General features: G+C 41.8%; 49 protein-coding genes. 35 read left to right on the forward strand and 14 right to left on the reverse strand.

Annotation, left to right across the window (positions count from 1 at the left end):
• Window positions 1–140: 140 nt before the first annotated feature.
• Together EO93_RS13990 and EO93_RS13995 are read right to left on the reverse strand one after the other, a co-directional pair.
• Window positions 141–452, reverse strand: coding sequence for a DUF1622 domain-containing protein (locus EO93_RS13990; protein ID WP_048163264.1), 312 nt, complete (start codon window positions 450–452; stop codon window positions 141–143).
• A gap of 257 nt (window positions 453–709) precedes the next feature.
• Window positions 710–3,577, reverse strand: coding sequence for a M1 family metallopeptidase (locus EO93_RS13995; RefSeq protein ID WP_048163167.1), 2,868 nt, complete (start codon window positions 3,575–3,577; stop codon window positions 710–712).
• 218 nt (window positions 3,578–3,795) lie between these two features.
• On the opposite strand from EO93_RS13995, the gene EO93_RS14000 reads away from it, so the two are divergent.
• From EO93_RS14000 to EO93_RS14025, 6 genes are all read left to right on the forward strand, one after another.
• On the forward strand, window positions 3,796–5,067 hold the full coding sequence (locus EO93_RS14000) for a DNA cytosine methyltransferase (RefSeq protein WP_048163169.1): 1,272 nt from the start codon (window positions 3,796–3,798) through the stop codon (window positions 5,065–5,067).
• Window positions 5,064–5,753 carry a DNA glycosylase gene (locus tag EO93_RS14005; protein ID WP_048163171.1) on the forward strand — a complete coding sequence of 230 codons (690 nt, stop codon included), beginning with the start codon at window positions 5,064–5,066 and terminating at the stop codon, window positions 5,751–5,753. Before EO93_RS14000 ends, EO93_RS14005 begins: the two co-directional genes overlap by 4 nt.
• 250 nt (window positions 5,754–6,003) lie before the next feature.
• Window positions 6,004–7,533, forward strand: a complete 1,530-nt coding sequence (locus tag EO93_RS14010; protein WP_048163173.1) for an ATP-binding protein — start codon at window positions 6,004–6,006, stop codon at window positions 7,531–7,533.
• Window positions 7,533–10,310: a Z1 domain-containing protein gene (locus EO93_RS14015; RefSeq protein WP_048163174.1), complete on the forward strand. Its 2,778-nt coding sequence runs from the start codon at window positions 7,533–7,535 to the stop codon at window positions 10,308–10,310. The genes EO93_RS14010 and EO93_RS14015 overlap by 1 nt, the downstream gene beginning before the upstream one ends.
• Entirely contained in the window at window positions 10,303–11,313 is a 1,011-nt protein-coding gene (locus EO93_RS14020) for a PD-(D/E)XK motif protein (protein WP_048163176.1), read from the forward strand. The genes EO93_RS14015 and EO93_RS14020 overlap by 8 nt, the downstream gene beginning before the upstream one ends.
• On the forward strand, window positions 11,310–13,523 hold the full coding sequence (locus tag EO93_RS14025) for an AIPR family protein (RefSeq protein WP_082107667.1): 2,214 nt from the start codon (window positions 11,310–11,312) through the stop codon (window positions 13,521–13,523). Before EO93_RS14020 ends, EO93_RS14025 begins: the two co-directional genes overlap by 4 nt.
• 556 nt (window positions 13,524–14,079) lie before the next feature.
• On the opposite strand, the gene EO93_RS14030 is transcribed toward EO93_RS14025, so the two are convergent.
• The gene (locus EO93_RS14030) at window positions 14,080–14,355 is read right to left on the reverse strand and encodes a helix-turn-helix domain-containing protein (protein ID WP_048163177.1); all 276 of its coding nucleotides are present in this window, start codon (window positions 14,353–14,355) and stop codon (window positions 14,080–14,082) included.
• Between the two features lie 832 nt (window positions 14,356–15,187).
• Between EO93_RS14030 and EO93_RS14035 the strand changes: the two genes are divergently transcribed.
• The 7 genes from EO93_RS14035 (at window position 15,188) to fae (ending at window position 21,142) form a co-directional block, all read left to right on the forward strand.
• Entirely contained in the window at window positions 15,188–16,513 is a 1,326-nt protein-coding gene (locus tag EO93_RS14035; RefSeq protein ID WP_048163179.1) for a hypothetical protein, read from the forward strand.
• Window positions 16,514–17,160: 647 nt separating this feature from the next.
• Window positions 17,161–17,400, forward strand: coding sequence for a hypothetical protein (locus EO93_RS14040; protein WP_048140433.1), 240 nt, complete (start codon window positions 17,161–17,163; stop codon window positions 17,398–17,400).
• Between the two features lie 390 nt (window positions 17,401–17,790).
• The gene (locus tag EO93_RS14045; RefSeq protein ID WP_048163180.1) at window positions 17,791–18,081 is read left to right on the forward strand and encodes a hypothetical protein; all 291 of its coding nucleotides are present in this window, start codon (window positions 17,791–17,793) and stop codon (window positions 18,079–18,081) included.
• A 369-nt stretch (window positions 18,082–18,450) separates the two neighbouring features.
• Window positions 18,451–19,152 carry a winged helix-turn-helix domain-containing protein gene (locus EO93_RS14050; protein ID WP_235284279.1) on the forward strand — a complete coding sequence of 234 codons (702 nt, stop codon included), beginning with the start codon at window positions 18,451–18,453 and terminating at the stop codon, window positions 19,150–19,152.
• 201 nt (window positions 19,153–19,353) lie between these two features.
• On the forward strand, window positions 19,354–19,527 hold the full coding sequence (locus EO93_RS17645) for a hypothetical protein (RefSeq protein ID WP_156161336.1): 174 nt from the start codon (window positions 19,354–19,356) through the stop codon (window positions 19,525–19,527).
• 130 nt (window positions 19,528–19,657) lie between these two features.
• Window positions 19,658–19,948, forward strand: a complete 291-nt coding sequence (locus tag EO93_RS14055) for a hypothetical protein (RefSeq protein WP_048163184.1) — start codon at window positions 19,658–19,660, stop codon at window positions 19,946–19,948.
• Between the two features lie 711 nt (window positions 19,949–20,659).
• On the forward strand, window positions 20,660–21,142 hold the full coding sequence (gene fae, locus EO93_RS14060; RefSeq protein WP_048163266.1) for a formaldehyde-activating enzyme: 483 nt from the start codon (window positions 20,660–20,662) through the stop codon (window positions 21,140–21,142).
• A 197-nt stretch (window positions 21,143–21,339) separates the two neighbouring features.
• Here the strand turns inward: fae and EO93_RS14065 are convergent, their stop codons facing one another.
• Both EO93_RS14065 and EO93_RS14070 read right to left on the reverse strand, forming a co-directional pair.
• The gene (locus tag EO93_RS14065) at window positions 21,340–22,275 is read right to left on the reverse strand and encodes a nitrilase-related carbon-nitrogen hydrolase (RefSeq protein WP_048163186.1); all 936 of its coding nucleotides are present in this window, start codon (window positions 22,273–22,275) and stop codon (window positions 21,340–21,342) included.
• Window positions 22,276–22,404: 129 nt separating this feature from the next.
• Window positions 22,405–23,235, reverse strand: a complete 831-nt coding sequence (locus tag EO93_RS14070) for a hypothetical protein (protein ID WP_235284281.1) — start codon at window positions 23,233–23,235, stop codon at window positions 22,405–22,407.
• Here EO93_RS14070 and EO93_RS17650 point away from each other — a divergent pair.
• The 6 genes from EO93_RS17650 to EO93_RS14095 all read left to right on the forward strand — a co-directional run bounded on the left by EO93_RS17650 (window position 23,230) and on the right by EO93_RS14095 (window position 27,831).
• Window positions 23,230–23,394, forward strand: coding sequence for a hypothetical protein (locus EO93_RS17650; RefSeq protein WP_156161337.1), 165 nt, complete (start codon window positions 23,230–23,232; stop codon window positions 23,392–23,394). The two genes, EO93_RS14070 and EO93_RS17650, sit on opposite strands and share 6 nt — an antisense overlap.
• Window positions 23,395–23,642: 248 nt before the next feature.
• The gene (locus EO93_RS14075; protein ID WP_048131645.1) at window positions 23,643–24,140 is read left to right on the forward strand and encodes a pyruvoyl-dependent arginine decarboxylase; all 498 of its coding nucleotides are present in this window, start codon (window positions 23,643–23,645) and stop codon (window positions 24,138–24,140) included.
• Between the two features lie 505 nt (window positions 24,141–24,645).
• On the forward strand, window positions 24,646–25,683 hold the full coding sequence (locus EO93_RS14080) for a deoxyhypusine synthase (protein ID WP_048163187.1): 1,038 nt from the start codon (window positions 24,646–24,648) through the stop codon (window positions 25,681–25,683).
• 63 nt (window positions 25,684–25,746) lie between these two features.
• Window positions 25,747–26,268: an ArsR family transcriptional regulator gene (locus EO93_RS14085; RefSeq protein WP_048131650.1), complete on the forward strand. Its 522-nt coding sequence runs from the start codon at window positions 25,747–25,749 to the stop codon at window positions 26,266–26,268.
• Entirely contained in the window at window positions 26,268–27,056 is a 789-nt protein-coding gene (locus tag EO93_RS14090; RefSeq protein WP_200898124.1) for a MarR family transcriptional regulator, read from the forward strand. Before EO93_RS14085 ends, EO93_RS14090 begins: the two co-directional genes overlap by 1 nt.
• Before the next feature lie 226 nt (window positions 27,057–27,282).
• On the forward strand, window positions 27,283–27,831 hold the full coding sequence (locus tag EO93_RS14095) for a metallophosphoesterase (RefSeq protein WP_048163190.1): 549 nt from the start codon (window positions 27,283–27,285) through the stop codon (window positions 27,829–27,831).
• Window positions 27,832–27,985: 154 nt separating this feature from the next.
• Here the strand turns inward: EO93_RS14095 and EO93_RS14100 are convergent, their stop codons facing one another.
• The 4 genes from EO93_RS14100 to EO93_RS14120 all read right to left on the reverse strand — a co-directional run bounded on the left by EO93_RS14100 (window position 27,986) and on the right by EO93_RS14120 (window position 32,542).
• Window positions 27,986–28,207: a hypothetical protein gene (locus tag EO93_RS14100; protein ID WP_011032245.1), complete on the reverse strand. Its 222-nt coding sequence runs from the start codon at window positions 28,205–28,207 to the stop codon at window positions 27,986–27,988.
• A gap of 361 nt (window positions 28,208–28,568) precedes the next feature.
• Window positions 28,569–29,138: an RPA family protein gene (locus tag EO93_RS14105; RefSeq protein ID WP_048131659.1), complete on the reverse strand. Its 570-nt coding sequence runs from the start codon at window positions 29,136–29,138 to the stop codon at window positions 28,569–28,571.
• Complete coding sequence (locus tag EO93_RS14110) at window positions 29,139–30,392, reverse strand: replication protein A (protein WP_048163191.1); 1,254 nt, start codon at window positions 30,390–30,392, stop codon at window positions 29,139–29,141.
• Window positions 30,393–30,703: 311 nt separating this feature from the next.
• Window positions 30,704–32,542, reverse strand: a complete 1,839-nt coding sequence (locus EO93_RS14120) for a cation:proton antiporter (protein WP_048131665.1) — start codon at window positions 32,540–32,542, stop codon at window positions 30,704–30,706.
• Window positions 32,543–32,958: 416 nt separating this feature from the next.
• Here EO93_RS14120 and EO93_RS14125 point away from each other — a divergent pair, with 416 nt between their 5' ends.
• From EO93_RS14125 to glmU (EO93_RS14145), 5 genes are all read left to right on the forward strand, one after another.
• Complete coding sequence (locus EO93_RS14125; RefSeq protein WP_342764213.1) at window positions 32,959–33,927, forward strand: calcium/sodium antiporter; 969 nt, start codon at window positions 32,959–32,961, stop codon at window positions 33,925–33,927.
• 251 nt (window positions 33,928–34,178) lie between these two features.
• Window positions 34,179–35,396 (forward strand): bifunctional sugar-1-phosphate nucleotidylyltransferase/acetyltransferase, encoded by a 1,218-nt coding sequence (glmU, locus tag EO93_RS14130; RefSeq protein ID WP_048131668.1) that lies wholly within the window; start codon window positions 34,179–34,181, stop codon window positions 35,394–35,396.
• Between the two features lie 23 nt (window positions 35,397–35,419).
• Complete coding sequence (gene glmS, locus EO93_RS14135) at window positions 35,420–37,276, forward strand: glutamine--fructose-6-phosphate transaminase (isomerizing) (protein WP_048131670.1); 1,857 nt, start codon at window positions 35,420–35,422, stop codon at window positions 37,274–37,276.
• Window positions 37,277–37,369: 93 nt separating this feature from the next.
• Window positions 37,370–38,674: a phosphoglucosamine mutase gene (glmM, locus tag EO93_RS14140; protein WP_048131672.1), complete on the forward strand. Its 1,305-nt coding sequence runs from the start codon at window positions 37,370–37,372 to the stop codon at window positions 38,672–38,674.
• On the forward strand, window positions 38,671–39,864 hold the full coding sequence (gene glmU / locus EO93_RS14145) for a bifunctional sugar-1-phosphate nucleotidylyltransferase/acetyltransferase (RefSeq protein ID WP_048131674.1): 1,194 nt from the start codon (window positions 38,671–38,673) through the stop codon (window positions 39,862–39,864). The genes glmM and glmU (EO93_RS14145) overlap by 4 nt, the downstream gene beginning before the upstream one ends.
• Window positions 39,865–40,089: 225 nt before the next feature.
• Here glmU (EO93_RS14145) and EO93_RS14150 read toward each other — a convergent pair whose 3' ends face one another.
• Both EO93_RS14150 and EO93_RS14155 read right to left on the reverse strand, forming a co-directional pair.
• Window positions 40,090–40,671: a hypothetical protein gene (locus tag EO93_RS14150; protein WP_235283278.1), complete on the reverse strand. Its 582-nt coding sequence runs from the start codon at window positions 40,669–40,671 to the stop codon at window positions 40,090–40,092.
• Window positions 40,672–41,025: 354 nt separating this feature from the next.
• Entirely contained in the window at window positions 41,026–41,223 is a 198-nt protein-coding gene (locus EO93_RS14155) for a hypothetical protein (RefSeq protein ID WP_048140475.1), read from the reverse strand.
• Window positions 41,224–41,885: 662 nt separating this feature from the next.
• Here EO93_RS14155 and EO93_RS14160 point away from each other — a divergent pair.
• Complete coding sequence (locus tag EO93_RS14160; protein WP_048131679.1) at window positions 41,886–43,004, forward strand: AAA family ATPase; 1,119 nt, start codon at window positions 41,886–41,888, stop codon at window positions 43,002–43,004.
• Between the two features lie 327 nt (window positions 43,005–43,331).
• Complete coding sequence (locus EO93_RS14165) at window positions 43,332–43,592, forward strand: hypothetical protein (protein ID WP_048163194.1); 261 nt, start codon at window positions 43,332–43,334, stop codon at window positions 43,590–43,592.
• 245 nt (window positions 43,593–43,837) lie between these two features.
• On the opposite strand, the gene rnz is transcribed toward EO93_RS14165, so the two are convergent.
• On the reverse strand, window positions 43,838–44,755 hold the full coding sequence (gene rnz / locus EO93_RS14170; RefSeq protein ID WP_048163195.1) for a ribonuclease Z: 918 nt from the start codon (window positions 44,753–44,755) through the stop codon (window positions 43,838–43,840).
• 575 nt (window positions 44,756–45,330) lie between these two features.
• On the opposite strand from rnz, the gene cobA reads away from it, so the two are divergent.
• The 9 genes from cobA to EO93_RS14215 all read left to right on the forward strand — a co-directional run bounded on the left by cobA (window position 45,331) and on the right by EO93_RS14215 (window position 56,726).
• Entirely contained in the window at window positions 45,331–46,098 is a 768-nt protein-coding gene (gene cobA / locus EO93_RS14180; protein ID WP_048163198.1) for a uroporphyrinogen-III C-methyltransferase, read from the forward strand.
• Between the two features lie 27 nt (window positions 46,099–46,125).
• Window positions 46,126–46,917: a uroporphyrinogen-III synthase gene (locus tag EO93_RS14185; RefSeq protein WP_048163200.1), complete on the forward strand. Its 792-nt coding sequence runs from the start codon at window positions 46,126–46,128 to the stop codon at window positions 46,915–46,917.
• A gap of 223 nt (window positions 46,918–47,140) precedes the next feature.
• On the forward strand, window positions 47,141–48,340 hold the full coding sequence (gene ahbC / locus EO93_RS14190; RefSeq protein ID WP_048131687.1) for a 12,18-didecarboxysiroheme deacetylase: 1,200 nt from the start codon (window positions 47,141–47,143) through the stop codon (window positions 48,338–48,340).
• Window positions 48,341–49,140: 800 nt separating this feature from the next.
• Complete coding sequence (locus EO93_RS17655) at window positions 49,141–49,308, forward strand: hypothetical protein (RefSeq protein ID WP_156161338.1); 168 nt, start codon at window positions 49,141–49,143, stop codon at window positions 49,306–49,308.
• A gap of 473 nt (window positions 49,309–49,781) precedes the next feature.
• On the forward strand, window positions 49,782–50,447 hold the full coding sequence (locus EO93_RS14195; protein ID WP_048163202.1) for a molybdopterin-dependent oxidoreductase: 666 nt from the start codon (window positions 49,782–49,784) through the stop codon (window positions 50,445–50,447).
• 305 nt (window positions 50,448–50,752) lie between these two features.
• On the forward strand, window positions 50,753–51,706 hold the full coding sequence (locus EO93_RS14200; protein ID WP_048163204.1) for a phosphotransferase: 954 nt from the start codon (window positions 50,753–50,755) through the stop codon (window positions 51,704–51,706).
• 56 nt (window positions 51,707–51,762) lie between these two features.
• Window positions 51,763–52,527 (forward strand): HAD family hydrolase, encoded by a 765-nt coding sequence (locus tag EO93_RS14205; protein WP_048163205.1) that lies wholly within the window; start codon window positions 51,763–51,765, stop codon window positions 52,525–52,527.
• A 612-nt stretch (window positions 52,528–53,139) separates the two neighbouring features.
• Complete coding sequence (locus EO93_RS14210) at window positions 53,140–53,793, forward strand: HAD family hydrolase (RefSeq protein ID WP_048163207.1); 654 nt, start codon at window positions 53,140–53,142, stop codon at window positions 53,791–53,793.
• Between the two features lie 323 nt (window positions 53,794–54,116).
• Window positions 54,117–56,726: a valine--tRNA ligase gene (locus tag EO93_RS14215; protein ID WP_048163208.1), complete on the forward strand. Its 2,610-nt coding sequence runs from the start codon at window positions 54,117–54,119 to the stop codon at window positions 56,724–56,726.
• A 30-nt stretch (window positions 56,727–56,756) separates the two neighbouring features.
• Here EO93_RS14215 and EO93_RS14220 read toward each other — a convergent pair whose 3' ends face one another.
• Complete coding sequence (locus EO93_RS14220; RefSeq protein WP_156161339.1) at window positions 56,757–57,251, reverse strand: transposase; 495 nt, start codon at window positions 57,249–57,251, stop codon at window positions 56,757–56,759.
• Window positions 57,217–57,558: a transposase gene (locus EO93_RS18535; protein ID WP_048163210.1), complete on the reverse strand. Its 342-nt coding sequence runs from the start codon at window positions 57,556–57,558 to the stop codon at window positions 57,217–57,219. The genes EO93_RS14220 and EO93_RS18535 overlap by 35 nt, the downstream gene beginning before the upstream one ends.
• Between the last annotated feature and the right edge of the window lie 113 nt (window positions 57,559–57,671).

Genomic DNA, 57,671 nt, shown 5'->3' on the forward strand with positions numbered 1-57,671 from the left:
TATTTATATTTATATTTATATTTATATTTATATTTGATTTTTTAGGAAGAATTCGGGACCGAAAAGACAGAGAAAGTTAGGGGTGTTAAAAGATGAAGGAAGTTCAGGCATCTTGCAGGATCGGGTTTTTCAACTCTGTTTCAATCCAGCCGGTATTCCGAAACTTCCTTGCTGAGGAAATAGCCAAGGACCGTCCTTATCAACACAACCGTACCCAGCAGAAGCAGTTCTTCCTGCGAGGGGTTCCTTACGGTTTCCAGGATGTCTGCGGCAATGAAAAACTCAAGCCCGAAGACAATTTTGTTTGTCAGCTCTTTTCTTACCTGCTGGTAGCTATAAGGTTTCTTCAAAACTTCAAGCAGGATAATCTCTGAAATTGCCCTGAGCCCGCCGTAGATAATGAGAAGAGAGCCCACAATATTGAACAGAGCAGAGAATGCGTCCAGAAACAAACCTTCAAAATATTCAAATGTCCTTTTACCACCCCTTAAAAGCCGGATATTGAAATCCGACAAAAAGCTCCCAAATAACGTTTATAACATTTCCTTTCCCCCGGATAAATATTCTTCCTGCATCTGTCCTTCAAATACGATTTCAGAAAAGTTATAAGAAAAATAGGCTGAAACTCAATGAATAGGTGCAAAAAAGCAGTATCCGGAAGGAAAAAAATATTTTTGGCTCCTTCCGGGCCGGATAATCTTATCAGGACTTAAGCGAGGGGTTTTTCCGAATGCAGAGCCTTAATTTCTCCATGCTCTATGCCGTATGTTTTGACAGCTTTCGGGGCTCCAAGAAGGAGTTTTCGGATCCTGTTATAGACGCTTGGGAATTTCTGGGAGTCGAGGTCTCCAAGGAGGTCTGCCAGGATCTTTACCAGTGGGATATGATACTTTGATTCCATCTGGTCTATGTTTGCAAAGGCGTTGAGCATATTGACTGTGCTGAATTCGTTTACAGAAGCCAGCTTTTTCAGGATTTCTGCAAAGAGAGCCCTGCCTTCTTCGGTCTGGAGGGACTTTTTGCGGTTGCGGGCAAAGCTTCCGTAAAGGGCACGCTGGTCGTTTGTCTGTTCGATCCTGAAGGCAGGTGACCTTTCCATTTCCCGGACCAGTTCGACTGCATCAACACTGCTGTTATTTCCTATTACTGCAAGGAAGGCTTCCCAGGCAACAAGGTTCTGCTTTGATTCCGCTTCAAAGGCCCTCAGGACTTCAATCTTGTCCGGAGCCGAACTGTTAAGGTACGCGGCAAATGCGCTCAATCGGTCTGTTGCACAGGCTGCGGTCTCAAACTGCTGTTTTATCAGGGCATGGATGTCAGGGGTATCGAGGGTTGCAAGGACTCCGAGACAGACATTTTTAGCCTGCCTGCCCTTGATCACCCTTGCTGTTTCTTCAAGAGAAGCATCCCGTGCAACCGAAGTATTCTCAAAGAAGTGGTAGGAAGAAATAAGGGAGTTCCTGTATTTCCAGGCAACCGCTTGCAGAAGTGTTTTCTTTACGTCAAAAAGTGCCTGATAGTGGTGGGCAAACTCCTCGTCTTCTACGGACTCAAAAATGGCCAGGAACTGTCCTCCTGCCCTTTCGAGAAGCTGCCGGTCATTAAAGAGCCTGTAGTAGAGTTCTATAAAGTCTTCAGAGGGGGCTGCACCCGGAACTTTAAGGAGCCTCAGCTTTTCCCGGTCCACAAGGGTATAGAAGGCGGTAAACCTGCCTGTGATGTCGCTGTCCTTCCGGACCTGCAGCAGGAGCTCTTCCTGGCTTGCCCTGTAAACAAGTTTTCCATAGAAGGAAGACTCCCTGTTCAGGGAAAGGAAAGAAGGCATGTCCACGTTTTCAACCGTAATTTCTGCAGTTTCCCCACTTATTCTTTCCAGGACTTCGGCAAGGTCATTTCCGTTTTCGTCCACCAGGGCTGCCTTGAAGGGGAACTCCCAGGGCTTTCCTCCGGCAGGGACCTGCTGTTTTAGGAAGAAAGTGAACTTCCGGGAAGGCATGTCATATTCGGCTGAGACCTCGACTACAGGGAACCTTGTCTGCTTCAGCCAGGTTTCGGCCATTTCCTTTAAAGGCTGCCCGCTTTCTTCTTCCATGGCTTCGATCCAGTCCTGCGTGGCCGCGTTTGAGTGACTGAACTTTTTGAAGTAGCGGTCCAGGCCCCGGACAAAAGTGTCCTTGCCTATGAGGGTCTCGACCATGCGCACGTATTCGGGGGATTTTACATACGTAACGGCAGTGATCAGGTCATTTGGGTCATTGAAGCCGTCAGGGATTATGGGCATGGACGCAGCTCCCGAGTCCAGGGCAAAAGTCCCCGATGCCGGGGCAAACAGGTCAAGCAGCCTGCCGATCCTCTGGTAATCCTCTCCGAAGAGGAAGGCGTGGTACTGCTCTTCCACATGCACGGTCACAGCTTCGTTCAGCCAGATCTCAAAGGGGCTTTTTCCAGTAACCTCGGACCCGTTCTGGTTGTGGTAATATTCGTGCACCTTGACCCTGATCATGTACTCGAAAGCCGGGTCAGTGATCTGCAGGGTAGGCATTATACGGTTTGTGGTAATCGTGGTGTTCCCGACGTTTTCCATGCCCCCGAAGTCCGAGTTCTGCATCCCGATTTCCCTGTAGACGGTTCCCGTGTATTTGTACCCCGGAGTGATGGCCCCGTTGAGTTTTGCAAGCTCGTCCCTGACCACCTGGAGTTCTTCTTCCAGGGGGGATTCGGACTTTGCATCAAGTTTTATTTTCTCTCGCTTGCGGACAAGCTCCCAGAGTTCCTTCCTGACAGGCAGCTTATCTTCATCGAACTGCTCGGCCCCTGTAAAAAGATAGACCCACATAGCCGAATCATGCAGGATGTCAAGCGCTTTTTCGGCAGCTTCTGCGTTTGAGCCGGGCGGCACAAGCAGTTCCAGCATGAAAGTCTCCCCATCAGGGTACTCAAATTCCCTGGTAAAAGTCGCATAAGTCCCCACGCCCAGGAAAAAGAGATATGTTGCCATCGGAGTGACGGAGTTGTCATAGACGATTTTGTCCCTGCCCGGCTTTACGGTATGCCTTTCGACAACGACGTCCCCGTTTGTGATAAGGTTCGTGTACCTCGAATCTGCAATGATGGTTGTCCTGTACGTGCATTTTGCGCACATGTCATCTATGCAGGGCACGATCCTCTGGAACCCCCACTGCTGGCACTGCGTGATCTGCTGCGGAGGAGCCCCTGCCGGCGTTTCATCGTAATACAGCCCTTCAAGGACATTTTTGGTAGGCCTGCAAACCGTATCCGTAACAACCGCAATCTCAGTATGCGGCGGAATCACGTCCCTGAAATTAATTTCAAGAATCGCATCGTCCTGCCTGTACCTGTATGAAACCTCAGACTGTATGCAGCTCACAGCCCGGATCTCAAGGTCCCTGCAGTTTAATTCCAGCGTCTCAATAGGAGCGTCCTTTGTCCTGACCCTGAGCAGGGATTTCACATTGGTTTTGTCATCATAGACATCAAACACCAGGTTCATATGTAAAACGTCAACAGTAAGCTCCCCGAAATCGTCAGGATAATATTTGTACAGCCTATTTTTCATAAAAATGTCACCGAGTAAAAGTTATGAAAGTTATATTGTGGATAGAAAAGGGATGTATGGGATTTAAAGATGTAGTTTGAGTAGGTAGGAGAAATCCAAAGTTTTAAAATCAGATGATTCACATCAACATGTTAATATATTCCAATTTCATCTGATGTTAATCGTTTTTTAGAGAATGAACAAAGTAAAAAAGAAAAACAGTTTCGGTGAATTTCTGGATGAACCCAAAATACACAGTTCTTGATACGTTTTCTGGTGCAGGAGGACTCTCAGAGGGTTTCTTTCAGCAGGGATTTAAATTTGTATCTCATATAGAGAAAGATGACCGGGCTCGAGCTTCCCTCGAAACCAGAGCAATTTACCACGCTTTGAAAAACTCCAATCATGAAGATATTTATAGGGATTACATTTCAGGAAATCTCAACAGAGATGAATTTCTCCAAAAATTCAAAGATCTGGAACTACCACCAGCTGGATTATTGCTGGGAGAAGTAACCGAAATAAACGAAAATCCTATGATGGAAAAAATTCAAGAACATTTGAAAGTCATGGATAGTGATTCAGTTGATGTAATTATTGGAGGGCCACCCTGCCAGGCATATTCACTTGCAGGGAGAAGTAGAGATCCCAATGGAATGAAATCCGACCCGAGAAATTATTTATATAAGCATTACTTAGCATTTATAAATAAATTTGAGCCAAAACTATTCGTCTTTGAAAATGTTCCCGGTTTAATAAGTGCAAAAAAGGGTTCAATTTATACAAATTTACATCATGAAGTAGAAAAGTTAGGATATAAAACAGAAGCAAGAATACTTAATGCCAAAAATTTCTCTGTTCTCCAGGAAAGAAAAAGAATCATATTTATTGGCTGGAAAAAGGAATATGATTTTTCTTATCCATTATTTCCGGAAAAACCTCCAGAAGAATTTCATGTTTCAGATATCCTGAAAGATCTTCCATCTTTACAGCCAGGTGAAGGTACTGATGATCCCGTTGACTACAAAATACCTTTTTCAGATGCATCCCGTTACCTGAAAAAATTTAATATTAGGAAGCAAGAAGATAAACTTATCCAGCATAAAGCAAGAATACACAATCCTCAGGATCGTAATATATACAAACTTGTTATTTCTAAGTGGAATCAGGATAAAAAAAGATTAAAGTACACCGATTTACCGTCTGAACTTCAGTCTCATAATAGAAAAGATGTATTTCTTGATCGCTTCAAGGTAGTTGACATGAATGGTTGCTCTCATTCGGTAGTAGCTCATATTGCCAAGGATGGTCACCACTTTATTCATCCAGATATTGAGCAAATCAGGTCTCTTACAGTAAGAGAAGTGGCGAGAATACAGTCATTCCCTGACAATTATAAATTTGAAGGGCCAAGAACTTCTCAGTATTCTCAGATTGGTAATGCTGTACCTCCTTTGATGGCGAAAGGGATTGCAATTGAAATAGAAAAGATGCTCAAAGAGATTTTATGAGGACGATTACTAAGGATAAAAACTATTTCAAAAAAATAAAGGTAATTCGCACTGAACTTCTGATGTGGGGAGGGCAAAATATCAGGGAATTCCCATGGAGGGAGACCTCAGATCCATATAAAATTGCCATTGCTGAAGTGATGCTTCATAGAACTAAAGCTGATCAGGTAAAGGATATTTATGAAGAATTTATCCTTAAATATCCTGATTTTGAGTCCATTGTCAGAGCTGGCCGTGAAGCGATTAAAGCTGATTTGAAATCCCTTGGACTTTTCTGGCGTGCAGATTTACTTTACGACATGGCCGTCGAAGTTGTAGAAAAATATGGTGGGAAATTGCCTCTGGACAGGAAGAAATTGATGGCAATGCCAGGAGTGGGAAATTATATCTCAGCGGCCATTCTATGTTTTGGTTATAACCTTCCTGAACCAGTACTGGACACTAATACGGTGCGTGTTCTGGGAAGAATTTTTGGGCTGAATATTACAGATTCCTCCAGAAGAAGCAAACTATTTTATGATATCATGTACGACCTTGTTAATTTCTGGGATCCCAAAAACGTTTCTTTCTCTTTGATTGATTTTGCAAATGTTATTTGTATTCCGGGAGAAAAACCCAGATGTAAAATTTGTAATCTTAGAGATATATGCACTTTTTTTCAAATCGAATCTCAATATTTGAAGTAAATTATTTTAGGTTTTCTTCCACAGGTCATCGATTTGTCCTTTCTCATTATTACTTAAATGTTGTGGCCGTTATGATTCCCAAAACGGAATATAAATAAATTTGCTTATAGAATTTCAGTTTATTTTACTATCTTTGCTACTATTCGTCAAAGTGTACGGAAATATATATAAAAGGAGCTCTACATCGAATAATAATGTATTATTTTCTTTAAGAAGAGTAGTTACTAGTTGGCCAATTCAAGGGATCTTTATGGAAAAATATCTGGAAGAATTTAGAGAGATATCGGATGATTTTGATATTGCTGAGCCCGATGCTGGAGCATTAATAGAATCTCTTCGAGCCTTTGGTTATGACCTCCAGACTGCTATTGCAGATCTTATCGACAACAGTATTTCAGCAGGAGCTGCTAACATCTGGTTGAATTTCTGCTGGAATGGAGAGAATTCGATCATCTCTATAAAAGATGATGGTTGTGGGATGACTGAAGAAGAATTGATTAATGCAATGCGCCCTGGAAGTAAAAATCCACTTGAAGAAAGAAATCCAAAAGATCTTGGACGATTTGGCCTTGGCCTTAAAACTGCTTCATTTTCTCAGTGCAGGAAACTAACTGTAGCAACAAAATCTAAAGATTGTGACATTACTATAAGATGCTGGGATCTAGATTATGTCGTTAAAACCGGGGAATGGCGACTATTAAAAGTAAATGGTTCATTTGATTCGGGACTTCTGGATGAACTCCAAAATATGGAACAGGGTACGGTTATTTTCTGGGAAAATATTGATCGGATAGTTGCTGGCACAAAAGTTGATGATGTCAAAGACCAGAAATTATTCTTTGAACGTGTGGACAATGTGAAAGTTCACCTTACCATGGTATTCCATCGATTTATCGAAAAAAGAAACGGGCTCAAAATATGGATAAATGATAGGGAAATTGAACCATGGGATCCTTTTTTAATAAAAGAAAAATCCACTCAACTTTTGAATGAAGAAAAATTCGTTTCGGCTAAAATAGTTGTGAACCCCTATATTCTCCCACATCATTCCAAAATAAATGAAGAAACCCATTCGTATGCCGCTGGTCCAAAAGGGTGGAACGCAGCTCAGGGTTTTTATGTTTATAGAAATGAGAGATTGATAGTTGCAGGAGATTGGCTCGGACTCGGCTTCAAAAAAGAAGAACACTACAAATTGGCACGCATACAGGTAGACATTCCGAACTCTATGGACGATGAATGGAAGATTGATGTAAAAAAGTCTATCGCTCGTCCTCCTCCCTTCCTCAGAGACGATTTAAAACGCATTGCAAAATTAACGCGAAATAGAGCCGCTGAAATATACCGCCACAGAGGAAAAGTAATCGCCAGAACAAATTCATCGGAATTTGTTTATGTCTGGGAACAAAAAGTAAGGCATGGCAAAATTTCCTATAATATAAATCGTAATCATCCTCTTTTAAAGGAACTTTTTGAAAGTTCAGGAGAAAAAGCCTCCAAATTATCTGCAATGATACGAATGATTGAAGAAACTGTGCCCATTCCCTTAATAGCACTAAACAACTGTGAAAGTCCGGATAACCATTTAAAGCCTTTTGAGAAAACTCCTTCTTCTGAAATCATAGAGGTTATGCAGGAAGTATATAATTCGTTAATAAATTCTGGAATTCCCAAGTCTGAATCCAGAGAGAGACTTCTTTCAATGGATCCCTTCAGTGATTATCCCGAATTTGTTCTCAATTACATAAAAGATACTGATTATTCAATAGAGGGTAATTAATGACCGATTATAATGGAGCAATAACGATAGTGATGACTTTATTAAAGTCAAATAAGGAAATAACTGAAAATATCATTTCAAATAAGGTCGAAATGGTAAAATTAATGCTATCTAATGAAAACCCTCAAAGTGAAATAGACTGGGAATTCTTGAAAAGAGATGTTGAAAGTAGATGTAATGTAAAAATGGGAAAAGGCACAATTCTTGAAGATCGGGAAATAGGCCATAAGGTATGGTTACCTTCTCATAAGAGCTCAATTGAATGGAAATTCTGGAATAGATACAAAAGGTATCTAGAAGAGGAGAAGGGGTGGAGCTATAAGATTATAATGGGAATAGACTCACTTACAGATCAAATACTTGAAAGACTTGAAGACCCTCAAAGAGAAGGCCCGTGGGATAGAAGGGGGATGGCTGTTGGTCAGGTACAATCCGGAAAGACAGCGAACTATACGGGACTCGTATGTAAAGCAGTAGATGCGGGATACAAGCTTATAATTGTTCTTGCAGGGCAGCATAAGAGTTTAAGAAGCCAGACACAGGCAAGACTGGATATGGAATTTCTGGGTTTCGATACTCGAATGAACAGGGCATTTAACCAGGAAAATCTAAAAATTGGAGTTGGAAGACTTATAGGTCAAAAACTTCTTCCAGTAAATTCGCTGACCAGCAGCGATGACAATGGCGATTTCACTCGAAAAATTGCATCACAGGGAGCTGTCATGATTGGATCAGATCCCGTTCTTCTGGTTGTAAAAAAGAACAAGTCTGTCCTGAAAAATCTGCTCAACTGGGCTACGAGTATTCATGGGGAACTAAATAAAAAAGGAGTGAAAATAGTCAGTGAAATCCCTTTACTCCTTATAGACGATGAAGCTGATAACGCATCTCTAAACACCAATGAAACACCAGTTGATGAAAATGGAAAAGTGCTTGATGATTGTGATGCTACTGCTATAAATGGTTTGATAAGGCAATTATTGAATAGTTTTGAGAAAACTGCTTACGTTGGATATACAGCGACACCCTTTGGAAATATTTTTATTATGCCTGTCATAGAGAGTGACAGGTATGGAGATGACCTTTTTCCGAAAAACTTTATAATAAATCTCCCTTCCCCTTCCAACCATATTGGACCTGCAAAAGTATTTGGTCTGGATACTTATGAACAGGCGGGTATCAAAGAAGAAGAAGGCATTCCTATTATAAGGGTGATTGACGATTTTGAAGAATTTATACCAACAAACCATAAAAAATACCATGAACCTGTAGAGATTCCAGAGTCACTTAAAAAGGCGATTAGATGTTTTGTTATTTCCTGTGCTGCTAGAGCTGCGAGAAAGCAGGAAAAAGAACATAATTCAATGCTAATCCACGTTACAAGATACACTAACTTACAGATGAAAATTTATTATCTTGTGAAAGAAGAACTTGAATTTATAAGAAGAAGAATTGAATATGGCGATGGTGGCTCGAAAGAGAATCTGATTGAAGAACTTGAATGTATATGGAAAGACGATTATGTAAAAACAACTGAAGCAGTAAAAAAACAGATTAATGACCCAAAAATAATAAATGTGGAATGGGAAGATGTAAAAACTAATCTTTTCACTGCGGTAGCAAAAATTAATGTTAAACTTATAAATGGAACAGCTAATGATCTTCTAGATTATGATTCTTATTCTGATGGTGGAAGTTTCATAGCTATTGGTGGAGATAAGCTTTCCAGAGGGTTAACACTTGAAGGATTAACTATAAGTTACTATCTGCGTGCTTCTCGCATGTATGACACTCTCATGCAAATGGGAAGATGGTTCGGCTATCGACCTGGATATGCAGACCTTTGCAGACTCTACACATCCGAAGAACTTGTAACGTGGTACAAATACATCACGATGGCGAGCGAAGAGCTCAGAAGTGATCTCAACTATATGGCGGCACTCAATAAGAGCCCAGAAGATTATGGATTGAGGGTAAGAACCCATCCCGGAGAACTTCTGATCACTGCCGTAAACAAAATGAGAAATGGTACTCCGATGAAGTTATCCTATGCAGGTCACATTATAGAAACTGTTGTTTTTAATACAGATAATCCTACAGTAGAGCATAATTTCAAGGTGCTTTCTCAATTTGTACAACAACTGGGAACTCCTGAAGATGAAACTCCGTATCGCCCATTGCATGGTAATTATCTCTGGGATAGTGTTCCAACAAAATTCATTATTGATTTGTTAAATGAAATTATAATTCATCCGGATTCAAGAAAAGCAAATCCCAAAATACTGATTGATTATATTGAAGCTCAGATGGAAATTAATGAATTAAAAAAATGGTCAGTTTGTCTGGTATCTTCCAGTAAAAAAGGAGCAAATGTTTGTAATATTGGCGGGTATGATGTGCGTCTAACTCAACGTCAGAATGCAAATGAAAATATCGAAAAGGATAAATACTCAATGTCAAATGGTCGCCTTATAAGTCCTGCCGATGAAGTAATTGATCTCACGGAAGATCAGATAGGAAGAGCACGTCAGGAAATGTATGAAAAAACTGGTAAACGTCCAGATATCCCCGGTGGAAGATATATTAGAAATTTCCGATCTCCTGATACCGGTCTTTTGATAATTTATCCTCTTGACCACAGTCGCGAATTTGCGGATACCGTAAAGCCTGTTGTAGGGTTAGCCTTCAGTTTCCCAGGAAGTGAAAATGCCAGAACTGTTGATTATAAAGTGAATAACATCTACTGGGAACAGGAATTCGGTGTTTTCAATGATTGAAGAAATCTGGAAATCAATGGAAGAGGATTCAGTTTCTGAAGGTGAAAGTTTTATTTTAAAGAGAAGGGTCTATTCAGACTATCCCTTCGATCTTTTTCTGGCTATGGAAAAACCTGAAAACAGCCGTCTTTTCCTGCTAAAAGTTTCACGTTCAAATATTCCTGATATTAATTCATTACCTCGATCAAGAGGGTTTGAGCTGAAAGTATTTATGATATCTGAAGACCCTGACAGTTATGCCATTCTTGAGCTTAAATTGATAGATTTCAGATTTTCGGATATTTTTTCCAGCCTTGTTAACGATATCCTCAAAAATATAAATGAAATAACTGAAGAAAGAGAATTAATAAAATCATTTATTGAAAGAATTATAAAGTGGCAACAATTTCTTGAAAAGTATGGAAATAAGGGGCTCAGTGAAAAAGCACAGAGAGGACTTTACGGAGAACTGTGGTTTTTGAGAAAATATATGTTGCCTTACCTAGGTATTCAAGAAGGAATTGCTTCATGGAAAGGACCTTCAGGAAAATCTCAGGATTTTCAATTTATGAACTGGGCTGTTGAGGTAAAAACTACTGTTGGAAAACAGCACCAAAAAATACCTATTTCGAATGAACAGCAGCTAGATGACGTCGGACTTGACAGATTGTTCCTTGAGCATATTTATCTGGTTGAAATGAATAAAGGAGTTGGAGAAACACTTCAGTCCATTGTTGAAGATATCAAAAGACTCATTTCTTCAGATTTATCATCATATAGAAAATTTATGGACTCTTTGGTAGAAGCGGGTTATCTGGAGGAACATACGCATAAATATGAAGATGTATCATATACTATAAGATATTCAAATATTTTTGAAGTAAAAGATAAATTCCCAAGAATAGTGGAACAGAATTTACCAGATGGTGTGGGGGATGTACGTTATTCAATCTGCGTTGCCGAATGCATGAGCTATAAGATAGATGATTTCGATTTCAAGTCCTTTGTTGAGGTCAGAAAATGAATCTAGATTCGGAAATAGAAGAGTTTGCTAAAACGTACCAGCAGGAAATTATCAGTCAGTCACAGGTAGAAGATGAAGAATATTTTAGAGAGGACAAATTTACAGAAATTATGATGGAAGACCTGTGTGAAGCAGATGAGATAGATAATCCATTTGTATGTTCTCACAGGTCAAGGGGTATAAAAGTAAACGGTTATGCAATCAGTGAAAATGAAAGTTGTCTCGACCTTTTTATATCTATTTATTATGGTGATGGAAACCTTGCCAGTGTTCCAAAAAGCGATATGAACACTGCATTCAAAAAGATTTACAATTTTTATTCCAGATGTTGTGAAGGTTATCACAAAGATCTTGAAGAAGCATCCGATGTGTTCGATCTGGCTTCCATTATTTATGATATGAAGGATAACCTTACAAATGTAAGATTATTTCTTTTAACTGATGGAATAGCAAAAAAAGACCCCATAGATGATGAAATATCTGTAGATGTGACAATTTCCTACCACATATGGGATCTTGAAAGACTTTACAGGTTAAAAAGTTCAGGAAACAAAAGAGAAGCAATAGAAATTGATTTTGAAAATGACTTTGGTGATTTTAGTTGTCTTCCCATGGACGAATACAATCCATTTTATAAGACATACCTTGCAATTATGCCCGGAAACGTACTTTTTAAACTATATGAAAAATTTGGACCGCGACTTTTAGAAAGAAATGTCAGGTCGTTTTTGCAGGTACGAGGTAATATCAATAAAGGTATAAGGGAAACAATAATAAAAGAGCCATATATGTTCCTTGCGTATAATAATGGACTTTCCGTTACCGCAAAGGAATTAAAAGTCAAAAAATCTTCGAGTGGGGACTATAGAATTAAATGGGCAAAAGACTTTCAGATCGTGAATGGAGGGCAAACAACAGCTTCCATATACAATGCTGTCAAAAAGAACAATGCTGATGTTTCTGATGTTCTGATACCTTTAAAGTTAACTGTATTGAAGGAACCAGAGCGTTTAGATTATATTGTACCCCGAATTTCAGAGTGTGCCAATAGTCAGAATAAAGTAAGTGTTGCTGATTTTTCATCTAACCATCCATACCATGTCAAACTTGAAGAGCTATCCCGAACAATATGGGCACCTGCAAAACATGGTATGCAGGCTCAAACTCGCTGGTATTATGAACGCTCCAGAGGCCAATATCTCGATGAAAAAGGTAGAGAAAATACTGAATCTCGCAAAAAAGCTTTTGAAGCTAGAAATCCGAACAAACAAAAATTTTCCAAAACAGATCTGGCCAAATATGAGAATACCTGGGATCAACTTCCACATATTGTGAGCAGAGGTGCAGAGAAAAACTTCAAGGACTTCATGGCACGATTAAAAGAAAGAGGAGATTTTAAGCCTGATAGTTTATACTTTGAACATTTGATTGCAAAAGCCATACTTTTCAAGGAAACAGAAAAGATTGTTGAAAAGCAAAAGTATGGAGGATATCGGGCAAATATTGTTACTTATACTCTTTCCCTCATTTTTTATAAAACCGAGAAAAGAATAAATCTGGATGAAATCTGGCGACAACAAGCCCTTACCCCTGTTCTGATAGATACAATAGTAATGGTATCCAGACATGTTTATCAACATATAATAGATTCTCCTGATGGGAAAAACGTAACAGAGTGGTGTAAAAAAGAACAATGCTGGAAAGAACTGATTATAAAAAAGATGGATTTACCTCTCGAAATTCAAAAAGAACTGATAAAAATAGATAAAAGAAGCAGAAATAGAGCCGATAAAGGAATAGAGAGTCCGGATAGTGAAGACCGAAAGATGATTTCAGAATTAATGCTTGTAAGCTCAGAAACATGGATAAACATCTCTTACTGGGCAAAGCAAACAGGTTCTTTACAACCGTGGCAGAGAAGTCTGGCTCATTCAATGAGCACACTGGCAAGTAAAGTACAGGAACCGACGTTAAAACAATCAATTAATGCTCTCAAGATACTTGAGGATTCCCGGAAACTTGGATTCAAAATAAAAGACGAGGATAAATTAAAATCAGAAGAAAGTTGCATTTTAAATAAATTATCATCTGGAGATAGAGAAAAGTATATTCAACTACCAGACGAAATAAAAGTTGAATACCTTAAAAAATATCTCCGGCAGGAAAAAATAGACGAATACAATTATAATAAATCACATAGATGGGATTAATACTTGTTAAGCTCCATCTACATAATAACCAATTGAAAGCTATTTCATTTTTGTAGATTTCTGCCAAGGTCGTATTTTCATTGAGGCAGCCCTTATTAAGTTTTAGTACCCATCACCGGCAAAAAGCATCTCGAACAGTGCCAGAAATTCATAACCACTGGCACTTTCATATTTGCGAATCCCATGAAGGAAGTTTATGGTAAAAGAACCTTTCAAGGATGTCTGTAAATATTGCTTCCATGCTTGTCCTTTCAGTGTGCCTGATTATCCTGGCATTAATGGTTTCAAAATGGTTTAACTCCCATTCGAGGAAGTCTTTGGCGTCTTCAAAGCTTTCAAAATTCCCAATCAGGTAGGTCTCACCGTCTGCTGTAGATGCCGCTTCGATTCCATAAGAATCAATATATTCCGGCTCTTCTTTAAAAGCCGCAGTTTCTTCGCGGCTCCCCCCACTCTCCCCAGAGACCGGATGTTCCGGATTTTCATCTCCGTAAGCAGCCGCATTTAAGTTTTTCCCGCCTTCTTCTCCTTACCCTTCTTCCACCAATTTGTCCAGCTATTCAGAAATAATAAACCTTTCGAGCATCAGGATAATTTTTGCTTTCGGGCTGCTGGGATTTAACTGGAAAAACCTGATGTTTCCTGCTCTGCCTTTCTCTTCGACAATTCCTTCTGCAACTAATTTATTCAGATGCTTGTAGACGGTTGCTTTTGAAACGCCCGTCATCCGGACTATATCGGCAATATACAGTTTGTCGTCATGGTTCTCTGCAAATGCTTCAACTATTTTTGCCTGGGGGCGGTCTCCGAAGATCTCAGATAAAACGGACATGGTTTCACCTATAGTATAGGATTTAGCCTTTAGCGTATAATAATTAGACACGTTTATTGTTTTTTAGCTTTTTGAATTGCTGAAAAAATGGTAAAGAAGTTGCACGACAGACTTTATTTCGATCTCGGGTTTTTGTTGCTTTTGTAAATCAGTTAATGAAATTTCTGCCCAACGTTTTGCTTTTTCGCTTGATATTAACGAAGGCAGCGCCGGGAAAGTTCTGAGCAGCCGCCCACAGCCAAAAAATAAAAATCATATCTTAAAAATCCCGCCCGGAGGAAGTGATCTTCTGCTTTTTCTCTCCGGTTGTGCGGAAATCTGAAGGGGGCGACTAAAAATAAAATATCAGTCCTAAAAATGTCCTGCCGCCGGAAAAGTTTCCAGCCCCGAAAATCTCACTTTTATTGAAGTTTCCGGCTTTTTTCGCTTAATATTAACGAAGGCAGTTCCGGGAAAGTTCTGAGGGACCGGCCACAACCAAAAAATAAATTGACAAATATACTAATTATATTATACATATTTAGTATTTTTCGAAAGATTATTATATGTATTGAGTTGTACTTTCAAGGGAAATTTCAATGTTAAGAGACACTAAAAATCAATATTGATTTCATAAATTTAAAATGGTTAATTATCAAGTTTTCATTCCCCCCAATAAAAAACGTTAGTTACTTAGGAAGTTGTCCGTTTGAAATGAAAAATCAGCATTATAAAAACAGTAAACTGTCCAAAAAATAGTAACTTTTGCAAATTTGCCTGTGCATTATTTTTTTCTTTTCGTGATTTACTCCGTTAAATAATTCCATTTATAGAGACTTGAAAAGGTGGAGAAATGTCTAGAGTATCTATTCTAAAAATTATATTGTGTTGTCTGTTAATAATTATCAATGGATGTACATCCGCTTCATCATCTGAATGTTTAGCTGAATCTGATCATCCTTATGCAAATAATTTTGTAGATACATGGCCTGATATAAGCGAATCTGGCGCTAATCAGATACGAGTTCACTTTGAGAATATTGATCTTGCCAGTTACGATAAACTAATTCTTTATGATAAATACGATAATAAACTTGTGACTTATAATTATGGGAACACAGGTAAAGATTTCTGGACAGAATGGTATACAGGAGATACATTAAAAGTTAAACTTGTAACAGATAATTCGTATACCGCTTACGGGTTTAAAATCGACAAAATAGAATTTAGGTCGGATGTCTCTACATCTAATAACTCTTTACCTGAGTCGTATCACCCTTATGCAAACAATTTTGAATATACATGGCCTGATATAAGCAAACCTGGTGCTACTCAAATACGACTCCACTTCGAAAATCTTGATCTTGCCAGTTACGATAAACTAATTCTTTATGATAAATACGATGATAAACTCGTATCTTATAATTATGGGAACACAGGTAAAGATTTCTGGACAGAATGGTATACAGGAGATACACTAAAAGTTAAACTTGTAACAGATAACTCAAAAACGGGTTATGGATTAAAGATTGACGAAGTAGAGGGAAGATCAGATATGGGCATATCTGATAACTCTTTAGCAGAGTCACATCATCCTTATGCAAACAATTTTGAATATACATGGCCTGATATAAGCAGATCTGGTGCTGCTCAGATACGGCTCCACTTTGAAAATCTTGATCTTACCAGTTACGATAAACTAATTCTTTATGATAAATACGATAATAAACTTGTGACTTATAATTATGGGAACACAGGTAAAGATTTCTGGACAGAATGGTATACAGGAGATACATTAAAAGTTAAACTTGTAACAGATAACTCAATAACTGATTATGGATTCAAGATTGACAAAGGAGAAATCAAAGACGAAAAAAACGTAACAACTACTTTTACTGAATCTACAAAAACATTAGATTCTGATCCTAGAGGAGTCAAAGGAATATATCCCGAACTTCCAGAAAAAACGCCTGAAAGCTCCCAAAATTTCACGGTTTATTTAGATTCCATTTATAAACAAATTATAGAAATCGGAGTTCTGAATATATCAGAAACAGAAGACCAATCATGGATTTCTAATAATATAGGATGGATTTTTAGTGGAGTGGGAGTTTCTCTGATTGGATTTATGTATAGGCATCTGAAAAAATCGAAAGATGAAAAGTTGGAAGATAATTGACTATTGTACACTAAATTCTAAGAAAACTGCTTAGAGCACTTGAACATAACGAGCGCATTGCAAAATACAAAATAAAAAAGTATTCGGATACCTGCGAGAATTTCGAGAAAAAATACGGGATGGACTCCAGCCTTTTTATTGAAAAATTCAATTCCGGAGAAACCGGGGATTCTGATGACTTTTCAACTGGTATGCGGCAAAAAAAGCCTTGATATCCGGATAAAAGGCTAAGAATTATCCTGGGAATTGACGTATGATCTCAAAACATCAAAATGAAAAACAGGTTCAAGCTCTGCAGTACCCACCCTCCCCTCGCAAGTTATATATACCATCCATAACAAATAGTAAGATTGTATAAAAGTCTCTAAATTGGAGCGTGTTTTTTCACATAAATGTTGCACCAGAAGATCAATATAACTGAACCTTCAGATGCATCTGTTGAAGTTTTCAGCTTTTTGTCTCGTTTTAAAAGCTTCAGAGAAGCTAGTTGCTATGCTGTAAAGCTGGGGAGACTATTTAATTTGAGCTGGTTGAAAACTGCCTTCAGTAAAAAGCAGAATCAAGTAAAAAACACAAACCAAAATAAAATAAAAACAAACTAAATATAAAACACCTTTAGCACTTTTATTTGCGAGGTCCGAAACAAAATGTCAGAAGAATCAGATGATCCAGACAGTAGTGATAGTAGCAGTCGTCAGAAAATGTTCACCGCAGCCGGAATGTTCCTGTGTGTAATACAATTTACCTTCTTCATGTACATGATATTAATGTTCATGGAAATGGACTTTGCCCAGGGCTTTAAGTTCATGCTGCTTGCATACTCTTCAGCATTCATTTATAAGAACATGGAGAACTCCGGGATAATCCGTATCGTGACCCGAAACTGATGACGGTGTAGGTTTAATTTCCAAATCCACACTTTTCTACACCTATCTGTTCTGAATTTTTTATTATTTTTTTATTTTCCCTTCATTTCTATTTATTTATTTTTATTTCAGTTTATTTTTCCTTATTTCGGTTTATTTACCCATATTTCTTTTTATTTTTACAAACTCATTCATTCATTCATTCATTCATTCAGGCTTTTTTGTAATCTATTCGCAGGTGGGCCTGAATCCTGCACCAATCTTAGATTTTTGAATCTTAGCCTCATGCTCCCTATATTCTTTAGATCCCAGAGGATATAACTCATTAATAAATAGAAAAAGAGATATAGGATCAATTTTTAGTATCAGCAACATTTTTATTGCCTTCAACAATTATTCTATGGGATAAACATGGACCTTACATTGCAGATTGATACCGATTACTCGCTACAGGAAGTAAGCGAGGTCATTCGCTCGGCTCTGGAACATGATAAACATCTTGCGAAATACAAGGTATACCGCTACGCCATGATCTGCGATGAATTTGAAGACCAGTACGACCTGATCTCCACGGAGTTCATACAAAAATTTGAAGCCGGTGAATATATAGACGACGACAAATATTTTGACTGGTATGCCGCAAAAAGAGGGCTTGACCACTGGAAGCAAAAACTGGCGGTCCTTGATGCTATCAGGTTCTAACTGGCAGAATGCCACTCGCTGCAAGAATCATACCCTTTCCGGCAGCCTTTTTTGTCCGAACCTGTAGAATATTTTTTTTATTCTCCTCCTTTCATTTTCCGTCCTTATTTTATTCTCCTCCTTTCATTTTCCGTCCTTGGTTCATATTCTTTCCATCTTTCATTTTCATTCCTTTTTCCATTTTTTTCGTACACCATGTAACGGTTAAAAGTTTATAACAATGTATAAATAGCTGTTCTGCCATCTAAACATCATTGGTGTTTTATTTACGGTGTTTAGATGAAGGAACAAGTCAAATTAATAGAGCTGGTCTTTTTATCTGAGAAAAGGAAGAAACTTCTTCTTTTTCTGAAAGATAAGCCAGGGAGTATGGCTGAGATTCAGAAACACCTTTCCGCAGGCCCTGTTTCAATCCTCCCTCAGATCAAAAAATTGAAGGAAGGAAATCTCGTTATACAGAAGGGGCATACCTATGAACTTTCTCCAATGGGAATTATAATCGCGGACAAAATGCCGCCTTTTCTGGACACCCTGGAAGTCCTGGAAGAAAATTTCGATTACTGGACGAAAAGAAACCTTGAAGGAATCCCTCCTTTTTTACGCAAAAGACTTTATGAACTGAAGAACTGCAAACTCATCCTTCCGGAGGTGAGCCACATGTTCGAACTTAACCCTGAATTTGTAGAAAAACTTCATCTTTCCACGCATATTTTCGGTTTTGCTTCCTATTTCCACCCTTCTTTTACCACACTCTACCCGGAACTTGCAAAAAAAGGAGTGGAAATTTCTTTGATGTTTACAGAGCCAGTGTTCCGGAGGTTCAAAACGGATTACAGGGAAGAACTGTGCACTTTCCTGAATTTTGGAAACGTCAGAGTGTTTATCTTCCCGCAAGACCCTAAAATTGCAGACCTTACAGTAACAGATAGGTTTTTTCTGCTCACCCTTTTCTCCAGGGAGAAATTCTTTGAACACGAAAGCCTGATAAGTTCCGAACCTGAAACCCTTAAATGGGGTACCGACCTTTTCTCGCACATGCTAAAAGAAGCAATCCAGGTAAAAGAGATTTGAATTTCATATTCTGCAGCAATTATTGAAAATGTATTCGTCTAAATATGTAAACCTTCTAAACCGGTTCTGTTTTTAACCTGAATCCTTTAAATCTGTGATTTATCTGTTCTTATCAGCTCTCCTCCACCTTATTTAACTCCCCTCCACCTTATTTAACTCGCCCCAACCTTCTTTGTTACTTTATTTCCTTATAACTTTTTTATGGGAATGCTTCTGATAGGGCTTGCTGTAAAGGAAAAAGGGCTCTTCGTTGTTTCGTGTGGATATTCTCAGAAAACCCAACGCGGTCTTGAATTGAAAATCATCTTATCCATAGAGAATGACGAAGAGCCGGAAAAAGAAACGGTAAAAAGAAATTCTGAAAAAAAGAAATAAGGTAGTTATGAAAATAAGCTCGTGAAATGGAAGGCATGAGAAAGAGATTTTTCAGGTAATAAACCTGTTCAATTGTTTATTTTCTAATTACTTTATATGAAATAGGAGACTATTCTTAATAGGGATAGACATGAGTTTCACACTTAATATAGAGACTGATTTCTCACCTCAGGAAGTATGTGAGGCTATCCGTTCGGCTCTTGAACATGAAAAGCATGTTGCAAAATACAAGGTCAAGCGGTATTCCATAATCTGTGAGGATTTTGAAGCAAAGTTCGGGTACAGCTCAAGTGAGCTCAGAGCAAAGTTTGAAGCCGGAAACATGGGAGATGAAAGTGATTTCTTCGACTGGTATGCGGCAAAAAGGGGACTCGACCACTGGAACAAAAGGCTTGAGATCCTTTCAGGGATTTCCCTGTGAAAAGCAATTTGAAATTTAGTTCTTTTTTTGAAAAGTGCTCCCTTCCGGTTTCCAAAATGAGTTTTGAAACCCGGAGTACTTTTGAAACCCGGAGTACTCTTCTACGGGATCGTATTTTTATTTCTTATCTTTTGCTGTTGACCACACGATCGAGTTCAAGATGTCACTCTTCTTTTGCAGACATGCACCCCATAGTCCGATTATGAGGCAGAAAGGGTCTGGCTCTATGGGCATTAGTCCCATCTACTCCCGATCCTGTGTAAAAGCCATTCTGTTACAGGGGCAAAGTTTCTCCGGGTAAAAGTTTCTCCGGGTAAAAGTTTCTCCGAGAAAAAGTTTCGGGACAAAATTTTCAGGGCAACCGTAACTGAATAAAATAGTTATATAAGCAAGGCCGGGAACTAACAAATTATTTATGTATGTTTGAAAGTATTAAAGGTTAATTTAGTTTGAAAGTATTAAAGGTTAATTTAGTTTGAAAGTAGTAAAGGTTAATTTAGTTTGAAAGTAGTAAAGGTTAATTTAGTTTGAAAGTATTAAAGGTTAATTTATTATCTACATATGGAAACAGCCTTACTCTCTCCCGCCCCATTATCATAACATCATCAAAATATCAGTAAATTTATCTTTCAGGAAAGGGATTGGGTACGATTTTTCCTTTGTAGAAATAGACTTGAGGTGTTGAAATTGGTAAAAACTGTTTTAAAAAGCATGATAGGAGAAGCCCTCATTGGCTCAGGCCCGGAAATTGCACACATCGACCTTATCATCGGCCCAAGAGGAGGACCGGTAGAGGCAGCATTTATGAATTCCCTTGCGATGCCCAGGCAGGGTCATACCCCGCTCCTTGCTGTCCTTGAGCCGAATCTCCAGCCAAAACCTGTAACCCTGCTCGTAAACAAGGTAACGATCAAGAATGTGGCACAGGCTGCCCTGATGTTCGGGCCGGCACAGGCTGCGGTTGCAAAAGCGGTTATGGACTCGGTAGCTGCCGGAGTACTGCCTGAAGAGCAGGCAGATGACATTTTCATAATTGTTTCGGTCTTTATCGAATGGGATGCAAAAGACAAAGATAAAGTCTACGAATACAACTATGAAGCTACAAAGCTTGCAATATCCCGTGCAATGGAGAGCAGTCCGACAGTCAAAGAGGCGCTGGACAAAAAGGATTCAGCAAAGCATCCATTCGCATAAAGTAAGCTATATAAGGGTTTCCTGGTTTTACAGGCATATCAGGGCTGAAATCCGATAGACTCTAAAATCCGAGAAACCCTATTTATTTACTTTGATGCAGGCAGGTTATCTCAGAATATATCTAAATATTTCCAGGCCGTACCCGGAATATCATCCGGGTATCTCTCATTTTTCAAGAGCAGCTCTGCTTCAGCCTATCAATAAAGCTCAGTTCTCCGGTCTTCAAAAACAGGAATAACCTTTCGAATCTCATCTTTTCCTGCAAGATCAAGGTCATACACGATCACACATTCTTTGCTGCCGGCATCGGCTTTTACCTCACCCCAGGCATCAATAATCATCGAGTTTCCGAAGTAAGTGCAGTCAGGAGCAGAGCCGGTTCTGTTACAGGCGATATGAGGAATCTGATTTTCGATTGCGCGTGCCTTTGCAAGGGTTTTCCAGTGCTCAGCCCGGGGGTTAGGAAACGCGGCTGTGGTCACAAGCAGGTCAGAGCCGGCAAGGGAAAGTTTTCTTGCAACCTCGGGAAAGCGGAGCTCGTAGCAGATTTCAAACCCGATTTTCAGACTTTGTTTTTTAAGGGAAATGGGCTCTATTGAATTGCCTTTTGAAAAATAACTGTTTTCGGCTTTGAAGGGGTGAGTCTTCCGGTAGGTACCTGCAAGGTTTCCGGACTCGAAACAGAAACCAAGGTTATAGTAAAGAGCAGATTTTTTACTTTCCGGCATTTCCTTTACTTTTCCGGAAAAATCAATTTTTCCCTCTGGAAAATAATTTTCCCCCTCTGGAAAATAATTTTCTCCTTCTGGAAAAACTTTTTCTCCACCAGTTTCTCCATCACCTTCTCCATCACTTTCTATACCACATTCTCCACTATCCTTCTGAATAATTGAACCCAGGATAATGCAATCATTTGCTTCGGAAAAACATGCCAGGTTCTCAAGAGTGGGAGATGGGAGACTTTCGGCTGCATGGCTGAAGTTATCATAGCAAAAACCTGTGGAAAAGACCTCCGGAAAAACAATTAACTCGGCTCCTTTCTCAACGGCTTTGAGAGCCATATAAAGGGCTTTTTCAAGGTTTTCCTGCTTCCTGCATTGAAGCACATCCATCTGGATACAGGCAACTTTCATATTAGGACCAACATATCTGCTATTTGAGCCCTGATTGTAATTCGGATTTGCGTAAAGGCTTCAGGGCAGGGAATAAAAGGATTTCGGGATAGGGAATAAAAGGATTTCAGGATAGGGAATAAAAGGGTTTCAGGGGACCAGGGTAGTTTGCTTGCTTTTTGCTACCAGCCCTTCGAGGTCCATTCTGTGTTTAATCATCCCTGCAAGCACTTCGTTTGCAAACCTGGTTACTTCTTCCCTGTTTTCCCGGATTTCATATGCAGGATCATCCGGAGGGACCTCAATTTTTGTAATGTCTGCCCGGGCTTTTTTCAGGTATGAGTCAGGGACTTCGCAAACCAGTCCGGGTTTTTCCATGTACCGGTCAAGGTGTTTCTGGGTGATTCCTACAAGTTTTAACTCCCTGCGAAAACAGGGCCTTTCAAACAGTCTGGAAATTACATAAACGCCAACAGGAATCCGGAAATCCAGATCGATTTTAAGGAGCTGTGCCCTGAAAATGAGGTAAATGTCTTCAGAATCAGAGGGATCTGCCGGACTGAGTTCCCTGCCCTTTTCTGGCAGAGGCTCCTTGCCTTTTTCAGGCAAAGAATAAATTTTGGAAGGGGGAACTTCGATTTCCTCCAGAAGTTCAAGATCCCGGAGTGCCCTGAGGTAGCCGGTCAGAACCAGCCGGTGTTCTTCTATCCCTCCGACTTTCAGTTCCCGTGAGAGTCCGCTGATTGAGAGCTGCCTGCCGTCAAGCAATTCCATAACTTTAAGGTTGAGTTTCTCTGCCATTTTCTCTGCCTTTATATCGACATCCGGGTTAATTAATGGTAGTTCGGTTTTCAGGCCCGAGGCCAGAAAAACACAATCTCCTGCTACAATAACGCGTATAATCAGGTCCGCATTTCCGAAAGTTTCCGGAAAAACTGAATTTTTCCTATCATTAAAAGGCTGTGGACAGGAAAATTGCAAGGAGTAACACACGATGTAATTATCCTGCATGATATAAAGCTTATGAGAGATTTTGCAAAAGGGCTGGAAAATAGAAGAATTTCAGTAAAAGAACGTAAAAGCGAGATAATCTCAATAAGAGAATGGATAAGTAAAAGAATCTTAGAAGTAACCGATTAATTTTGAGTAAATTAATTTATAGAGCCTATTGAATAAAAGTAAAAGAACTTCATATTGAAAAAATACATGTAAAAATCTCCTGACAAAATCCATTTAAATATAAAAGTATAGATATAAACTTCTACAGTCCAATAATGCCTGAAGAAACAGGAATTGAACTTTTTCCAGCAAAATTGAAGGGCAACGCTTAAAAATGATAATTGCCATTTCAATTAAGTTCAAATTGATGACTTCTCAAGGATGCAAAGATGATCACAAAGTTAATTCCAAGAAAAGTATTCTTCACAAGTGGAGTTGGTACACACCCCGAACAACTTGAATCATTTGAGGTTTCACTCCGGGATGCGGGCATTGAAAAATTTAACCTTGTAACTGTAAGTTCTATTCTGCCTCCAAAATGTGAAATTGTGACAAAGGAAGAAGGTCTGGAAGAACTGAGCCCTGGAGAGGTAGTTTTCTGTGTGATGTCCAGAATCTCTTCCAATGAACCAAGAAGAACGTTAAGTACTTCCGTCGGATGCGCACTTCCCAGGGATATAAGCAAGCACGGCTATATTTCCGAGTATCATGCTTACGGAGAAAACGCACATGATGTAGGGGAACATGCCATAAAACTTGCCGGAAGCATGTACAGCACCTGGACAAATGAGGCACCCCTCAAAACTTTCAGCACCCCCAGATCATCGTCCGTACACGAAAGAGGGGACTGGATGACTGTAATATCCGCAGCAGTTTTTATTATTTAAAAGAGGAGTTTCACACAGGAACTCCAGTTAATACTATTGCTTCATATACATAATAGTATTATTTATAGACAGACTCATTTACGATATATACGTAATAGTATTATTTACAGACAGACTCATTTACGATATTATCTATTTACATAATCTATTTGCAACATCACCTGTTTACCGATACTATCCTATACCCACTCACCAAACTGCAACTATCAAGCATCTAATCATCATTGAATCCAGTCATTATTAGAAACTATCTTATAAACGATCTATTACACATCTTTCCCTCTTAACTCATAACTCTTATACACAGCAAATCAGTCTTCCTTCGGAGAAGCCTGTCTCTGTAAGGAATCCTCAGGCGAGATAGTCTGCATATATTAATATTTAATAAAAAATATATAATCCTAAACGTTATTTGCGTCTCTTACCATCTATTGTCGGGTACCTCCAGACAGGATATTAGGGTCACAGGCAAACATATCATGATCTGCTTATTATGGAGAATGGCATGCATCACAATATATTTACAAATAACCCAACAGTTCCAATTGATGTGAAAGACAGGTCTGTAAGTGAATTGATAGACGGAATGCTCAAAACCGGCTTTCAGGGCAGGAAGCTGGCAGAGTCAGTCCAGGCCTGGCATAACATGCTCAAAGAGAAGAACACAACAGTGCTTATGGGCTTATCCGGGGCCATGGTCCCTGCCGGCATGCGCAGAGTTCTTTCCTATATGATCCAGGAAAGAATGATCGATTGCCTTGTAAGCACAGGGGCAAACCTGTTCCATGACTGTCACGAAGCCCTCGGCAGGAAGCACTATGTGGGCTCACATCTTGCTAATGATGAAAAACTTTTTGAGCAAGGTGTGGACAGGATTTATGATGTCTTTGCAGTGGAAGAAGAGTTCAGGACCGCAGATAACCTGATTGCAGATTTTGCAGAGGAGATTGGAGAGATTTCCTGTTCCTCAAGGGAGTTCATTTACCTTCTTGGAAAGGAGCTTGTAAAGAGAGGAGCTGCTGAAGACTCAATAGTTGTAAGCGCGTACAGGCACAATGTCCCGATTTTTGTACCTGCACTGTCGGACAGTTCCATAGGGATAGGGCTTACCATTGCAAGGAGAAGAGGGCTGAAACTTGAAATTGACCAGATAAAAGACGTTGACGAGATCACACAGATTGTGGAAAAATCAGAAAGGACAGGCGTTGTTTATGTAGGAGGCGGAGTCCCGAAGAACTTCATCCAGCAGACCGAGGTAATAGCTTCGATTCTTGGAATGGATATTGGCGGGCATGACTATGCAATCCAGTATACTTCCGATTCTCCACACTGGGGAGGACTCTCAGGATGCACTTTTGACGAAGCAGTTTCATGGGGAAAGATCGCACCTCAGGCAAAAAAAGTACAGGTTTTTGTGGATGCTACCATTGCCCTTCCAATTGTTATCCATGCCCTGCATGAAAAATCACGTGATATGAAGCGTGCTGCTCCTGTTTTCAACTGGGATAAGCCCGAAGGGCTTGATATCGCTTATAACGAATAATCACATCACAAATCTTTATTATATTGAAAGCCGATAACATAAGGCGAGAAGGAGAGGACATAAATGGGTAAACGAACTCGAATAATTAACGATCCTTCCTATTTAGTACCATTACTCAGGACTTTTGGATCCAGAACCCATAAAAAAATATTCGATGCACTTTCTAATAAATGGATGACCAGAGCAGAAATCGATGAGTTCATAGGTTCGGATTCATCAAAAAACCTTCATATTCTGAAAAAAGCCGGGCTCCTTGAAAGCCAGTGGAGAGTCCCTGAAGCGGGACAAAAACCCTCAAAAGAATACCACAGTTCTTATTCAAAGGTTCAGGTGAACTTTCAGTGCTCCTTTGAAGATCTCAGTGATATCATTATGCTGACATTCAAGCCGTATGAAGAGGTGAAGGATGCCATGGATGAACTGGAAAGACTGGTAGAAGAGGGCAACACCTCAATGAGCAACCTTACACGGACTCTTAACAAAAACCCATTTTATATTTGTGCCGTTGCCCGCCGGTCCGAAAGGCTATCAGTAATGGGGCAGAGGTTAAAAATAATTGAAGATGTCGAGGAGAATTACGATTGATGATTAAAATCCTCCAGACCAAGAGCGGAGTCACCAAATTTCAGGTCCTTATCGAGATTGCCGCCCATCAGCCCAATGTCAGGCAAAAGGAGATTGCCGCAAAGATAGGAATAACCCCCCAGGCTGTTTCCGAATACATCAAAGAGCTTGTAAATGACGGGCTTATTGTAACCGAGGGCCGTGTCCGGTACAGGATAACAAAAGAAGGCGTAGAGTGGGTCCTTGAAAATGCCGCCGAAATGAAGCGGTACGCCCGCTTTGTCATGGAGGACATAATCAGCCATGTCTCAACCTGGACAGCCATCACAAAAGAGGAAGTCAAGGAAGGCCAGCAGGTTTACCTGAAAATGGACCACGGACTTCTCTATGTAAGCAGCACGGAAAAGACAGGCGCATCAGGCACTGTCATATCCGATGCCTCCCAGGGGGACGATGTGGGAGTAACCAGCCTCAAAGGCCTTATAGATCTGGAAAACGCAACCATCACGATCTGCAAGGTTCCCAGGGTCGAGCGCGGAGGGTCAAGAAAAGTGGACCTCGAGCGCCTGAAGACGCTGGCAAACTCAAAACCCTATATCGCAGCAATAGGCGTAGAATCGTTAATTGCTCTTCGCAAGATCGGCATAAGCCCCAATGTCATGTTCGGGACAAACGAATCCGTTATCGAGGCTGCATACCACGGACTTTCATCCCTGGTAGTTTCAGTAGATGAACAGGTCTCTGCACTCCTTAACAGGTTAGAAACCGAGAACCTTGAGTACGAACTTGTTGACCTGACAGTCGAATAACTTTCCTGAGTTTTAGCTTCCGGTTCGAGGTATTCCTGACTCACGAGTTTGGAATTCGAACCTGTTATTTTTCCGAAAACAGTATCGGTTTTTTTGTGTTTGTCAGGTTTAACTATAATTTTTCAGGTTTAACTGTAATAACCATCTTTAATTACGCTGCACATTTTTATCTTAATATCTTAGTATATTAATATTAGATAATCATCTGATAATCCGGAGGTATTCCATGAAGCTGATCGCACTTTCCGACACCCACCTTAAGAAAGGAGAAATCCCCCCGCAACTTCAAAGCATTCTCAAAGACTGTGACCTGATTGTCCATGCAGGGGATTTCAGTACTGTAGAAGCTTATAAGGCATTCAGTGCTAGCGGCAAGCTGAAAGCCGTTTATGGAAATGATGATACCTTAGAACTCCGGAAGCTCCTTCCCGAAAGGCTGAAATTTGAGGTTGAAGGGATCAAAGTAGGGGTAATACATGAAGGAGGGCTTTCAGTAATGGATACAACTGCCCAGGGTTACCTCGCAAAAGAAATGGGAGTAGATGTCCTGATTTTCGGGCACCTTCACCGCCCCTTGATTGAAAAGAAAGATGTTATGCTGGTCTGTCCGGGTTCTCCGACAAAACCCCGGATGTCAAATCCAGGTGTTGTGGAACTAATAATTGAAAAAGGAAGTATTAACGGCAGGATACTTACCCTTGAAGGAGAGAGCTGTGAATATATCAAGTTCCGGGATAACCTGAAAAAACAAAAACAGGAAGAGAATCATAAGTAATAAATAAAAAGAAGCCTGAGCGCCTGAAGCCGACCAGCAAATCCTGAAAAAGTAATACGCAGGAACCTGCTAAGGGTTTTTATTGTAAGAACTCAGGCACATGCCTCGCTAGGCGAGGTCTCTGGAACTATATATTTGGCGAACTCCTGTCAGTTCACATGGTCTCCAGTTTGAACATTACACCTGTTCCCTGAAGGCTCAGGTAGACTTTATCTCCAAACTCGAGAATCTTCTCGACACCAACATTGCTGTTCCAGTTATATACAAAATCGTAGCTGCCCTGCATGGGTTCAAAACCCAGGGACAACAGTCTCTGATTGACCTCAGACGGGCGAACTCCTTCACTACTAAACCAGACCACAAGATAGGTTTTCACAGGATCATCCCATATGCCAATTCATTAACTTATTTTAGCGTTGACTCTTATTCAATTACTCATTGCTCATTTTATATCATGTTTCGTTTATTTATCTATATTTTGCCTCTTATGCCCTAATACCATGAAAAAAGGAAAAACTTATTCAGCACATTAAAATGTAGAAGTGAACTATCTGAAAAGAAATAGGAAAAACAAAACAAAAGCAAGAGAAAAAAGGATTTAGAAAAAATAAAGAAGCAAAGGGCTTCCTAATTTAAAAATGTGAATTCAGAGTAAAATGTCCCTGAATTTCACGATCCCTAAGATAGGATGCCCGTCACTTTTGACGACTACCAATTACGGCTACTTTTTGCAATTCTCAGGCATTGTCTTTAAGGGACTCAAGGGCTTTTTTAACCATTTCACGATAAATCTCAGTATCAGTGGAATAGTGCTCTTTTGCAAGCTTTGAGTTCGGGTCTTCCTGTGCCTCAACTGCCCTTATCCTCTCAAGAGTCTGCTTTGCAGTATCGAGTACCCACAGATTTCTTGTCAGCTCATCTACCTGCTGGATAGATTCCGGACGGATAGAGGTCAGGACGTTTCCATCATCGGTGGTATAGGTGCTGGTTTTGCCGATGACCGCTACGAAAGCAGGCAGTTCGCACTCAGCAAGGAACTGAGCGGCTTCGGGCTGGTACTGTCCTGCATAGACAAGGAAGGAACCTGTCGGGTCGGAAACCCTGCCTCTCCAGTATTCGGAGTCAGTACCAATATCCTCCTTTTCGATAAGAGTCCCCACAATGAAGATACGGTTCACCTTCGCCCCTGTTGGAGTAAGGAGATACTGAGGGGCATACTGGTCACTTTCGTCCCTGGATGTGAGGTTTGAGTCTTTCAGTTCCTGGGAAAAAACCCTGCGCGATACTTCTCTAAAGAAGCCTGCCATTTAAGCCACCTCCAGTTCAGAAAGCAATTCATCAAGGAGTTCCCTGTCCAGGGAACTCGTTGGAGTAAAGGAATCCACAAGGATATAGCGGTCAAGCTTGTGTCCGCTAATAGTATAATACCTGCCGACAAGCTCGTGTTTTAATTTATCCAGTACTACTCCGGGATCAAGGGCATCTGCAGCCATTGCAATGGCGCTGTCAAGAGATATCCCGGCAATCTCTTCAGTAAGCTCCCGGTTAATCAGGGCGTCCTGGGTGGAAGTCCCCGAGTCAAGGACTGCCTTTATCCGGAGGTCATATTCCCCTTTGACCTTCCCGTGCTCTGCACAGGCGCCTTTAACCAGGGCCCGTTTGCACTCAGGGCACCGCTTTATAAGTCCGGAGCCTGTCTGAATGTCAATCATTGCCCCGAAATATGTAAAAGCAGAAGTCCCCACTTCGATATCTTCATCGAGTGTTTCTATGGAGCTTGACCTGTTAAGCTGAATCTGGACCTTGCCGTTCCACTCGTTAATAACCACGTTTTTCAGCATGTAACTTTTGCCTTCTTCCATATCAGGAAGTTCGGAGCTTGCCCAGTTAGTGAATTTAATGACACCGGTCTCATCTCCTATAAGCCCTGCCTGTTCTATCGACTCATGGGAGTTTTCCCAGAGCTGGACCACTTTCCCTCTTACTGTAGCCCACTGGTTTCCCACAAGATCAACAATGTTTCGGAGTTCGGCCTCTCTTGCTGAAGGAATGAAATCGCCACCTCCTACTTCAACAGGCTCGGAAAGCTTCTCTATGGAACTGTTTTTGTTAACCTGGACCTGAAACCTTTCGTTGTATTCTCCGACAACGACACTTCTGAGAAGGTAGCTCTCTCCCTGCTCAAGGGGAGGGAGTTCGGCATTTTTCCAGGTGGTAAACTTTATGATTCCAGTTTCATCTCCAAGGAGCCCAACCTGAGATATGGATTCATGAGTATTTTCCCAGAGCTGAACAACCTTTGCCTTAAGGTTTGCCCACTGCCCATTCTCCGTAACATCCGCAATTTTGGTGAGCTGGGGTTCAGCCTGCCTGACATAAAACTCATTTTTAGGAATGGAATATTTCTTCAAAAAATAGTTTGTTACGCTGCGTTGCGCCTCGTTTGAAGGCACTTTGAACTTCGTAATCAACTCGTCGAGTCTGCTTTCGATGTCCTCGACAGGCACATCGATGCCAAGTTTCATAAACCGATCTCTAATGGATTCTGCAGTCTGTTTCATCTTAATTCTACCTCAAGCCTCATGGTTAGTTTCATATTTTGGGAGGCACTCTAAAGTACCGCGGCAGAGAATATAAAGCTGAGTGAAGCGGGGTGAAAGTATTCAGTTATTATACAGTCCGCCCTTCCCCGCAGGGAAAAACCCGGGAAAAGATAATCAGAGTGGCTATCCCTTCCGTGTATGTTTATCACAGCAAGGGAGAGCGTCATCTTCCTTTCTAAACCTGAATCCATGATGCAAAATTACTTTCTCTGTTTTTGTATTCCCAGTAAGTGTATTATCGAAAAGTATACCCCACAAAGTACTTAAAATTATTTGTGAAGTATACCTGCGGTCCGCTTGGCTGCATCCCCTTCCCCAATAACGGTTACGATATCTTCATATTCAAGCACAAGGCTCCCGTGCGCGATAATAGAATCACTGCCCCGCTGAACCATAACCAGGAGACTCTTTTCAGGAAACTGGATATCCTTGATGGCTTTCCCGACTACCCCGGGGTTCGTGACCTTGACTTCCATCATGTCCCCTTCGCCCCCTACCTCGCACATGGAGAAGAGATGAGGCCTTCCGATCATGTTGTCAAGCACCACTGCAGTGGTTGTGGCCGGGCTCATGGCGCGGATGCCCAGATTCCAGAAAGCCTGAAGATTTTCGATCTCGTTTACCCTGGCCACCAGCTGGTCACCCCTGAATCCGAAAGAAACTTTAGCAATCTGGCAGAAGAGAAGGTTCGTGTTATCCTGATTGGTTGTAGCAACCACATATTTGGCATTCCCTATCCCTGCCTTTTTCAGGACGTTTACATCCCCTGCATCACCCTGGACAACCCGGATCCCGAGTTCCATGCATTTTTTGCAGTTGCTCTCGGAAATATCCACAACAACTACATTTTCTCCTCTTTTGTCAAAACGTTCGGCAAGAATCCTGCCTACCTTTCCACCACCAATAATAAGAATTTCCATAGGGATTACCTCCAGCATCTCTGCCACTTTTTTTGACAGGCTGCCACTCATGAAGACCGTGATGATAACTGTAAGGAAGACAAGCCCCACAAGGGCCTGCCCTCCCGGAATGCCCATCGAATCGAGCTTGATTGCAAAATAGGTCGCAACCGAAGTCGGCACAACGCCCCTGGGCCCAACAAAGGAAATGAAAAGTTTCTCATTCGTACCGATCTGCGAGTTCCACATCGAAACGAAGACCGCCACAGGGCGGATGAGGAATATGAGAAGCAGTACAAGGACTATCCCGCTTACCCCTATTCTCTGGATATCTTCAAATTTAAGCATTGCCGCAAGCAGGATGAAAATCAGGGAAAGCATCACAATCACAATGTCACTCTTGAATTCCTTGATAGTATCCTTGTAAGGGAATTCAGAAGTCCCGAGGATGATCCCGAAGACGGCTACCGCCAGAATCCCGGACTCGTTGCCCAGGTATTCTGAAAGAACGAAGCAGGCAAATACGGCGGTCAGGGAAACCAGCCTTGCGGTCCGATTGCTGATCACTGTTCCCCGAGTGAAGAACCAGCGGAGGGCAAACCCGCTCAAAGACCCCAGTGCAATTCCTATCCCCAATCTGTAAAGGATAAAGATCACAGCATCAGTCCCGGAAAGCTCTGCTGCGACCCATTCGAAGACCATGGCTGCAAGGATCACACTGGCAGCGTCATTCAGGACCCCCTCAAGTTCCAGGATCTTGCCAAGCTTGTGGCTAATCTGGATATTCCTTACAATGGGAGTTATCACAGTCGGCCCTGTTGCCGTGACAAGGGCTCCGAAAAGGGCAGCGAGTTCGAGAGGGATGTCTATCAGGAGGCTGGTCAGAACCGTGGCTCCCAGGAAGGTAACAAAGACTCCTATTGTTGTCAGCTTAAGGACACTTTCCTGAACCATCCTTATATGCTTCAGGTCAATATGAAGCCCCCCGTCAAAAACAATCACGGATACCGAGATTGCCACGATAGCACTTAGCCCCTCGATATAGAGGGCAGGGTCCAGCAGGTTAAGGACCTCAGGCCCTACGATGATTCCTTCAATCAAAAGGAAAACGATAAAAGGAATCCGGAAATAGCAGCTGAGGGCCTGTGCGACAAGGGACATAATAAGTACGGCAACTACCAGTCCAAGTAGAAGTATCGGATCAAGCATGAGATTCCCTGTAATGATGAGTTAACTTGCTAAAAATGATTCGTAAACATCCGAGAGAAATTGAAAGGAAAGATACGTCAAGGTTGTATTGCCAAAAAAGCACAAAATGTTTGGTACTGTATACATAATCATACAATTGTGATATATAAATTTGACTCCTGATTGTTAACCCCCGAACACTTTCTTCTCGATAACTCTCATTTATATCTAAATGAGAAAGGCAGTTCCCAAAGAAAGAACAGTTTTTCACAACACCTGCAAATCAATTTCAGAAAAGTATTCCCAGAATCTTTTCAATTTGAAAGCCTGTTACTTTGAGGTCCGGATACAAAAATTCTGAAAAGGCTGCATAATCAAAAGACCATTAGACAAAAACCCTAAAAACTGCAAAAACAGGAGCGTATGAGTTATATTCTTTGTACTCTTTAAAGGACGCCATGGACTTGCTTTTGATCTTTCTTTTTCTGCTCAGCCTTGCTATGATAAGCAAAGGTTCGGACTGGTTCATTGAAGCTGCGATTGCAATATCAAACAAAAGCGGGATCCCAAAAATGCTTATAGGGGCTACGATTGTGAGTTTTGCAACCACAGCTCCGGAGTTTGCAGTTTCTGCAACGGCAGCTTATATCGGGCATACAGACGTAACAATAGGAAATGCAGTGGGTTCGGTCATATGCAACACCGGGCTTGTACTGGGTTCGATTATAGCTGTAAAAGCAATCCCTATGAAGGATGATACGTTTCCCATTAAAAGCGGGCTTATGCTCCTTTCAGGAATTGTCCTTATCATAATCAGTCGCGACGGAAGTGTGAACCGGCTTGATGGGATTATACTTCTGCTGGTGTTTTTTGCTTTCCTCTTCCATGCTTCAAAGACCCAGCGCGTGTTGTTTGAAGATAATGAAACAGGTAGACAAAAACTAAAAATCAAAGATATCCGGAAAGATATAGCTTTCTTCGTTCTCGGCTCCCTTTCCGTAGTTATAGGAAGCAGGATCCTGGTAGATTCAGGAATAAAAATAGCCGAATGGATGGGCATCCCTGAAGTAATAATAGCCCTGACGGCGGTCGCGATAGGAACATCCCTTCCCGAACTTGCAACTGCAATTACCTCCCTCAAGAAAGGGCACCAGGACCTCTCCATAGGAAACATCCTCGGAGCAAATACAATGGACATTGCCATGATCCTCGGGGCATCATCCCAGATTCGCGTGCTCCCTGTTTCGGAACAGCTTGCAGGATACGATTTCCCGTTCATGTTCCTGATATCTCTCGCCCTTATAATCTTCGGGATCACTGGAAAAAAGCTGGAAAGATGGGAAGGAGGCGTAATTCTCGGGGCATATCTGGTTTATGTGGCAGGGCTTTTTATCCTCTATAGATAAGCCTGCCCCCCAACTTTAAAAAAGTTAGAACTTTCTTCACGATTAAAAGTCAGGATTGTTCTCTTTTTACATATTTATATATTTTTTTCTGTTTTAATCTTTAGACATATTATTATTTTTTATAGGCCACACATTAACTAGAAAATTTTATACAATGTAAAGAATCATCTTTTTTTATAAGCAAATTTTTATATTCATCTTATATCTTCTGAAGGCAATGTATAAATTCTAAAAAAAGGTTCTTTAACTCTATGAAAGCTATTATCCTCGCAGCAGGAGAAGGACTGCGCTGCAGGCCTCTTACTCTTACCCGTTCCAAAGTGATGCTTCCTGTAGCCAACAGGCCTATTCTGGAACATGTCATATCTTCTCTTGAGAAAAACGGAATCAATGAGATCATACTGATTGTCGGGTATGAAAAAGAACGCATAATGAACTATTTTGAAGACGGACTGAATTTCGGGGTCAATATAAAATATGTCGAGCAAAAAGCCCAGCTCGGGACAGCACATGCGATTGAACAGGCAAAAAAACTAATACGTCCCGAGGATTCCGAATTCCTTGTCCTGAACGGGGACAACCTGGTAGAACCAAAAACCATAGCTGATATCCTTAACAATTATGAAGGAGATGCGAGCCTTTTAACCGTAAGAATGAAGGACACGGCAGGTTATGGAGTGGTACTGAAAGAAAAGAAGAGAGTTACCCAGATTCTGGAAAAAAGACCCGGAGATTTAAGCCATCTTGTAAACACGGGAATTTATATTTTTACGCCGCAGGTCTTTGAAACTATTGAAAAAACTCCTATATCCGAAAACGGAGAATATGCGATAACCGATACCCTCCAGCTTATGATTGACGAAGGAAAAGTAGTCACTTCAATCTCAACCGAATCCAAGTGGCTGGATGCGGTCCATGCCTGGGATCTCCTGAAAGCAAACTCAATTGTATTAAACTCCTCCAGAAACCTGAAGCAAGAAGGAGAACTTGAAGAAGGAGTAATAATTCGCGGAAAGGTTGAAATCGGAAAAAACACAAAAATCCGTGCCGGAACCTATATTGTAGGTCCGGTAGTAATCGGGGAAAACTGTGATATAGGACCTAATGTAGTAATTCTGCCCTCCACTACTATAGGAGACAATGTGTCCATAAGGTCCTTTACCGAAATCCAGAACAGCATCATAATGAATGACTGCCGGATTTCTTCCCACGGGCAGATCTCCAATTGCATAATTGGAAGCAACAATACCCTTGGTCCGGGTTTTACTGCAGAGGAAAAAGAAAACCTTGAGATAAACATTAACTGCAGGATCCACAAAGCTCCAAAACTCGGCACTATCATTGGGGACGATAACCGGATAGGAGGCAGAGTGCTCGTGAAAGCCGGAGTAATGATTGCTGTCAACTGTCAGGTAGAGTCTGGAAACACTATTTACAGAGACCTGCCCCGTGATTCGGTGGTCCTCTGAGCTCTTAAGAAGGAGATAAAAAAATGTGTGGAATTGTCGGATATGCAGGAAGAAATGCTGCTGCACCGGTTCTTATAGAATCTCTCAAAAAACTTGAATATAGGGGATACGACTCCGCAGGGATTACCGTTCTTGGCAGTGGAATTGAAACTTATAAGGCAGTCGGGAAAATCATAAATCTCGAATCCGAAATCCCAAAGAAACTCGGAGGAACTGTCGGAATAGGACACACCCGCTGGGCAACCCATGGACGCCCAAATACGGAAAATGCCCATCCTCATAACTCGGGAGTAAACCCGGAAAAAATCTCGATCGTGCATAACGGGATTATTGAAAATTACATGGCATTGAAAGAGAGGCTTATTGGAGAGGGTTACCAATTCAAATCCGAAACCGATACAGAAGTGATCGCACATCTTCTGCACAAGCACATCTATGGGAAACCGGATGGAAAAGAAGCTCAATGCGAACTTCTTGTAGGACTTAGAGAAGCCTTAAAAGAGATTGAAGGATCATATGCTCTTGGAATAATCTCTGCGGATGAACAGGGAAAACTCGTGCTTGCCCGCAAGGACAGCCCTCTCGTCATAGGGCTCGGGAAAGGGGAAAATTTTGCTGCATCTGATGTAACCGCTTTTCTGAACTATACCAGGGATGTTATCTTTGTAGATGACTTTGAGACAGCAGTGCTGAGCCCTTCAGGTGTGGAGATATTTGACAGGGAAGGAAATCTCAGGGAAAAGAAGATAGAAAAGATAGAATGGGACTTTGAGGCTGCAGAAAAAGCAGGTTATGAACATTTCATGCTGAAAGAGATTCATGAACAGGTCACTGCAATCCACGACACCCTGGCAGGCAAAGTCTCTGAACTTGAAGGAGCTATATACTTAAACGAACTGAACCTCAGTGAAGACGAAATAAGGAAACTTTCAAGGGTTCAGATCCTGGCATGCGGAACTTCCTGGCATGCAGGCTTACTTGGGAAATACCTGTTTGAACAGCTGGCAGGAATCCACTGCGATATTGATATCTGTTCGGAGTACAGGTACAGAAACCCTGTGATGAATGAGGGGACCCTTGCCATTGCGATTACTCAATCAGGAGAAACTGCAGATACTCTTGCAGCCGTGCGGGAGATTATGTCTTACAACTGTCCCACGCTTGCAATTACGAATGTTGTGGGAAGCACGATTACAAGAGAGGCAAACAGCGTACTCTATACGCGGGCAGGACCCGAAATAGGAGTCGCTGCCACAAAGACCTTCAGTACCCAGATTACCCTTCTATATCTCCTCGCTGTAAAGTTCGCTCTTGTAAGGGGCAAGTTAAGCCATGATTATGTAAAGAATTTCATTACGGAAATCCGGAAAGTCCCGGGAGAGATCCAGCAGATCCTTAACCAGAAGGAAGCGATAAAGGAATGTGCTGAGAACTTTGCCCATGCAAAGAGCTACTTCTTCCTTGGCAGGCACCTTAACTATCCTATAGCTCTCGAAGGAGCGCTGAAACTCAAAGAGATCTCATATGTGCATGCCGAAGGCTTTGCTGCAGGAGAACTGAAACACGGACCTATTGCCCTTCTTGACGAGGGAACTCCTGTAGTTGCAATTGCCACCAGGGGACAGACTTATGAAAAGATGCTCAGCAATATTAAAGAAGTGAAAGCCAGGGACGCTGTTGTGATCGCGATTGCCGACAGTAAGGACACGGAAATAGGAAAGTATGCAGATATTGTCCTCAGAGTCCCCCAGAGCGACGAACTGCTGGCTCCCCTTCTGAGTGTTGTCGTGCTTCAGTTGCTTTCTTATTACACTGCTCTAGCCAGAAACTGCTCTATTGACAAACCTCGCAACCTTGCAAAGAGTGTTACTGTCGAATGATTGTAAAGGCTGAGAATATCAGGATTTAAATATAACAACAGAATACGGGATTTCAGAACAGAATAAAACTTCATGAAATATGGAGTGGGATTTATGAAACTCTTCGGATCTTCAGGAATTAGAGGCATAGTTAATAAAGAAGTTACACCCGAACTTGCACTGCAGGTAGGGCTTGTGTTAGGAAGCCGGAAAAAGACCGCAGTTATCGGGAGGGACCCACGGGTTTCGGCGCCTATGATAGAGCACGCCCTGGTCGCCGGGCTGACTGCTGCAGGCTGTGATGTTACAAAGGTGGGCATGGTAACTACTCCGACTCTGGCATATGCAGCCAGAGAATATGAATGCGGAGTAATGGTTACAGCTTCACATAACCCCTCAGAGTATGTGGGGATAAAGCTATGGAATCCTGACGGCATGGCTTTTGACTCAGCCCAGCAGGAAGAAATTGAAGAAGCTATCGAAAAAGAAAACTTTTCGCGAGTTACCTGGGACTTTATAGGGAAAATTGCTGAAGACGAAAATGCCATTCGGGACCACATGGATATGATCGAGGGTCTTGTAGGGAATTCCGGGCTGCGCGTGGTTCTCGACTGCGGATGCGGAGCGGGAAGTACAATCACCCCATATCTCCTGCAGGAACTTGGCTGTCAGGTAATAACCCTGAATTCCCAGCCTGACGGACATTTCCCGGCAAGAAACCCTGAGCCCAATGATCAAAACCTCTCCCTGCTTAAAAAGGCAGTTGTGGCGTTCGAAGCCGACCTCGGAATAGCCCATGACGGAGATGCGGACAGGATGATGGCAGTCGACGAAAAAGGTAACTTCGTATCCGGAGACGACCTGCTTGCAATATTCGGGCGTTTTGAATGCGGAGATAAAAAAGGAGCTGTTGTCGTGCCTGTAGATACCTCCATGATGGTGGATGATTATCTTGAAGGTTCTGAAATCATAAGGACAAGAGTTGGGGATGTCTATGTTGCAGAGGGCATAAAGCAGTACGGAGCCATCTACGGCGGAGAGCCTTCAGGAAGCTGGATTTTCCCGGAGATTTCCTACTGCCCTGACGGGATCTATGCAGCTGCAAAGCTTGTTGAAATTGTCAGGGAAAAGAAGTTAAGTGAGCTCAGGGCAGAACTTCCTGTTTATGCCACAAAAAGAGGTGCTCTTCCATGTGCAAACGAAAAGAAAGCAGAGTTCATGGAAAAGGTAAAAACAAGGCTTGAACCCCTTGGAAAAGTCCTTGACATTGATGGGATCCGCGTGGAACTTGAAAACGGCTGGGTACTTGTCCGCCCCTCGGGCACGGAAGCAAAGGTAAGGATTACGGCAGAAGCCAGGGAAAATGTAGATGAGATCTACGACATGGCAGAAAAAATAGTGAAGGAGGCGCTTAAATGAAAGCAGTTGTCCTTGTGGCAGGCAAAGGCACAAGGATGGAACCTCTCACCTCCGACTGCCCTAAAGTAATGCTTCAGGTTGCAAACAAACCGATACTTGAACATATCCTGAACGCAGCCGTAGAAGCAGGTATCGAGGGTTTTGTCTTCATTACGGGATACCTGGAAGAGCAAATAAAAGCCCACTTCGGGGACGGAAGCAAATGGGGAGTAAGCATCGAGTATGTGCAGCAAAAGGAGCAGCTAGGAACTGCAAATGCTATCGGCTATGCAAGAGGGCACGTTGAAGGGGCATTCCTTGTACTTAACGGGGACATGCTCATCGGGCAGGAGGACTTGAAATCTCTGGTTTCCAGGAAAGAAGAAGCTGTAATCTGCGTAAAAGAGGTGGAAAACCCTTCGGATTTCGGAGTTCTTGAGACCGAGAATAATAAAGTAGTCAGGATAATTGAAAAACCGAAAAATCCCCCGACAAACCTTGCAAATGCCGGGATTTACCTTTTCAGGGAGTCCATATTTGACTTAATTGATAAAACCCAGCTTTCCGTAAGAAAAGAACTTGAGATAACAGACTCCATTCAGATGCTGATCGACAGCGGAGCGCCTGTAGGCTACAGCCCCCTCGAAGGCAGGTGGATTGACATAGGATATCCCTGGGACCTCCTGAAAGCAAACGAACACCTTTTAAAAGACCTCAGGGGTAGCTGTGAAGGCACCGTGGAGCCAAATGCAACCATAAAAGGTGAAGTTGCAATCGGAAAAGGCACTCTCATCCGAAACGGTTCCTATATCGAAGGGCCTGTGGTAATAGGTGAGAACTGCGATATAGGGCCCAACTGCTTTATTCGTCCTTCAACTGCAATAGGCAACCGTGTCAGAATCGGAAATGCCGTGGAAGTAAAAAATACAATTGTTATGGAAGGCACTCATGTGGGGCACCTGAGTTATGTAGGAGACAGCGTCATCGGGCGCCGCTGTAATTTTGGAGCCGGTACGAAGGTTGCAAACCTCCGTCACGATGGAAAGAACATAAAGGTGATGCTGAAAAGCAGGATTCTTGACTCCGGCAGAAGAAAACTCGGCGTGATCATGGGAGATGATGTGCATACTGGCATCAATACGAGCATAAATATAGGCGTGATAATGCACAAAGGAAGAGCCACCCTTCCCGGAGAAGTAGTAAAGCACTGAGCCGGCATCAAAGTAAGAAAATGAATCAGGACTCCCCTCCTTTTCCTGGTGGCATAGGAGGGGAAATCCCTGCATGTTTTTGTTTTAATCTATGTTCTTTATTTTCTGTATTTGAATCTATATTTTTTATTTGAAGCTATTTTATTTAGTTGGATTTATATTATTTAGAAGAAGTTATTTTATTTAGTTGAAGTTAATTTATCACTTATGAATACATTATCGAGTTTATGAATACAGCTGTTTTATGCTCCAGAACACTGTGTTTCGGAAGAAACCTTTTACTTCTACATTGAGAGATCCGTCATTCATTTTCTCTACAGCTTTCCTTAAAGGATCATCTGAAGCAATTATCTCCCTGATAGTCTCTTCATCGGATTCCACAGTTATGGAGGGACCGAACTTTGAATTTGGATCATTGGGAGTGTCATACCTGTAAAATTCTCCTACTTTTCCACTCCTCATAAGTAAAGTTACGTAGAGCATTTCACCATTCTCAAGTTCAATTCTCCCCGCAATCTCTTCACTTGCCACCAGCCTTTTAACAAGAGATGGCACGTTATCAAAGTTCTCGTTATAGAGCTCCATCTGCGCACTTAATTCGGAAAAAAGATCGTTCTCCGTACTGGAATTAACAGAAGTTGTAAATAATTCAGCTGCTGTAACATTACCCACACTTGAAGCATTATCCGCACTGGAAACATTACCCGTACTGGAAGCATTACCCGTACTGGAAGCCGCACCTGCTGCATTAACAAGCAAGAGCACAACCAGAAGGGAAACAATAGCCCTATTTTTCCAATAAACCATGATTGAAAATAAGAAGCAGGGATATAAAAAAGTTATCAATATAAATTAAAACTCTCCAAAAAGGGAAGAGGAGTGGAGAAATTGAACTGTCTTAAAATCAAAAATAAGAAACAAAACTAAAATCAAAATCAAAAATAAGAAACAAAACTAAAATCAAAATCAAAAATAAGAAACAAAACCAAAATCAAAACCAAAAATAAGAAACAAAACCAAAACCAAAATCAAAACCAAAAATAAGAAACAAAACCAAAACCAAAACCAAAACCAAAACCAAAACCAAAATCAAAAATAAGAAACAAAACCAAAACCAAAAACAAAAAACTTACCGGGATAAGTTTTATCCAGCGGCAAGATTTAAAGTTTAAGAGAGGGTCTGAACACCTCAGAACAGTACCTGTCGAAGACCTGGTCTTCAACCTGTTCACAGATTTTCTTATAATCTTTCGACTTTGGGTCGTGCTTGTTCATAGTCTTTTTGACTTCAGCGTTCATCTTATCAAGAGTTTTTTGGTCGAAACCGTCCGTATTCTCCATAGTAAACATATAAATCATACTCTAGAATTAACTTAGTTAGATGCTTAAGATTTTTTGCATTATTTAAATTTCTATATTACATACACAGTATTACCATACAGATAGATTAATCGGGTAACACACTGGTAATTAATTGCCAGCTTTTAACTATTTTTGAAAATAGTTTTAATCTAATAATTAAAATATTTATATTATTGCTCTAATATATTAGCTTTCCCTTTTAATCGAACTTCATTTTTACTTCAAATGAGTAGACCTGAGGGATTTGCCAAATAATCCGTTATGGAAGCCTCTTTACTCAAAGAAATAATTCATCAAAGCCTGCATAAACGATTGTTCAAGCAAATTTTAAACAATAAGCTTTTTAGGGCTTACTCCTATAAATATTTTACATTTGGAAGATATCCTTCAGGACATACACATCTATACATTACATTAAATATATGAATATATAATGGTTACCTGAAGTCCATAGACTGTATTATACAGATAAATGATAGGAAAATAATGTCCTGCATGAATAATTTTCAGTAAACGGGTTTCTGTTATACGGAGTTAAGATAAGGCTTTCGCAATCGAATATCCATACTGGTTCATGGGGTTAATTATATTAGCTCTTCAGGTCACTATAAGGTATAGAAAAGTATTAGGTATAGAAAAGTATTCGAGTTGATAACAAAGTGCGACCGGTCTCACAAAGAGTGAACGCGAAGAAAATTCACGAGAACAATGCCGAGCTCGGGAAATCCACATCCGAACTTCTTATCCTGAAGCCTGAAGGATATCCCCTGAGCGGCATGATGGAAGAATATCCTGTTATTGAAAACAAGGATGTTTTTGAATTCTATGCACGGGAACAGTGGAATGGGAATGTTGCCCGCAAAGGAGATTATCTCTTTGACAAGAGAATGTTTCCTGACTTCGCATACCGCATTATAGATGTGGAACCTGCAGAATCCATAATAGGAAACTCAACATCCATTATCGTAACCGAAGAGGAAAATGGAATTTCTCCCTCTGAAGAAATAAAAAGTGATGTTAGATTTGAAGATGTGATAGGGCAGGAACTTGCAAAACAGAAATGCAGGCTTATTGAACGCTTTCTGGAAGAGCCCGAACGTTTTGGGAAATGGGCACCAAGAAATATTCTGTTCTTTGGACCCTCGGGCACTGGAAAAACCATGCTCGCAAAAGCCCTTGCAAGCAAGACCGATGTGCCGATCATTCCGGTCAAGGCTACCCAGCTAATAGGGGAATATGTCGGGGATGGAGCCCGTCAGATCCACCAGTTATATGACCGGGCAGAAGAGATGTCTCCCTGTATAATCTTCATTGACGAACTTGATGCCATTGCCCTGGACAGGCGATTTCAGGAGCTCAGAGGAGACGTAAGCGAAATCGTAAATGCCCTTCTGACTGAAATGGACGGAATAGTTGAACGAGACGGAGTCTGTACCATCTGTTCTACAAACCGTGTCAATTCCCTGGACTCTGCTGTGAGAAGCAGGTTCGAAGAAGAGATTGAATTTGTCCTTCCGGCGGAAGAAGAAATCGTTCATATACTGGAATCAAATGTGAAGACTTTCCCTCTGCAGGTAGAGGAATTTGATTTCCAGACACTTGCAAAGAAAGCTAAAGGGCTTTCAGGCAGGGATATTGTAGAAAAAATCCTTAAAACCGCCCTTCATCAGGCAATCATCGAAGATAGGGAAATTGTCAGCGGTAAAGACTTTGAAAAAGCCCTTGCAAGATTGGGCAGGAAAGATTTTATCCAGGACCCAACCCAACTTTATGTATAACCCTTGAAAGAGAAATAACCTAAATGAGAAAGTGCCTTTTAATCCCTTTTCTATGAGATATTTCCAGGCACCCATCTTAGGTATAACTCTTTACATGTTTTTACAAGTTTCCTGTGAAGACTAATTTGTTCAGTCTAAGGAAGTTTTCTTTTCAGCTCTTTGGTAGTTTATAAGAAGATTTTAAGAAAATTATAAGAAGTTTGGAAGAGAAGTTTCTTGTTAAAGCCTCTGGGATAGTTTTATGTATAAAAATCATTATTCTTTATCAGAAGTTCTATTTAAGTAAGGTCTCAACTATACCCTAAACAAGATTTAAAAGGGATTCTCATGAATGAAATACGTGAAGTCGACCGCTTTGAGTGCAGGGTTATAAGCGTAACCCATAACATGGCCTGGAAAGGTGTGACAGTTGAAGAAAATGATACAAAAGGGAGGGTGTACTTCGGAAGGGTCAACGGTGAAATTGAAATCAACCCTGGAGACACATTCTATCTCGGTGTCAAGCAGATCTATGAAATCGAAGACAAGACCATGAGAGTTACACTCTACGACGCTGAAAACAAAAACCTGGACTGGACACTTGTCTGAACAACCTGATAATACTGAATAAAGATTCTTTCTGCAGGTTTATTTCCTGTAGAGAGATTTAATCTAATTTTTAAACTCTGCTTTAAAGAAAACTTCAAATATTCCGCAAAAAGCCCTGTACCCAGTATATGAAGGCTCAATCATATCTGTTTGTTCAGGTATGTTTTTCAGGTATGTTTTTCAGGTATGTTTTTCAGGTCTGCTTATTCAGGTCTGCTTGTTCAGGTATGTTTATTCAGGTCTGCTTATTCAGGTCTGTATGGTATCTCAAGTTCCATCAGGTCTTCGGCTACAACTACATTTTCAAAAACTATTTTTGAATCTTTCAGGATAGGTTCCACATCATCAGTATAACGTGAGCTGATATGGGTAAGGACCAGTTTCCTGACTCCGGCTTCTTTTGCAAGGGCTGCAACCTCACCTGCTGTCGAATGCATGGATTCTTCCGCCCAGTCTGCCATCTCGTCAGCGAAGCTGCCGTCATGAATTAAGAGGTCGGCATCCCTGCTGGCTTCAAGCACTGATTCACAGGGCCTGGTATCTCCGGTGTACACGATTGTCCTTCCGGGCCTCGGGATTCCCATTACTTCTTCGGGCCTTACGAGCCTTCCGTCCACTTCTACAGGATTTCCCCTTTGAAGTTTTGCAAAAAGGGGACCAGGAGGAACGCCGAGTTCGACTGCCTTTTCCCTGTTAAAACGTCCGGGGCGGGGGTTTTCCACAAGGGCATAGCCAAGACTCGGGATGCTGTGTTCGGTCTTTAAAGCCCGGACTACATAACTTTCCCCTTCTACAGTGTCTCCGGGACTCAGTTTCACGCCCCGTATTTCATATTTAAGGTTGAAATAGCCAAGGGCCTTAAAAAGCTCAGTAAATTCCCTGGTCCCTTCAGGACCGTAGATCGTCAACGGCTCTTTCCTGCCCAGGAAGGACATAGTTTGAATGAGGCCAGGAATTCCGAGAAAATGATCTGCATGAAAATGACTGATGAAAATAGAGGACAGGCTCATCATGCCTGTCTTTGCCCGCATCATCTGCTGCTGGGTGCCTTCTCCACAGTCAAAGAGTATAAGTTCCCCTTCTCTGTTGATCATTACTGCTGACGGATTTCTGTTACGGGTCGGGAGGGACCCTCCAGTGCCTAGAAAAGTTATGCGAAGCATGATGAACTCACTGATTATGATGAAATTACTAACTGGTAACAATGAAATTGGTAACAATGAAATTATCAGTTACAATGAAATTGGTAACAATGAAATTATCAGTTACAATGAAATTGGTAACAATGAAATTATCAGTTACAATGAAATTATAAGTTACAATGAAATTATAAGTTACAATGAACTCACTAATTACATCAGAGGTATTTATTAATTGCCAGTCGCTCTATATTCTTTAATAACACTCTCTTTTTCAAGAATCAAACCATAAGCAAACACATATAGTATACAAAAGAGGAATAAGAGATATAAGATAAGTATACGATTTAATATATATAAGCTTGGCAATAAAACTGTATGAAGATGGTATACTATTTATTATAAAAGCTCTTTAAACCCTACAGATTTACATTTCTATAAAACCTCTCCTTCTTATTAGAAGATGGCTTTCCACCTTCAGAAGAAGTTATCCTGTTATGGAACCTTCCCATGAAAGTATAAGGTGTCATCTATCACGACATGAAGGAAGAGAATTATCTATCAACAATTGTAAAGGAAGAAAAAGGAACCGTCGTCATATGTCAGGAAATTACGGAAAAGTTTATCTTGTGGGTTCTGGTCCCGGCGACCCTGAGCTTCTGACCCTGAAAGCCCGTCGGCTGATTGACAGTGCTGAAGTCATTATCTATGACCAGCTCCCTGGAAAAGTGATCCTGGACTCAATGCCGGAAAGCGCAGAGAAAATCGATGTGGGAAAATACGCGGGCAATCACACCATGACCCAGTCCGAAATCAATGAAGTGCTTGTGCAGAAGGCAAAGGAAGGCAAGATGGTGGTCCGGCTAAAAGGAGGGGACCCCTATGTCTTCGGAAGGGGAGGAGAAGAAGCTGAGGTGCTTGTAGCAGAAAACATAGAGTTCGAAGTCGTGCCAGGGATTACCTCTGCAATTGCAGTGCCTGCATATGCAGGAATTCCCGTAACCCACAGGGAAAGCACGTCGATGGTCACCTTTATAACAGGGCACGAAGACCCCACAAAGGAAGAGAGTGGACTGGACTGGGAGACCCTGGCAAAGTTCAACGGGACCATTGTAATCTTTATGGGTGTAAAGATGCTCAGGCGAAATACTGAAGAGCTCATGAAGCACGGAAAGGACCCGAAAACCCCTGTTGCAGTCATAGAGAAAGGGACCCGACCTGACCAGCGGGTAACCGTTGGAACCATTGCAGATATCGCAGACCTGGCAGAAGAACGAAAAGTAAAGGCTCCTGCCATCACGGTTGTAGGAGACGTGGTCCGCCTGCACGATATCCTCGGAGAACAGTTAACGGGAGTGGAATTTTAACCCGACGAAATGACAGGAGAAGGGAACATGACAGAAGGAAAAAAGCCTGTCCTTGCAATCATGAGGCCGGAAAGTTACCGCGAAAAGTCTGAGGCACTTGCCAGAGAGTACGGCTTTGAGCCCATCTATGCCCCCATGATAAAGCTTGAAGGCATGAAAGACGAAGGATTTGAGCCCTTCATTCAGAGGGTCATTGACGGAACTTCGGATTACGTTGTTTTTACAAGCGCAAACGGGATAACTTTCACACTGGACAAGCTCACGGAAACTGAAAAGGAAAAATTCATTACAGCCCTGAAAAAGACCAGGGTAATAGCAATCGGCCCGAACACGGAGAAAGAGCTTGTAAAAATAGGGATTGAAGATTCTTTCCTGCCCGAAGATTACAGTTCCGAAGGAATTGTAGAAGCTCTCTGCCCTGAGGTAAAAGGGAAAATATTTGACCTTGCAAGAAGCGCTTTTGGGGCTAAGGTTTTGATAGAAGGCCTTGAAAAGTGCGGAGCAACAGTCTATGAGACTCATGTGTACACCCTCAACATCCCTGAAGGTGCAGCCCAAAAAGAGCTCATAGAACGCGCTCTCTCAGGAGAAATGGATGCCTTTGCCTTTACAAGCTCAATGATGGTCAAAGGCTTTATGAAACATGCGGAAAAGCTGGGAGCAGGAGAGACCATAAAAGAGACTCTTGGCAAGGCTGTTGTAGGCGCCATCGGGACTCCTACAGGAAATACCCTGAAAAAACACGGGATCAATGCAGATGTAATCCCTGATGAGTTCACCTTCGAAGCCCTGATAAAGGCTATGAAAAAAGAGCTATGAACAACCAGCTCTAAGGGTTATTCAAGAAATATTCTACAAGTATACTCAGAAATTTATGCCGGGAAAGCGCTCAGAATCTTTCCCGGTGAAGCCATCTGAGGTTTAACTCAAATTGTTTTGAGGACTGGCAAATAAAAGACCAACTAAAAATTTACCCATAAAAGCCGGTTCAAAAAACAATACTTAAAATTCTGGAAAACAATCTTAATTTTGACGGATCGACATGATAGGCATTTCAAAACTTTACTGCGGAACCGTGGAACCTTCTGATGCCCTTCGTTATGGAAGGGACTCAAAGAGGCTTCCCTCTCACCTACTGCAGTTTTCGAAAGATAAAAAACCGGTAGTAGTCTGGAACATGACCCGCCGATGCAACCTGAAATGCGTCCACTGTTATGCCCAGGCACAGGATGTGGAGTTCAAAAACGAACTTTCGACCGAAGAGGGAAAAGCCCTTATCGATGACCTTGCAGCTTTTGGCTCTCCTGTTATGCTCTTCTCCGGGGGCGAGCCCACGATGCGAAAAGACCTGCCGGAGCTTGCAGCCTACGCCAGAGAGAAGGGGATGAGGGCCGTAATCTCAACAAACGGGACTCTTATAGATAAACCTCTTGCAAAGAAATTAAAAGAGGTAGGGCTTTCTTACGTCGGAATTTCCCTTGACGGCATAAGAGAGACAAATGACAGGTTCAGGGGCATGCAGGGAGCATTCGATGCAGCTCTAAGGGGCCTGCATAACTGCCAGGAAGAAGGCATAAAAGTGGGCTTGCGTTTTACCATCAACAAGCAAAACGTAAGGGACATCCCTGCAATCTTTGACCTCCTTGAGAAAGAAAAAATCCCGAGGATCTGCTTCTATCACCTTGTCTATGCAGGCAGAGGCTCGAAGATGGTAGATGAAGACCTTTCCCTCGAAGAGTCCAGACAGGCTGTAGACCTGATTATGGAACGGACAAAGGAGCTGCACAAAAAAGGCTTCCCTGCAGAAGTCCTGACTGTGGACAACCACTGCGACGGTCCCTACCTCTATATTAAGCTCCTTGAAGAAAATCCGGAAAGGGCTGCCGAGGTATTCGAACTCCTCTCGATGAACCAGGGCAATTCCTCAGGAATAGGCATCGGATGCGTTTCCTGGGACGGCGCTGTACACGCAGACCAGTTCTGGAGACATCACTCTTTCGGGAATGTGAGGGAACGGCCTTTCAGCGAGATCTGGACCGACCTGAGCGACGAACTGATGGCCGGGCTCAAGCACAGGAAGCCTCTTATTCAGGCTCGTGGAGACCGCTGTGCAAAGTGCAAATGGTTCGACGTCTGCAACGGAAACTTCAGAGTTCGAGCCGAAGCCGTTTACGGGGATGTATGGGCAGATGACCCTGCCTGCTACCTTACAAAAGAAGAAATAGGATACGATGAGGCCTGAAAACTTTTCAGGCCCATTTAACCGGAGAAATACGTCCCTTTATCCAGAATCGAGTTTTAATACACAATTAGATCTAAACGCCTCCGCCAGCTTGTCTGGCGGCCCTACACAAAAAGAAGAAAGAGGAGAAAAAATACCATGGAGACTCACTATTATCCTCTCGATATAAACTCTTCCTTCTTCCTCATAGAAGGCAAGTATATCGCCTTTACTTATTCCTAAAATTTCCGCCTCATTTCTTGAATATCAAATCTAAGATAGAATTGCTCAAGAAATTTGATTAATCCCAAATTTTTACAAGTAAAGCCGGAAAATATATAGATTGTTCAAAGCTAAGCATTTGATCTATTCGATTCAAATTCCTAATATTTTTCATTCAATATGTTCTTGTTTTCGGAATATATTTTGTTTATTGGTAGGCAGGTAATGATATCGATTTTAATGGTGCGATATACATCCAACCACTGATTGAAATAAATAACTAAGTGTACTGTTGCTATAATCTTACAAAACTATATAAAGGATAATATCTATACAATATGATATAATATAGAAGGAGTAATAAAAAATGATTACATAAAAGAGGTATTATTCTCGAACAAGTTGAATCAGCACTTCACCTTGTCCGAGTAAGATTATTGAGTACCACAATAAAACTAGGGTACCTCATCAAGACTCTAAGATTGTATATACTCTTCTAGTATATATACTTCATCAATCTTATTTTGATGAATCTCTAGTTTTTGGTTAGTGGATACTTTTGTTGACAGGATGAAGAAAAAACAAATATACAAACGTAAATGATTGATATTATTATTAAGGAAATCTGTGCTACAGGAATATCCCTGGAAGGAATACATCTTCAAATGACCGCATTTGATGCAGCAATTGTCTCCTTGGCAATTGTTGTAATCATCTATGGAATAACGACTGGAAAGGCAAAATTCTGGAATCCGAAGAGAGAATAATTTCTCATCAACTGAAGATGGGGATTGCCCCATCTTAACTCATTTTATTCTGTCTCAGCGTAATCACATTCAAAAAATACATTCTCACTAGTTCCTCTGTGTTAGAACTCTCTGACTTATTAAAATAATATTTATTTTTGAACTTCCACCTAAAGTATTTCAGAAATCGGACTTTAAGCGCAAAGCCATTCTTTCTTGCTTTTTTGAGACGACCGCTCTCCTTCGTCGAGCGGGAAAAGAACGACTCGGTGCGGTTATAAGGTTGTATAGGTCAGAGAATTCGTAATTTAGCCCTCTTAAATGAAACTCATTAAAATCCGTCATGTAGTCTGCTTGAGCGAGCGAAGTGAGTGAAACAGACCTCGGGCGAATCTCACTCTGTCGCCACCAAGAGGAAATCATTTATTCACTCCGGGCACATATTTTAAGGAAGGGACATGCAGGAAATAAGTTGAGGGGGGCAGGGCAAATACATGAAGCCGATCCATTTACTTCTAATAATTTCATTTGCTTTTACAGTCTTTTCAGGCTGCGTATCCGATAGAGGAGAGAAGGGAGTCTATGACAACCAGACAGAGACTCTTTCTTATCAGGGCGAACAGTTAACCCCTATTGCACAGCAGCGCAACAATGCGATAAAGGGTACCCAGTATATTGACAGGGAGAATTACAGGCTGCAGGTTGATGGGCTTGTGGAAAATCCCCGAGATTTTACATATGAAGAAATAACGGGGTTACCTCAAACTTCGAAAGTTGTTGACCTTAACTGTGTAGAAGGCTGGGGTTTTACCGCAAAATGGACAGGGATCAGGATAGCCGATCTCTTTGAAGAAGTGGGGGCTATGGAAAATACAACAACAGTTATTTTTTACAGTTCCGACGGGTATTCCACTTCCCTTGATATGGACTATCTGCTGGAAAACGACATCATAATTGCTTATAAACTAAATGATGTAACCCTGCCGCCTGAAAGAGGGTTGCCCCTGCAGCTTGTGGCTGAAGGCAAATATGGATACAAATGGGTGAAATGGATAGTAAGAATTGAGCTCAGTGACTCACCTTACAGAGGGTACTGGGAGGAGCGCGGGTACAATAACATAGCTGATGTCGGCGGGCCTGCTTTTGAAACGAGAGGATAAAAATCCGTATTGAAACACCAATAATAATATAAGATACCCAGGCTATAGTATACTGTTGCCAGTATTGAAGAATCAAAACCAGAGATTCAAACCCTATTACTGGCTAAATTTGATTATTACAGGGTTTGATCATAACCGCCTTTTATTATTCTATCTTTATGAGAGCTACATTTCATGAGTGCTACGTTTCATGATCTGTATTTCATTGCAGTACTGTTTAAAGCAAGTACTGTTTAAAGCCAGAGATATGCGAGGCAAAGAATATAGTTGTTGAGATTTTTTCTGGAAAAGGGGGGTAATTTGAAGTGGCAAATAGCCATGTTAATACTTTGTACCCTGGGGACCCATTCAGGGACTGGCTTGTTGAAGAGGTTGTAGGACACCGGATTCGCGACAAAAAGTGTCTTGTGGATGTTATTAAGTACAATTCCTCTCACACAGTCTGCAGGTATCAGTTCAAAGGGGAACACTTCAGCGTGATGGCAAAATTTTTTGCAGAACCCACTGGGAAGCTGAAAGCTTACAACTCTTATAAAGGTATGATGAATGAATACCGGAACCTGAAAAAAGCAGCTTCGATAATAAATGTTGCAAAGCCTCTTGCAGTAAATAAAGATTTTAATTGTGCCCTTGTAACCGAACACATACCTGGAAAATCTCTGGGCTGGTACCTTAAACGCGAAGAGGACCTTTATGAAAAGCTTGCTGCGGTGGCTCACATGCTCAGGCAGCTGCATGATAATACACAGTCATCCACTTACAATAAAGAAAATGAGTTTAGAAACTATCATGACGTGCTGGATCACCTGAAACTGGATTACAGCACCAGGGAGACTTTCAACAAACTCCTTGGAGAATGGTGGTACAGTTCCTGGCTCGACCGGGAATACGGGTGTATGGTTCACAGGGATGTTACCCCCTCCAATTATATTTTTTGCAAAGGAAAGCCCTATGCACTTGATTTTGAAAGCTCCTGGTTTGATGCACATCCTGTAAGAGACCTCGGAATTCTTACTGCGGAACTTAAGAACGAGTTCGAATTGCACAAAGGAGGAGGCTGGAAAGCCGAGCCGTATATAGGGAACTTCCTCTGGGAGTACAGCCGCAGAGAAAAGGATTTTTTCTACATTACCAGAATTCTGCCTTTTTTCATGAGTATAGGACTGCTTCGTTCGGCAAGGCTTCACCAGAGCGATTACAGGGATTACCTGATAAAAGAAGCACGTGAATGTTTAAGTGCAATTCATAGAGGGAATTAAGGAAATAGAGGAATGAAGAGTAAAATTAAGGAGATTGAAGGAAAAATTAAGGGGATATGGGAGGCAAGAACATTTCCAGGGACCATGAATCGGAACCCAGCGAGGGCATTATCACCTTTCTGGGTGCTCCTGCCGGAGCAGGGGAAGAGGTATTTGAAAGCTGTCAGATAAAAGGTGCTATTTTTGACTGCTATCAAACGCTTATCGATATCCACACCGAAGAACACAGGATCGAGACTTATGAGACTGTAAGCGCATGGCTTGCCTACCATGGGGTAAAAGTAAAGCCGGAAAAGCTGTGGGATACGTACATATTTAAGGTTCAGGAAAGGATGGAGGACTCAAAGGAGATATACCCTGAAGTCAGGGTGGAGGACATCTTTGCCGAGATCTGCAGGGAAAATTCGATCTGGAAAATCGATGAAAAACTCCTCGGAATTGAGACCTCAAGAGTCTTTCGAGCAGCTTCGATACGGAAACTCCGCCCCTTCCCTCAGAGCATAAAGCTAATTGAGCACTGCATAAACATCCCCAAGTGCATAATCTCCAACGGGCAGAGGGTTTTTTCCGAACTGGAACTCCGGTTTCTGGGGCTCTACGACTACTTTGATTTTGTTATTTTCTCGTCCGATGTGGGATACAAGAAACCTGACCTCAGGCTTTTTATGACCGCACTCAAAAGGATGGAACTCGAACTCGAACCCAAGTGTGTTATGTCCATAGGGGACTCTTACGAAAACGAGATACTTCCCGCCAGAAAACTCGGGATGCAGGCAATGACTATTGAAGAAGCCTGGGATTTTTACGGGTTGAAGGACTGATTTATCAAAAACGTTCCCTCTCTTTTGCGGAGAGGTTTATTGTTTAGGCTCTTCGGCATGCTCTATGGATAAGATGATTTTCAATTCAAGACCGCTCTGGTTTTATGAGGATATCCACACAAAACAACGAAGAGCCATTGTTTACACTAATTCTGTTTCTTGTAGTCCCGGATCTGTCTCCGGATAGTATTTAAAATATCAGAAAATGAAAGTTCCGGATTTCTACCCCTTCCAATACAGGGTTGTAACCAACATGCAGCCAGAGATAACTCCCCATGACCCTGTAAACTGTTTTTCAGTTCACGCTTAAAATAGCTCCCGCCCGGCTAATCTGGCAGCGTCTGCCAGAGAGAAACAAAAAAGAATTAAAGCCCAGCATCTATCTGATTTGGCAATAATGTTCGCTCAAGAGAATGAGAGGTAGAAGAGGATTTAAGAGGGAAGACTATAGTTAATTTGAAGAGAAGTATATATATTCAGACCATGTATGAGTATTTGCATAATGTCTATATACCATGACGCGCATCAAAATCTAAGTAGAGAAAGAATATACACAAGACCCAGGATCTGACAAAATTCGATTAAATTAAAAAAAATCGAAGGAGAATCCCTATGCTCCAAAACGGAAAAATTAAAGGCATAATCTTTGACTGCTACAAAACCCTTATTGACATCAAAACAGACGAAAAAAGCCGGGAGACAAACGAGAGAGTGAGTCGCTGGCTGCTTTACCAGGGAGTGAAGATTGAACCTGATAGGCTCAGGGAAGAGTACAGGTGGAAAGTCGTTAGCAGGCTGGAAAATTCCGGACAGCAGTACCCAGATATCCGCATAGAAGAGATTTTTGCCGAGCTCTGTGCAGAAAATGCTTTCAGGGAGATTGATTCTTACTGGCTTGGAATTGAAACTGCAAAGGTCTTCAGGACTGCATCCATAAGAAAACTGGAAGCTTACCCGCAAAGCCTCAGGTTGCTTGAAAAATATAGGAACATCCCTAAAGGTATTGTCTCAAACGCCCAGAGAGTCTTTACGGAGCAGGAACTGCGCTTCCTCGGCTTATACGACCGTTTCAACTTCGTAATCATGTCTTCTGACCACTGTATCAAAAAACCTGACACAAGGCTTTTCAAAATGGCTCTTGACCGCCTCGGGCTTGAGCCCTGGGAAGTGCTTTCAATCGGGGACACTCCGGAAAATGACATCTATGCACCTCAAAGCCTCGGAATGAATGCAATGCACATCCACAGCGCGTGGAAATACGCATAAGGGCATGAGAACACAAAAGAAAGCGTAAATTAGAGGAACTGTACCTTTTAATTTTTTTTATAATTTTTACGGCTGTTTATTCATTTGCTCGTTTTTCGCTTGCCGTTAGACTGACTGTTGTTAAACAGTTGTAAATATTTTCAGTTCTGGAATCCGTTTTTCCGGGAAAAAATACAATCAAAAAAAAACTAAACATATAATCTAGCAGTTCCTGCACAGTCAGAGATTTCCATAACATCCAAAACCAGATATATTTAAATAATCGCAAGCACTCTAAAACCCAAGAAATTCTTACACTTATTTCCCAATCATGGAGTGTCTTTATGACAGAATCGGAAATTCCAAAAGAATATAATGCAAACGAGGTTGAGGAAAAGTGGATGGAGAACTGGAACCTCTCCATGTACCACTTCAACTGGGGAGAAGATACCCGCCCCCAGTATATTATTGATACCCCGCCTCCCTATCCTACAGGCAATTTTCACATCGGAAACGCGCTCAACTGGTGCTATATCGACTTTATAGCCAGATACAAACGCATGCAGGGATATAATGTAATGTTCCCCCAGGGCTGGGACTGCCACGGCCTGCCAACGGAAGTTAAGGTTGAAGAAATCCATGGGATTACGAAAAACCAGGTTCCCAGGGCGGAGTTCCGCAGGATGTGCAGGGAGCTTACGGGAGGAAACATCGACAAGATGCGCAAAACAATGCTGCGTCTGGGCTTTTCCGTGGACTGGAGCAACGAATTCGTTACCATGGAGCCCTCATACTTTGTAAAGACACAGAAGTCCTTTGTCAAGATGTACAACGGCGGGCATATTTATCACGAAGACCACCCTGTCAACTGGTGCCCCCGCTGTGAAACTGCCATTGCTTTTGCAGAAGTAGAGTATGATGCCGGGCAAACGAAACTTAACTTTGTCCACTTTGATAAGGTAGATATCGCAACTACAAGGCCAGAACTGATGGCAGCCTGTGTTGCCGTGGCCGTAAGCCCCAAAGACGAACGCTACAAAGCATACGTAGGGCAGACCCTCACAGTACCTATCTTCGGGCAGAAAGTGCCACTGATTGCAGACGAAGCTGTTGAGCCTGAATTCGGGACCGGCGCTGTTATGATCTGTACCTTCGGGGACAAGCAGGACGTGCGCTGGTGGTTAAAGTATGGACTGCCTCTGGTAAAAGCCATCGACAAACAGGGCAAGATGACAAAAGCAGCAGGCAAATATGAGGGAATGAGCCTGACCGAATGCAGGGAAGCTGTAATTGCAGACCTGAAAGCCGGGAGTTTCCTCTATGACCAGAAGCCCCTTGATCAGAACGTAGGGCTCTGCTGGCGCTGCGACACCCCTATTGAAATCCTTTCCGAACCCCAGTGGTTCGTAAAAATTAACCCTGAGGGCATCCTGAAAGCTGCAGATGAGATTAAATGGTACCCTGAATATATGAAAGTCAGGCTCCAGAACTGGACAGGCACGATGGAATGGGACTGGTGTATCTCCAGGCAGAGGATCTTTGCAACCCCGATTCCCATCTGGTACTGCAAAAAGTGCGGAGAGGTCATGATTGCCGAAGAGAGCTGGCTCCCGATCGACCCCAACGAAAATGCACCAAAAAGAGCCTGTGCCTGCGGTTCAACTGAGTTTGAACCTGAGACAGATGTGCTGGACACCTGGATGGACTCCTCGATCACTGCCCTGCACGTCTCGGGCTGGGAAAGCGAACACGAGCTCCGCCTGCCAGCACAGATCCGCCCTCAGGGACATGACATTATCAGGACCTGGGCTTTCTACACAATTCTGAGGAGCCTGGCTCTTGAAGGCACGCGGCCCTGGGATTCAATAGTGATCAACGGGATGGTACTCGGGCCTGACGGGCATAAGATGAGCAAGTCTCTCGGAAACGTAATCTCTCCAGAAGAAGTGACTGCACAGCACAGTGCTGATGCTTTCAGACAGTGGGGTGCTGTTGGAGGTTCCGCAGGCTCTGACGTAATGTTCCGCTGGAAAGACGTGGTCTCAGCCTCCCGCTTCCTGCAGAAGATGTGGAGCATCTACCGATTCTCGATGTCCCACTTAAAGGACTTCGGGCCAGAAGATGCTGAAAACTTCCCCCTGGATTCTCTCCTTACAATCGACAGGTGGCTCCTGAGCAAGCTTAACAGGCTTGTGGACACTGCCACAACGGAGCTTGATGGATACCAGTTTGATTCCACATTCAAGGCTATAAGGGGCTTTGCATGGGAGGTCCTTGCAGATAACTACCTGGAACTTGTGAAAGGCAGGCTCTACGGTGAAGATACGGAGGGCAGGAAAGCAGCCCGGTATGTACTTTACACAACAACTAAGACCCTCTCCCTTCTGCTTGCTCCGTTCATACCTTTCTTTGCAGAAGAAATGTACTCCAGGTTCAGCAATGAAAGTGTGCATATACAGGCCTGGCCTGCAGTCAATGAAAGCCTGATAAGCGAAGAAGCTGAAGCCGCAGGCGAAATGATCAAAGAGATCACAGGTGAGGTCCGCAGGTATAAATCAGACCTGGGAATGGCTCTGAACTCTCCCCTGAAAAAAATAGAGATCTACAATGCAAGGATCGATACAGGGGATATTGCAGGGGCTACGAACTCAGAAGTGGAACTTATGGAAGGTGCTCCTTCATTTGAGTATGTGCCTGTAGAGGTAAAGCCCAATATGGGTTTCCTGGGCCCGCGCTTCAGAAAAGATGCCGGGGCCGTTGTGAAAGCTCTGAAGGCAGAAGACCCTGCTGCAGTTGAGGCTCAGGCAGCGTCAGGAAAAATAACCGTTACTGTAAACGGCGAAGCAATAGAACTCGAACCCGCAGCAGTTGAAGTCCGGAAAGAAGTAATCTCCGGAGGCCGTGAGGTAGAAGTTCTTGATGTAAAAGGCGCAGTAGTCTTAATTGTCAGGTAAGCTTCGGCTTACCTGCTACTTTTAATGAGCTCATCCCAAAACTTGATTTAACCTCATTATTGCTGCTAACATTACAACTCCCAAGTATGATACTTCTTTGATTTCATATCTTGGAAATACTTTCTTGCAGGACTCTATCCAGCTAAAGAACCTTTCTACTGCACTTTTCTTTTTGAATTCGTCCCAATCTACCTTTATTGGTCTTCCTCTCTTCTTTTTCTTTCGATTTCTTATGTTTACTGGTATATTGGACTTTATTCCTCTTCTTCTGTTATATTTTCGAATTTCATCTGTATCATATATTGCATCAGCTGTCACTTTGGAAGGCCTGTTTACAGGCCTTCCTATAGGTCTCTGTATCTTGAAATTTTTAAGTGTAGGTACATAAAGCGTGGAGTCGTTCTCATTTGCAGGAACAACAATAGAGAGGAGCAGACCCTCTATATCTACTAAAACGCTTATTTTTACTCCTTTTACTTTCTTGTAGCCATCATAACCGATGTTTCCCCTTTTTAGCAGGACCATACTTTGTATCAGTAAAGCAATGAGAAAGATCTATTTTCTTCAAGTCATAACCTTTGTTTAAAAGTTCATTGAAAATCTTCTGATAGGTACCATGTTCACACAGGTAGAGATGAAATCTATGAGCTGTTGACTTAGAACCATAAATACGAGGAACATCTTTCCACGTACAACCGGTTGTAACGACATACAAGATTCCATTCATTAACTTCCTTAAGTCTGCATGAGGCCGGCCTGGGTGTGGTTTCTGTGGAGGAAGATAAGGTTCTATGGATTTCCACAGAACATCATCGATTTCCTGAAATGACATAGTACTAAATATATAATTTCAACATAATATTAGTTTCGGGATAGGCTCTTACACTAATCACTGGATTTTGGAACTGAGTCACCTGAAGACCAAAACATCAATTTGTTATATTG

The organism is Methanosarcina sp. 1.H.A.2.2 (assembly GCF_000979975.1).
Classification (GTDB): Archaea; Halobacteriota; Methanosarcinia; order Methanosarcinales; family Methanosarcinaceae; genus Methanosarcina.

Excerpts from the sequence above, each read along its gene's own strand:
- EO93_RS14080 (WP_048163187.1), top strand. The coding sequence starts at position 24,646 with ATGCATCACAATATATTTACAAATAACCCAACAGTTCCAATTGATGTG.
- cobA (WP_048163198.1), top strand. The coding sequence starts at position 45,331 with ATGTCAGGAAATTACGGAAAAGTTTATCTTGTGGGTTCTGGTCCCGGC.
- EO93_RS14000 (WP_048163169.1), top strand. The coding sequence starts at position 3,796 with ATGAACCCAAAATACACAGTTCTTGATACGTTTTCTGGTGCAGGAGGA.
- EO93_RS14005 (WP_048163171.1), top strand. The coding sequence starts at position 5,064 with ATGAGGACGATTACTAAGGATAAAAACTATTTCAAAAAAATAAAGGTA.
- EO93_RS14210 (WP_048163207.1), top strand. The coding sequence starts at position 53,140 with ATGCTCCAAAACGGAAAAATTAAAGGCATAATCTTTGACTGCTACAAA.
- glmU (WP_048131668.1), top strand. The coding sequence starts at position 34,179 with ATGAAAGCTATTATCCTCGCAGCAGGAGAAGGACTGCGCTGCAGGCCT.
- rnz (WP_048163195.1), bottom strand. The coding sequence starts at position 44,755 with ATGCTTCGCATAACTTTTCTAGGCACTGGAGGGTCCCTCCCGACCCGT.
- EO93_RS14165 (WP_048163194.1), top strand. The coding sequence starts at position 43,332 with ATGAATGAAATACGTGAAGTCGACCGCTTTGAGTGCAGGGTTATAAGC.
- EO93_RS14220 (WP_156161339.1), bottom strand. The coding sequence starts at position 57,251 with ATGGTCCTGCTAAAAAGGGGAAACATCGGTTATGATGGCTACAAGAAA.
- EO93_RS14055 (WP_048163184.1), top strand. The coding sequence starts at position 19,658 with ATGAGTTTCACACTTAATATAGAGACTGATTTCTCACCTCAGGAAGTA.
- EO93_RS14085 (WP_048131650.1), top strand. The coding sequence starts at position 25,747 with ATGGGTAAACGAACTCGAATAATTAACGATCCTTCCTATTTAGTACCA.
- fae (WP_048163266.1), top strand. The coding sequence starts at position 20,660 with ATGATAGGAGAAGCCCTCATTGGCTCAGGCCCGGAAATTGCACACATC.
- EO93_RS14045 (WP_048163180.1), top strand. The coding sequence starts at position 17,791 with ATGGACCTTACATTGCAGATTGATACCGATTACTCGCTACAGGAAGTA.
- ahbC (WP_048131687.1), top strand. The coding sequence starts at position 47,141 with ATGATAGGCATTTCAAAACTTTACTGCGGAACCGTGGAACCTTCTGAT.
- EO93_RS14150 (WP_235283278.1), bottom strand. The coding sequence starts at position 40,671 with ATGGTTTATTGGAAAAATAGGGCTATTGTTTCCCTTCTGGTTGTGCTC.
- EO93_RS14020 (WP_048163176.1), top strand. The coding sequence starts at position 10,303 with ATGATTGAAGAAATCTGGAAATCAATGGAAGAGGATTCAGTTTCTGAA.
- EO93_RS14120 (WP_048131665.1), bottom strand. The coding sequence starts at position 32,542 with ATGCTTGATCCGATACTTCTACTTGGACTGGTAGTTGCCGTACTTATT.
- EO93_RS14105 (WP_048131659.1), bottom strand. The coding sequence starts at position 29,138 with ATGGCAGGCTTCTTTAGAGAAGTATCGCGCAGGGTTTTTTCCCAGGAA.
- EO93_RS14090 (WP_200898124.1), top strand. The coding sequence starts at position 26,268 with ATGATTAAAATCCTCCAGACCAAGAGCGGAGTCACCAAATTTCAGGTC.
- EO93_RS17645 (WP_156161336.1), top strand. The coding sequence starts at position 19,354 with ATGGGAATGCTTCTGATAGGGCTTGCTGTAAAGGAAAAAGGGCTCTTC.
- EO93_RS14110 (WP_048163191.1), bottom strand. The coding sequence starts at position 30,392 with ATGAAACAGACTGCAGAATCCATTAGAGATCGGTTTATGAAACTTGGC.
- EO93_RS14010 (WP_048163173.1), top strand. The coding sequence starts at position 6,004 with ATGGAAAAATATCTGGAAGAATTTAGAGAGATATCGGATGATTTTGAT.
- glmM (WP_048131672.1), top strand. The coding sequence starts at position 37,370 with ATGAAACTCTTCGGATCTTCAGGAATTAGAGGCATAGTTAATAAAGAA.
- EO93_RS14185 (WP_048163200.1), top strand. The coding sequence starts at position 46,126 with ATGACAGAAGGAAAAAAGCCTGTCCTTGCAATCATGAGGCCGGAAAGT.
- glmU (WP_048131674.1), top strand. The coding sequence starts at position 38,671 with ATGAAAGCAGTTGTCCTTGTGGCAGGCAAAGGCACAAGGATGGAACCT.
- EO93_RS18535 (WP_048163210.1), bottom strand. The coding sequence starts at position 57,558 with ATGTCATTTCAGGAAATCGATGATGTTCTGTGGAAATCCATAGAACCT.
- EO93_RS14195 (WP_048163202.1), top strand. The coding sequence starts at position 49,782 with ATGAAGCCGATCCATTTACTTCTAATAATTTCATTTGCTTTTACAGTC.
- EO93_RS14035 (WP_048163179.1), top strand. The coding sequence starts at position 15,188 with ATGTCTAGAGTATCTATTCTAAAAATTATATTGTGTTGTCTGTTAATA.
- EO93_RS14065 (WP_048163186.1), bottom strand. The coding sequence starts at position 22,275 with ATGAAAGTTGCCTGTATCCAGATGGATGTGCTTCAATGCAGGAAGCAG.
- EO93_RS14215 (WP_048163208.1), top strand. The coding sequence starts at position 54,117 with ATGACAGAATCGGAAATTCCAAAAGAATATAATGCAAACGAGGTTGAG.
- glmS (WP_048131670.1), top strand. The coding sequence starts at position 35,420 with ATGTGTGGAATTGTCGGATATGCAGGAAGAAATGCTGCTGCACCGGTT.
- EO93_RS14075 (WP_048131645.1), top strand. The coding sequence starts at position 23,643 with ATGATCACAAAGTTAATTCCAAGAAAAGTATTCTTCACAAGTGGAGTT.
- EO93_RS14050 (WP_235284279.1), top strand. The coding sequence starts at position 18,451 with ATGGCTGAGATTCAGAAACACCTTTCCGCAGGCCCTGTTTCAATCCTC.
- EO93_RS13995 (WP_048163167.1), bottom strand. The coding sequence starts at position 3,577 with ATGAAAAATAGGCTGTACAAATATTATCCTGACGATTTCGGGGAGCTT.
- EO93_RS17655 (WP_156161338.1), top strand. The coding sequence starts at position 49,141 with ATGATTGATATTATTATTAAGGAAATCTGTGCTACAGGAATATCCCTG.
- EO93_RS14030 (WP_048163177.1), bottom strand. The coding sequence starts at position 14,355 with ATGTCCGTTTTATCTGAGATCTTCGGAGACCGCCCCCAGGCAAAAATA.
- EO93_RS14155 (WP_048140475.1), bottom strand. The coding sequence starts at position 41,223 with ATGATTTATATGTTTACTATGGAGAATACGGACGGTTTCGACCAAAAA.
- EO93_RS14095 (WP_048163190.1), top strand. The coding sequence starts at position 27,283 with ATGAAGCTGATCGCACTTTCCGACACCCACCTTAAGAAAGGAGAAATC.
- EO93_RS14025 (WP_082107667.1), top strand. The coding sequence starts at position 11,310 with ATGAATCTAGATTCGGAAATAGAAGAGTTTGCTAAAACGTACCAGCAG.
- EO93_RS14015 (WP_048163174.1), top strand. The coding sequence starts at position 7,533 with ATGACCGATTATAATGGAGCAATAACGATAGTGATGACTTTATTAAAG.
- EO93_RS14205 (WP_048163205.1), top strand. The coding sequence starts at position 51,763 with ATGGGAGGCAAGAACATTTCCAGGGACCATGAATCGGAACCCAGCGAG.
- EO93_RS14040 (WP_048140433.1), top strand. The coding sequence starts at position 17,161 with ATGTCAGAAGAATCAGATGATCCAGACAGTAGTGATAGTAGCAGTCGT.